The organism is Balneolaceae bacterium (assembly GCA_034521495.1).
Taxonomy (GTDB): Bacteria; Bacteroidota; Rhodothermia; order Balneolales; family Balneolaceae; genus Rhodohalobacter.
Genome location: JAXHMK010000015.1, coordinates 57,672 through 115,342, shown reverse-complemented (window position 1 = coordinate 115,342; position 57,671 = coordinate 57,672). Strand labels below are relative to the sequence as shown.

Below are 57,671 nucleotides of genomic sequence, written 5' to 3'. Positions count from 1 at the left end.
GCATCTGTTTGAGATATATTCCTCACGATCTTCCATCTCCAGGTCCATCGCCCTGTCAACAATCTCATTAATGGTGTCCCAGCGTTTTTTCTTCATATCTCCTGAGATATCTCAAAATTTGTCTTTCAGCTCTTTGTACAGCCAGCCTCTTGCTTTTGTCCAATCACGTTTAACCGTCCGGTCCGAAATACCTAATGCCTGGGCTGTATCATGGACACTCATTTGCCCAAAAAACCGAAGCGTTACAACATCCGCCATTCTCTTATTTAACTGCGCCAGTTCGTTCAGTTTTTCATCCAGGTCAATAACTTCTCCGGATTCTTCATACACCCTCAATAATCTGTCGATATAGGTCACATCCTGTTGATCGCCACCCCGCTTTTCTGCTTTTCTTTTTCTTGCATGATCTACTAAAATCTGGCGCATACACCGGGCGGCAATTGCTAAAAAATGGCTTTTATCTTTAGCTTCAATCATGGTTTGATCAATCATCTTCAGGTACACCTCATGCACCAACCCGGTTTCCGTCAGTGTGATGTTGTCATATTCATTTTGGAGTTTGGAATAGGCAAGATTTTTCAGCTCATCATATACAACCGGGAAAAACTCTTCATCAGATGTTTGCTCCGACTGCCGAAGATCGATCAAAAGCCTGGTAATTTTTGATTTATCCCTCATATATAACCCGAATTATATGTGCAATCTTATGAATCCTGCCACTAATATGTGTAAACAAGGTTCAGATTTGTAAGATTCAACAGTTGTCTTTACCCGAATTACTTTCACCATCGTACTCTCCTCCACAGCAAACTGATTCTGATGCCTTTCGTTAAGACAGCTTAACAAATTTTTAATTCTTTTCTAATAATTCGTTAAATGAATGCTTACTTTTCTGTGAAAATTTATTCGCTTTTATTACATTAAAATAAAATAGACGTTGGTTTAGCAAGCATCAGGAATAATCTATTTTCAGATTAATTAAATAATCTATGAAACGTGTACTAATCGTTGAGGATTGTCACATTCAGTCTACGGTTGTAAAAAAGATGCTGGAAAGTGAAGCATTTACAGTTACTGCCGTATGCCGATCCGGTGAGGAAGTTCTCGAACAGTTAAAAATTGATGTACCAGACATCATTCTGATGGATATTTTTATAAATGGGGATATGAATGGCATTGAAACAATGAAAATTGTGAGAAAAAGCCATTCAATGCCGGTCATTTTCATTACGGCTTTAACAAAATCTGAACTTCACGACGAGGCACTGTCAATGAGTCCTTCAGATCTGCTTACAAAGCCGATTTCAAAAGCTGAATTGCTGAGTACTATCGAGCAGCTTTTGAACGATGTTGTTGAAGCTTAAAATATCTGCGGCGATTTCGCCATATTTGTCTGAATAAATTCGGGGTAATTTACTACCACCGCCTTCCTTGTCTGCGGTGTTGCATCCGCCATTTTCGAACTGAATCCGGGTGAGCAAAACTGTTTAATTTTTTTATCTGCTCAGCCGTCAGAACCTCATCAACATCATCAATAAAGCCGGCATACATCTGGCGGAGAGTATCCATTTCACTACTTCTGTGCTCACCTATCACACTAAAAACTTCTTTCATATGCTCCGACTGGATTTCAAAAAACGGATCTACCTGCTCATCCCGGAGATCTAAACGGTCAATCATAAAGTTTTTTATTCTTTGAGGAACATCCCCCTCACCGAAATCAGAAAAATCATTACTCATTCCGCGTCCTCTTTCAAATCTATCTGTAGGAAGTTCCGGGCTCACTGCCTCATTTAATAAATAGCCTGATGCACCTCCAACAAGGAAAATTACCACATAGGCTAACAGTGCTTTACTCTTAATATTCATAATGTTGGTATTTATTGTTCATTCATTTCCTCCAGGTAGAGAACATAACTGTCAGTTATACTTTCATCTGCAGGGTAAAAATATTCAGCTGCAACCATTTCAGAATCGGTTTCTGCCTCCTGCGATTGAATCAGAGAAAACACAGACGTGATTGCAAAAATGGCTATAGATGCAGCCAGTGCGTATCGGCGAAACCATTCCAGTGTAATCATCTCAAAAGATTCTCCATCACTGGAGATCTCCCGAATTCTCTGTTTAATTGATTGGATAGATGATCTGTGCCTGCTGGGTTCTGAATCCGTTTGATACAACTCAGTTAAATCCGGCAGATTCATAATGGTGCGGTAATCTTCAAGGAGTTCAGGATGATTTCGAAGTTCATCTTCCAGCTCTTGCATCTGCCCTGTACTCAATAAACCATCGGAGGCATCTACGATTAACCGCTCAATTTCTTCTTTTTTCATGATTGATCAATCCCTGTCTGTTTTAGAGTTTTAGCTAACTGTTTTCGTGCCCTGAACATTCTGTTTTTTAATGTTTGTTCGTTAACTCCTGTCACCTTTGAAATTTCCGGATATGTAAGTCCGTCAATCGATTTCATTATAACAATGCTTCGCAGCAACTCCGGTAATTCCGAAATTGCTTTTTTAAGCAGTTCCACATCCTCATGCTGATCTTTTGTTTTAAACTCATCGGACTCAATTTCATATTCTTCAACAGGAACAGAACTTCTTTTTGATTCATGTTTTCGCTTTCGAAACTCATCTATACACTTATTCCTTGCAATTGAATAGAGCCAGGTGTACATGTTCGAGTTCCCTTCAAACTGGTCGAGATTTTTGTATGCTTTCAAAAATGTTTCCTGCAAAATATCCTCCGCTTCAACTTCCGACCCCGCAAGATACGCTTTCATAGACCTATGGAGGCGAGGGTAAAGCTCATCGATCTGTTTTTCAAACCAATCATCTCTGCCCATCCCTTAACGCCTCCACGGTTTCCAATCCGTACCACACGGACAACTCAGCTCTGAATTACCGGTTCCATCTTCGGGATGCACGGTTACCATTTCCATCACCACGTTTACCAAATCCCATATTTTGACGCAATTCCTGATATTCATTAACCGTCAATATATTTTGAAGTTGATCATTGGTTTCTCTCATTCTTTCAAAATGGCTACTCCATAAATCCTGATTTACTTCTGTTGGATTCTGAATTCTTTGTTTAGCCATATCCAATCTGCCGGCACTTTGGGCATTCAACAAGCTCAGCACCTGGTCGGCTTTTTCGCCCTCTATACCGGCTTCCTCTATAATATACTCATGCCGAAATGTACGAAATTCATGCGCTCTTTCAGCTTGTTCCGTCATTATAGTTGTAAGCTGTTCAACTTGTTCATCTGACAAAATATCTAAAACGTCTTGCCTCATCTGCATTCTCGCATCAAAGCGGGCTTGCATAAACTGTGGATTGGCATTACTGAAACCCCGATCTCCGGGACCTCGCCGGCCGTTATTTCGTCCTCTTCGAAAATCACTCTTTCGGTTTTGCATCATTGGCCGATTTTGTGATCTGAATTCATTTCTATGCTCAATTTGCAGAGCAATCAGCTCATTTTTTTGATCATCAGATAATTGCAGATCATCACCATGTTGGGTTATTATATACTGAATTCCGGGTGCGTTCAATCCAGCCCGGTTCATTGGTTGTGCAAGCACTTGTGAAAGAGCTCCCATCATTAAACATACAGTTAACAAAATTGCTTTTTTTATCGCTTTCATAATTCTCACCTCTATTTTTGGGTTTTTCTTGTTTCTCTTGTTTATTAGACGCATAAATCTCTCATCCGTTTGAAATAAAATTGAAAAACTTTCCACAAATTCGGGCTAATTCTCACAAATCATTCGCATAATATAACAGGCAACTCAGAGGCCCCAATTTTTATAATCTACAAACCTATAATCATGTACATGTTTACATAATTTTACGCCCCCTTTAAAATACCTTATACTCTTTTTCTTAACCAACAAATACAAACTAACCATAACATTCTTTATGAGTTTCGATTTCCAAAAAGCAGCCCAATCCTTTGATAAACTATCCTTCAAGAAGCGGATGACCTCCGTTTTCCATCTGTTTAAAAACACGTTTGTGGTCATCGGCAGGGATGATGATATCCTTAAACCATTCTACAGAATGATGATTTATACCTTTCTGATGGTCTCATTCTTTTTCTATTTCGTTTTTAGTTTTTGGTATGATCTTCCCTTTGCAGGGCTTCTTTTCTTTTTCGCTTTTTTGCTGTTTCTCTATAAGTATTTCTACTTCAACAAACAGGAAATACGGATGAGCTGGATTGTTTACAAAGCAATTACCGGACACGATCCGTCTTATAAACAAAGCGTAGCGATCTCAAAAGAACTCAAGTCGCAAGTTAGAAAAATGGCCTGGATTGATATCGGGATGGCTATTGCCAGTAAGTCAAAATCATCCGGCAAGCAGGGATTACTAAGTGGCATCATTAATCTTATCATCTCCGGACTTGGAGAGGTTTGGGATTTGGTCAATCACTACCTGCTCCCTTCAGTTGCAATCGATAAGCTCGATATAAAACCAGCCGTGGAAAAGATGAAAAAATTAAAAGACCAGGTACCAGAAACACTTGTGGGTGTATTTGGTATCGACTTCCTGGGTAAAATAGTAGGCAGAGTTGTAGGTCCTGTTTACTTTATCCTCATTCTGTTATCACTTGGCGCCGGTATCTTGTTTGGAAATGCAATGCCTTCGCAAGAGTTTAACTTCAACAATCCCGATTTTCCATTAAATGGGATCGTATTTTCCTGGATCCCCCTTGTAGGTGCTATTTATATTGGTAAACTCTTCAGCTCTTTTTTCGAACGGATGGTTACATCTGTAAAAGTGATCTACTTTACCGTTTTCTATACTAAAATTACCTATCCCGAATCTATTGCCGAAGATCTGCAGGAAGATCTGACCGATTACCTGAAATTGGATCACGTTGAGGAGGTACAAAACCTGGATCAACAGGACTCGGAGTCTGCTTGATAATTCATTAATATATTGATCCTCTTGGTTATTTATATTGGGTCGGCTACCTTATTCATAGCCGACTCAATCTAAAATGTGATAAAATCATGCATACACCAGATAAAAAATTTCTGCCATATCTACTCCTGTCTTTTTTAATTTTTCAATTTGTTTCCTGCAATAAGCAAAGTCAAACTGCCGAAGAAGCGAGCCATGAGAATTGGATTGAACTGTTTAACGGAGAAAATCTCGACAACTGGACAGTTAAAATAACCCATCACGAACTCGGTGAAAATTATGCTAATACATTTCGTGTTGAAAATGGGAATTTGATCAACCGGTATGATGGCTACGAGGAATTCGGCGGTCAATTTGGTCACATCTATTACGAAGAACCCTTTTCAACCTATCGTTTAATTGCCGAATATCGGTTTCCCGGGGAACAGGTTGAGGGCGGACCCGGCTGGGCATTTATGAATAACGGAATTATGTTTCACTCTCAGCCGCCGGACAGCGTTACATTAGACCAGGAATTTCCGAACTCCATTGAATTTCAACTGCTTGGTGTTGAGGATGACTCTACGCAACGAATCAACGGAAACGTCTGCACTCCGGGAACTCATGTTGTTGTGGATGGAGAACTCATTACGGATCACTGCATCTCCTCAAACGGACCTACAAACCTGGGAAACGAATGGGTAACGGCCGAGTTAATTGCTTATGGCGATTCTCTCATTCAACATAAAATTAACGGAGAACTGGTTTTAGAATACACAAATCCACAACTGGATGACGGTACTCCACTGACCGGTGGCTACATTGCCGTACAATCCGAAAGTCATCCTACAGAGTTCAGATCTATTCGGGTACTTAACCTGGAAGGGTGTATGGATGAGGCTGCTTCGAACTACAAATCGTACTATGTGAAATCGAAGCCAAGTGATTGCGTCTATGAATAAATGACCAAATATCAAACCTTTGAGATAGCGCGAGCGTCCATGGTCAACGAAGCCTTTGGCGTAGTAGACTCGCTCGTGCTCTAATCTTTAACTATTTTGGGCATTTCGATTTTACGGGACCCAGATGGCGCAAGTGTCTCACTTGTGCCCCCTTATAAAAGCACAACCGAGACGCTTGCGCTATAAACTGTTTGAAAATTGGTGCTTGGAATTTGTGATTTCACTCAATATTCGATTCTGAAAACGTATCTTCTTATCTTTGATCCAGAACGCAATAAACCATCTGCATTTGGATACAATTACTCTAAAATCCCTGGAATTTACCGGAAAGCACGGTTATTACGACGAAGAACGCCAGGAGGGAAATCACTTTGAACTGGATGTGATTGCTAAAGGCAATTTTAAAAACTCCATTAATGGAAATGACCTGGATCAAACATTCAATTATGAGATTGTAAAAGAGGTCGCTCAGCGGGTGTTTAACGGATCATCAGAAAAATTGATCGAAACCCTGTGCAGCCGTATTGGAAATGAAATATTTGAACGATCTCCCGTCACAAAAGAACTGGTTGTCTCCCTCCGCAAACTAAATCCCCCCATCGGTGTACCTGTCGAATATGCTGAAATTATGATGACATGGAACCGGTAATTATTGCGGTTGGAAGTAATATGGGCCACCGGCTCTCGTATATTCAAAAAGCGGGGGAGTTCCTGGAATCACTTTCGGAGGATGACATTATTAAATCTTCCATTTGGGAGTCTGAACCAATTGGCGGGGCGAAGTACACATTTTTAAACTCTGCAGCGAAAATTTTCACCACTCTGGAACCAAAGGTTTTGTTGAAAAGGGTGAAAAGTTTTGAACAGTTGTGCGGTCGCGAAAAAAATCCCGTTCGATGGGGACCGCGCGTCATAGACCTGGATTTGATTACCTTTGGCGACTTGGTGATTCAGAAGGAAGACCTTATTATTCCGCATCCCGAATTTAAAAATCGGCTTTTTGTTCTTCTGCCCCTGCAAGAGATTGACAGTGATTGGCGGGAGCCGGTAGAGCATCAGTCTATCGGGGAACTCGTAAAAAATGCACCTGAGATGGATCTTCAAAAAACAGATTTTGATTGGTAAATCACAGAGGCTGCAAACGGAATAACAAACAATATAGGGAATATGCCAAACCAGTTTGATTTTATTGCCATTGAAGGGGTAATCGGTGCCGGCAAAACAACTCTCGCACAGCTTCTTTCTGAGAGAAATAATGCACGGCTTGTTTTGGAGAAGTTTGAGGAAAATCCGTTTCTGCCCAAATTTTATGAGGATCGAAAACGTTATGCTTTTCAGACACAGCTTGCGTTTTTAGCAAGCCGGTTTAAACAGCAACAAAAAATGACCAATAAAGAGCTGTTTGACGAGTTTGTAATATCTGATTATATCTTCGAAAAAGACCGTATCTTTGCAAGACTGAACCTTGATGAAGATGAGCTGGCCTTGTATGATAATATTTACGGGATTATGACCGGAATATCTGCAAAGCCCGATCTTGTTATTTATCTTCAAAGTTCGGTAGATCGATTGTTGAAAAACATTGAAAATCGCGGAAGGGATTACGAAAAACATATTACACCCGATTATCTGCAAGAGTTGAGCGATGCCTATAATCAGTTCTTTTATCACTATGAAAAATCACCGTTGATTATTATCAACAACACAAACGTCGATTTTCTGCACAATCCCGATCATCTTGCATATTTAGAAGAACAGATATTTGAACAACCGATACGAAACAACACTCACATACAGATTATTCCCGATTCATAATGATACGCTGGTTATTCATACTGTTATTTATTTATATCGTAATCCGGCTGATCCGCGGCCCTAAACACAGGAAGCGATCATCCATAAAATTTCGATTTGGCGATTTTACTAATCAACCTAATAATCAAAATAGATCGAATTCCCGAAATCAGAGATTAGAAGATATTGAAGACGCGGAATTTGAAGACATAACGGAAAACGTTAAAAAAGAAGATAATTCATGAGTTTTGAAGAGAAACACAAAGAAGGATATGAACTCCTTCATGAGAAAGACCTCGATAAAAGTCTGGATATTGCACGGCGGCTTCAGAAAATGAAACCTGAAGCACCCGAAGGATTTACACTGGAGGGCGAAGTGATGCAAAAGCTTAACCAGTGGGAGCAAAGTATTAAATCTCTTAATGAGGCCATTGAGCTGGAGAGTGATTCCGGCCGGCTTTACAACCTTCGGGGTTACGCTTATCTGAACACAGATGAACTTGAAAAAGCCAGGGAAGATTTTGATCAAGCTATTTCGCTTGATGATCTCCCCTCGGCACATCGAAATCTGGTTCTCTATAAACTAATGAGCGGTAAAGGACAAGAGGCGATTACCTACCTGTTAGACCGAATTCGAAGCGAACCGCAGGATGTTGAAAACTGGATCCTGATGGGCGACCTGATGAAAAAAGGCGGTCACGATCAAAAGGCCAAAACTTATTACGAGCAAGCCCTCAAGATGGATCCTGAGAACGCCTACGTGAAGGAACTGCTGGAAGAAGAGTAAATTTCTCCCCTTGAGGGGAGTTCCCCGACACTTCGGGGGAGGGGTGTTCAAAGCCATATTATGTTACACCTCCCGCCTGAATTTTCAAAAACGAAAATTTCAGCCACCTTCCTCAAGGAGGGATTTTTTCCCTGCACCTTGCATCCTGAAACTTGAATCCTGCTTCACTTCATATTCACGAACTGGAGAGGTATACCAAAATCTTTTCTCTTGAGGTGCTGAATCACTTCCTGCAGATCATCGATCTTTTTGCCGGATACGCGAACCTGGTTATCCTGAATGGCAGGCTGTACTTTTAATTTCAGGTTTTTAATCTCTTTGACAATTTTCTTGGCCGTCTCACGGTCGATCCCCTCTTTGATAGACGCACTCACTTTCACATGACCCTGGCTTGTACCTTCCTCGGAACCATACTCAAGAACTTTGGGTTCGAGTCCGCGTTTAATAAAGTGTTTGATGAGCATATCTTTTACGGCTTTCAGCTTCATGCTTTCAGCCGTTACTATATCAATCCGATTCTCTTTTTTTACAAACTCCACTTCGGTGTGAAGTCCCCTAAAATCGTATCGATTTGATACTTCTTTCAGCGTATTATTTACCGCATTATCAACTTCCTGCGCGTTGATTTCATTTACAATATCGAATGAAGGCATTTTTTTCGGGTTTAGTCGAGGATTTAAATTTTTTCGAGGGTAATTTGATTAGAAAAGAAGAAGAGCTTAAATAAAATAATCATTCCAGGCAACGGCGGTTGTTATTCTACTGCAATCACGGATTTAAAGTCTTAGGTTCAATTTTTTTGCAAAACCGGGCGTATTTAATATTGCTTTGGTTCTTCTAAACTAATAGAGCAAGAATTTACCAAAACCATTGCTAAGTTATAACCTAAATCAACAGATGAATGAAGAACATCCTAATAGCACTGCTCAAACAGGGATTGAGTTTTATCAAAGATGATCCGTATCTTAGAAGTCTGATTCGGGACGTGGCTCAGTCCGGTAGAGCATCCCGACAGGCTTGTCGGGAGGATCGCAAGGTTCAAATCCCGATGAGTAATCATTTTGATGTATTGACACTTAATTATTTTTTTGATCGGGACGTGGCTCAGTCCGGTAGAGCACTCGGCTGGGGGTCGAGGGGTCGCAGGTTCAAATCCTGTCGTCCCGACAAACATAAAAGGGACACTTAAAACAGGTGTCCCTTTTTTATTCTGTCTATCGAGAGTCATTATGAGTTACTTCGCTTACATGATCCAATCTACCTCATCCAACCGTCACTACTACGGGCATACTTCAGATTTAAAGCAGAGACTGAAAAGTCACAACACCACTCAAAATAAATATACCCGAGGCAAAGGTCCGTGGATTTTAAAAGGATTTGTGAAATGTAATTCCAAATCTGAAGCCTCTCAAACCGAACATAAATTGAAACGTATGAAAAATCCTTCGCGGGCTTTAAATTGGCTTTTCAAAAGTTCTGTATAAATAAGACAGAAAATTAATACTCAGTTCATCGAGAAGGTTTATAGTTTTGGATTCTTATATCTCAATTCGCGATTTGCAAATTACGAATTAAATTCTATTTTTAAATCAAAAATGAAAGAACATACAGGAATGCGACCGCACGATATTGTTGTACTTAGTGCGGTACTGCTACAAAATAATGACGACTGGTATATGAAGGATCTGGCTCACAAATTGCAATTGAGCCAGTCTGAAATCAGCGAGTCTTTGCACCGGTCAATGCAGGTGAACCTAATTGGCCCTGAGAAAAGACACGTTCAACGCATGAACGTCAGGGATTTTATTCAGTTTGGTTTGAAATATGTATTCCCGGCACTTCCCGGTACTGTTGATCGTGGTATACCCGCTGCCATTTCTGTATCCTCTTTTAAGGAACAAATAAGTTCCTCAATTGATGTTGTCTGGGCACATCCTGAAGGTGAAACCAGTGGGATAACAATTCCGCCATTATATCCAAAGCTCCCAAAAGCATGCCTTGAATGGCAGGAACTCTATCAATTTGTGAGTATTCTTGATGTGATTCGGATGAATCAGGGCAGGCGGGAAATGGATGTAGCTATACAATTATTGGAATCTCAACTTGATGTATGAATCCTGTAACGAAGAAACACTTAATAAAAGCTGCAAAAAAGTTAGAAAATTTCTTAGATAATGCAGCATTTGTTGGTGGGGCAATTCTCCATACATACTTACCGAAGAATTTTAAAGGCCAAACTCGAATTACTTACGATCTTGATATGGTTATTCGGCTTAGCCACTACGGTAAACTGGAAGCTTTGAATGATAGACTTGCAACTATTGGATTTTATCCTGACAAAGAAAGTAATGTCATTTGCAGATATACTGATGGAGAACTGTTGCTGGATGTAATGCCAACCAAACCAGAAATTCTGGGTTTTACCAACCAATGGTATGAAGAGGGGCTGGACAACAAAGAATGGATCTATCTGGATTTTGGAACAAGCATCCCACGCTTTACACTTCCCTACTACCTCGCAGCAAAATGGGAAGCGGTTAAAAATCGTGGAAAAAATGACTGGCGAACCAGTAAGGATATGGAAGACATCATTACGATAATCAACTTTAATGCTTTGGAAAAAATGGACAATTCCACCAACAAAGTTTTAGAATATCTCAATGAATCTTTTCGCGAACTGATTGAACATAAAAACGGGAGAGAAATCATTCTGAGCCATTTAAGCGGAGTGGACAGAGCCAATGTTGATGAAATTATTCGGAGGATTTTAGATTTTTCCGATGGATAGTGGATTCCAGAATAGTTTTTAATGATAAAGGCTTGATGAGGATGAACAGGTTGGTAATTTGTAAACTTTATTAGTGTTTATAGCATTTAATTGCTGTAATACTGTTGATAAATCAAAAGTAAAGCTATGGAACACAGAATCGATTCATCTTTATTTAACAACTCTGAGATGGAGGCTATGCAAACCATTATTCGGAGCAAAAGAAACCGAAGCTCACGGATGTAGATGGGAATAGCATAGAGATCCCGGAAGCACTTTACAAAATGTTGGTTCATGACATTGAACAGGTAAAACAGGGGCATGCTGTTGTAAAGATGCCTGAAGATGAAACATTTACAACTCAGGCAGTGGCAAACTTTTTAGGAGTATCCCGCCAACACTTGGTTAACCTTCTTGAAGATGGAGAAATACCGTTTTACAAAGTTAGCAGCCATCGTAGAGTCTATTTTCGAGACTTAAAAAATTATGCTGATGAAAGAGATTCTGAACAGCGTGAAACTATGGATAAACTTTTTGATGAAGTAACCAAAGCCGATAAATATGATAGCAGCTATACCGGGGATGAACGCTGATTATAAATAACGCATGTACAGGTTGAATTCACGAAGCTATATCCGTTTATATTGTGAAACATGTTTTTTCGATTGATCATCCTCCTCTCGAATGGGAAAAATTTAGATGCTTTACCTGAATAGGAGATGACATAAGCTAAAATATTTCATTAAAATTGAGTCTTTTGCATTAAGGTTTACAATCTTAACCGGTAAACACGTTACACGATATGTTTAGAATTTTAAAAAAAATATTCATTGGTGAAAACAAAACGGAAAAAAATGAAAGTACGCGGGATAGGGAAACACAGGACAGAGATATAAATAAGCTCTCAGAAGAGATTGAAGACACAAATTCTGAAAATAAAGAAGACTCAGATATTGCAATTTTCCCAGATTCAGATTTAAACGTCGAAGCTCCAGTTAATAAAGAAGTCTTAGAGTTGGCAAACTCACTTCATGGAAAATCAAAAAAAGGTGATGGTACACTTGAAGAAACAGAAAATTATCTGCTGTATACCAAGAAGTATGATTTTTGCACCATAAACTGGGTCATCATTGATACCCGAATTGAGAAAAGAGAGAATTTACGACAAGCATATAAGGAAGCGACAGTAAATTGGCTTAAGGAGCATCACAGTGAAATTCAAGAAGATAGATTCATATGGCATATCTCCGAAGAACTCCTTTCAAGCCCATTAAATCATACTGAAAAAGGGAAAAAATTATTGAATCTAAATGTTGAATTAGATTTAAATTCAACTTTAAAAGAAGAACCCGATTCACTTAGTTCTAGCTTTAGCAAATTTAAACTTCATGAACTTAAAGCTCATACAAGAGGATATTTCGAGATTTTAGATAAATTAGATAAATACAGGTCCTATGCAATATGTATCAATTATTTCAATACGAAAAAAGATCTGTTATATCATCGTTTTTATAATCACTTTTCAACTCATCAAGATCCATTCACAAACAAAAAAATTCTAGAGTGGGACTCCATTGGTACTCCATCCAACGAGTATCTTCAGTTAATGGAAGAACAAATTGGAAAAGGATTTGAACCAAGACCGTTTATCACGCTTAACGATTGGCTCTATTTTAAGCTCAAAAATATAAACGGATTGGATTTCATCACGTTCGAATTTAATATTAAAGAGATGAAACTTAGAGCTGATGACTCCATATTTTTCCTTCTATCTAATGGTGAAGTTGTGGAGTTTAATTTGCCTGAAAAATTTTACACAATTGAACAACGGGTTCTTAAAGGTGTCGATGTCCCTATTACCCAAGAGGAATTAAAAAGATTAAGTCAACATGAAGTTGAAAGAATAAGAGTTCATGAAAAATCAAATAACTTTAAAGTAGATATCAATATTACCGACTTTATTAGTGAATGGGATATGTATAAGGAGTATCGCCAATTTGTAATCCGTAATCTCTTTGCAGATCATTTGAAGCAAGTAGAAAATATTGTAGATGATTATAAACCACTTTATGTGGGTGATATAAATAAAGAAAGTTCACCTGAAGAACCTTGTCACGTGTATTTAATGAAAGATACGGCGAATGATTTTTTTAAGATTGGCATATCCAATCAGCCAGAATACAGAGAGAAAACCTTACAAAGTGAAAAACCTACAATTGAATTACTCAGCTCAAAGGAGTATCCAAGCAGAACCATTGCAGAAAGCATTGAAACGGCTTTACATAACACATTCTCTACCAAAAGATTGAGAGGAGAATGGTTTGAATTAGATGCCAAGGATATCGAAGAAATTAAAAAGACACTCAAATAAAAAATAAGATTCCTATTGAGAATGTAGCTAAGCAAAATGCTCTTTTAGAACTTCTGCCCTTTTTGAAAGTGTATCAATTAATTCTTTTGGTGAATAATCAGTTAAGCCATATCTATTTTTTGAACCACAATTACATTGGTCCATATCCATGCTTAATTTTCTTAGACACCTTGGGCATATCCACTTCTCATGTTTTTTAAATGTACCCTCTTCAACGACCGTCTTAATTTGAGAATTCATTACAGATTTTACGAAATCAGAGATATTGGACAAATTTTGAATGTCATCTTTTTTATAAAAATCTTTTTCAACTTCACATAGCTGTAAACCCCTGAATCTTCTGATTGGATCATCATCTTGTAACAATTTTAAAATTAGTTTACTATTAAACCAATTTCTATTTTCCAATGCAGTTAGAATGATGTTCCAGTATCTACTTGTTATCATTTGAATTTTTTGAAATAATAATTCCTCAATTTCTTTCTGAGGTACGATTTCAATGTATTTGGTCAGATCTTCATCGTCTGCATATGCATTACCTAATTCCTCAATTCCCTCATTTAATACTCCATAAATCTTAAATTCTGTAAGTTCATTAATTCCTATCTGACTAAAAGGTTTTGATCCATCTTCTATTTTTTCTTTGAGTTCCTTTCTTGTTACTTCATACTCAAGCTTTTCAGACGTTATGGCTCCCTCTATTTGGCTGCTTTCTTTATCCTTTTCATCATCTGCAAATTTCACAGCAGTACCATATACATTTAGCATAAACATTGATTTACTACCGCCTGAGATTTCATCAAGATCCATATTAAAGCCAATCACCCCATTAGCCTGTAATTTTTTGGCTTCTTGCTCAAGACCATTTATTGCTGCTTGTTTCAGCTTATCCAGTTCTTTTTTGTACCCTTTGGTTTGTCCGCCAAAAACATCCCTAAATGACGCAAAAACATCTCTGAATATGTTGGCTCCAATAACAATTTGTTCATTAACCTGTCCTAAATAAGCTTCAATTTCTTTTCCTTGGAAATAGTCGTTTGTTGTAATAAGCATACTTAATCTTCTTTCCTTGTTCTTAAACAATTATGCAATTTTCAATTTATCAGCTCAATTCCAAAAAACAAATCCATTTGCACGATTCAATTTAAATATGCAGATTAATGGGCGAATTGGGTGATAAATACCTTCGAATATGCTATTTGAAGTAGTGCTCTTGTTTCAAATACATATTACGGGTCGATGTCAACCACACAATCACCCAAATAAAAAGTTCTGCTGTTGCTCGTGCAATTCTAAAAAGTACAGATTGAACTTGTTCGATGATGATATGAAGTTTCAAACCAACTTCATTTTTAATCCACAATTACCATTGATGAATAACAAACATGAACCAATATGGGGGCTATTAAAACATGAATAAAGAAGATTTAGAACGGAAAAAACTATTTGCCGGGATTTGTCTGGCACTACTGCCTACAGCATTCTCTTTTATCCTGGTAAGTAATATTCTTGGTCAGTTAAAAAATGAATTTATTCTCACCAATGCCGATGTGGGCTATATAGGTGGTGCCGCACTTTGGGGTATGGCTATCTCTTTGCTCGTTATTGGACCTTTCCTGGAAAAGATTGGACTCAAAAAAGCCACGATCGGCGCATTTGTTGGGCACATCTCAGGTGTAACTCTGTTTCTCATTGGATACCTTTTTGCCGGTGACCCCTCCGCTTTCTGGATTCTTTTCCTGGGAGCTATTGGAATGGGTGTTGGTAACGGTATGATTGAGGTAGCAGGGAATCCGCTCACAGCCGCTCTCTACCCGGATAACAAAACAACGAAACTGAATCTCTTTCACAGCTTTTACCCCGGCGGACTCGTTGTAGGTGGTTTGCTTGGATGGATAATGACCCAGATTGGAGGTGTAGGCCCGATTAATGTATTCAATTTAAATATGCAGATTAATGGGCGAATTGGGTGATAAATACTTTCAAACATGCTATTTGAAGTAGTGCTCTTGTTTCAAATACATATTACGGGTCGATGTCAACCACACAATCACCCAAATGAAAAAAGTTCTGCTGTTGCTTGTATAGTTCTAAAAAGTACAGATTGCACTTGTTCGACGATGATATGAAGTTTCAAACCAACTTCATTTTTAATCCACAATTACCATTGATGAATAACAAACATGAACCAATATGGGGGCTATTAAAACATGAATAAAGAAGATTTAGAACGGAAAAAGCTATTTGCCGGGATCTGTCTGGCACTACTGCCTACAGCATTCTCTTTTATCCTGGTAAGTAATATTCTTGGTCAGTTAAAAAATGAATTTATTCTCACCAATGCCGATGTGGGCTATATAGGAGGTGCCGCACTTTGGGGTATGGCTATCTCTTTGCTCGTTATTGGGCCTTTCCTGGAAAAGATTGGACTCAAAAAAGCCACGATCGGCGCATTTGTTGGGCACATCTCAGGTGTAACTCTGTTTCTCATTGGATACCTTTTTGCCGGTGACCCCTCCGCTTTCTGGATTCTTTTCCTGGGAGCTATTGGAATGGGTGTTGGTAACGGTATGATTGAGGTAGCAGGGAATCCGCTCACAGCCGCTCTCTACCCGGACAACAAAACAACGAAACTGAATCTCTTTCACAGCTTTTACCCCGGCGGACTCGTTGTAGGTGGTTTGCTTGGATGGATAATGACCCAGATTGGAGGTGTAGGCCCGATTAATGTGTCTGTTGCACAACGCAGATCTGAATTAATTGTGTTGAGTTTTTATTTTTTATGCATGATTTACAGAGCGGAAAAAATAATCATATCTTAAATAATAACAGTAATATAGATAGATTTAGTTTACCCTTTTTCATATCTTAATCCATGCAAGGAAAAAAACAACGTACCTCTAAACTCTTTTACCAGTTTTCTCTGGAAGATGCCGTTCCGGCCGATCATATGTACCGCCGAATCGATCAAGCTCTGAATCTGCGGTTTTTATACAGGCGCACCCGGACCTATTACGGCAAAGACGGCCAGCAGAGCATTGATCCGGTTGTCTTTTTCAAGATGTGTCTGATCGGCTATCTCAATAACATCGCCGGAGACCGTGCGCTGTGCCGGTTCTGCTCGGATTCGCTGGGGTGCCGGTGGTTTTTAGGCTATGACATTGACGAGGCTCTGCCGGTCCATAGTACCCTCTCGCGAACCCGGGCCTTGTTTGGGGAGTCGCTTTTTTTGGATGTATTTGGCCAGGTGCTGGGCTTATGTGTGGATGCCGGTATGGTGAGCGGCAAACGTCAGGCGGTCGACAGCGCCCTGATCAAAGCCAATGCCAGTGTGGACTCGATGAGCCGGGATGTGATTATGAGTGACGCCAGCGAATATTGCCGGCAGGTGGTCGAAGAGAATTCTGACCAAGAGGAGGCCACAGATATTCCCTCACAAAAGAGGACGGAACAGCCCTCGCCCTCCGGCTGCTTAACCCCAGTAGATATTCCAGCCCCGGACAACCCCGTCAAACGCACACGTTCCAATAAAACTCACCGTTCGACCAGCGACCCGGATGCCCGAATCGCCCGTAAGCCCAACAAGCCCACCGAGATGTATTATCACGGGCAGATTAGCGTGGATGCCGCCCAAGGGGTGATTGTAGCAGCCCTGGCCGATTACGCCGATTTGAATGATCACGAAAGCCTGCCGGACCTGCTTAATCAGAGTCTTGCGAATTTAGCCCCCTACGATCTGCAGCTGAGCGAAGTACTGGCAGATTCCAAATACAATACCCATCATAGCCTCCGGGTTTGTGAAGCCGCCGGGATTATTCCGTACATGAATAATCCTTCAGGATATAAAGCAGAGCGGGAAGGCTTCCTCTACGATCCGCTCAGCGATAGTTACCGCTGCTCGCAGGGGGCGGAACTATCCTTTCAGGGATTGAGAAAAAGCCACGGGAAATACATCAACCGAGCCTATACCTCGCGTGTGGGCGATTGCGCAGATTGTCCGTTACGTGGGGACTGCCTGTCGGGTGAAAAAACCTACAAAACCCTTTATCACAGCAGCGGAAAAGAGTTCTATGATCGCATGGACGCACGCTTGCAAACCGATAAAGGCCGATGGATGCTGGCCAAACGAAAGGGGATTGTGGAGCCGGTTTTTGGCACTCTTGTCCATCACAATGCCATGAGAAAAACCTTCGCGCGTGGCAAAGCGGCCGCCACCAAGCACGTGATGATGGCCTCGGCGGCCTTTAATTTGAGGAAATGGCTCAAACAAGCGGGCAAATCACCACAGGGCGGGGCCTGTTCGATGGTGAGGTCTGTTTTCGACCTTTTTGGGGCTTGTAACCTTCACAAGAATGCCCTGTGGAGTTTTTTAACAGGAAAACCGGTCCTGGGCCTGACACATTCATAAGTATGGCAACCCATCATGGAAATCAGCAAAAATTCAACCCAGTGTTGTGCAACAGACACTAATGTTGGACACTGGACCGCTCAAATTGCAGTCGTCTATATTCCAATTTTGATCTACGGATGGCTTCTGTTTCCACGAAAATTTCCAAAAACCGAAACAGCCGAAGCAGGTATCCCGCCCAGCGAGATGGTCAAATACACGTTTACAACTCTGCCTGTTTTGGGAATTATCTTTTTGACCATTTTAACCCTCGCCATGGAGATGGGCCCTATGCGCTGGATTCCCGATGTACTTCAGTCTGCCGGTCTCCATGGAATCCTGGTACTGGTTTGGATTAGTGGTTTGATGTTCTTGCTTCGTTTTTATGCCGAACCCTTTGTTGAGAAACTCACCCCTACTGGAATGCTTCTGGTGGCATCCTTCCTAACCGGTATCGGACTTGTAATGTTTGGCTTAATCGAAACAGGAATTGTTCCGTTGATGATTGCCGGAGCACTTTACGCATTCGGAATCGCCTTTTTTGTACCCACAATGCTCGGGTTGATGAGTGAGCAGTTTCCAAAAGCCGGTTCACTCGGTATTGTATTGCTGCTTGGTATGGGATTCTTCGGAGGCGGCGTGGCAAATGCTCTGATCGGAGAAATTGCCGACAGCTACCTTCCGGAAGCACTTGATGAACAAGCCACAGTTCAAATTCTTGAGCAGGTTGAAGAAGAATTCCCCGAGTATGTACAGATGGCTGAAGATGCAGCTGGTGCCGAAGCTTTAGCTGAACTCGGTTACAGGGAAGCTGATGCCCGAAATGTACTTGAACGGAGTGAAGAAGCCCTGGCATACTATCGCGAAAATGGAGAATTTGCCGGAAATATTACAGGAAATGCCCTTAGGGCCCTTATCGATTCGGGAATTGAGCAGGAACAGGAACTCATTTCTGAAGCTTCCACTGTTCTTGCCCCGGCTGACAACTACGGCGGAAGAATGGCATTTCTCTGGGTTTCACCACTCGCGTTCTTCACCGGTATTGTGTTTATTTTCTGGTTTATCCGGGATAAGCGACGCGGCGGATATAAAGTTGAACGCCTTGAAAGACAAGCAATGGCTGAGGATTAATCTGAATTTAGAGTCAACCTTTCAGAGTTTCATGCCCAACAGTCGTCGGGATTGGTTCTGAAAAAGCAGACTTTCAAATTTTATGATCACTTATCACCCAATCATGGCGAAAGCTGTGATTGGGTTTTTTATGAACCATTATCAAAATACTCATTCATTAATCGCCAGAACTCATCTCTCATTTGATCTTCATCAATATCCGAAATCATGAAGATCTCCCGGCTTCCATTCTCTGGTGGTGCAGAAACGGTTTCAAATGTAGCCCATTCCGGGTGAATTATAGCCTCCACTAATGCCAGGTCCCACATAATCCAGCTATCGCCTGCGCTTACCTCATCCCATCGTTGCTCAAGAATGTCAACCGTTGGATGATCCCATTCACTCAATCTCTCAAGTGTTTCTTCTCTTTGAAATGTTAACGTGCGGGACACATTTCCCGGAATGATGTAGAGCTCCAATTTTTCATTCTCAAGAATTAAATCCAGTCCGTTTATGTCATTTCTGGCATTGAAAGAGTTCTTGTTCCAGGCTTCGTAATCTTCATCATACCGCATATTCAGAGAAAATAACCTGATGTTTTCTGCTATCGGGGGTTCTTGTAACAACGCCGCTGCTACATTTGTTACAGCTCCGACAGTTACAATATTTAGTTTATCACTCGAACTGTGTTCTCTTGCACGTTCTATGATGAAATCTGTTGCCGGCGATTCCGGAATTTGAGCCCCTTCATAATAACCCCAGGCGTACCCAACCATTCGATCCGCCCCGGTTGGATGCGGGATATCTGTTCTGTTTAACGTTTCCAGGAGATTCTCATTGATCTCCTGAGAGATCTGAACCGTATTAATATTCTCTGTCTCATAAATATGCCATAACGAATCCGTAACCAACTGTGGATTGTTAAAATGAGCCGATGTAAGCGCCGTAACCGTTACTTCATGATCAATGATCGTGCGAACGATCGCATACAGATCATCCAGTTCATTGCCGGTATCTGCATCGAGGATAAACTCTTGGACGGGTTCAGGTTCTATCTTATCTCTTTGATTACTTTCATCGTCTGCCGGATTGCAGGAGATGAAAGAGACAGTAAGTAAAATTGGAAGAAGATTTAGAAATGTTTTCACATCAAATATTAGTATCCGTTTTATCTCCCTATTTTGAAATAAACTCACTGAATTTTTTTACATCATTTTCAATAATCCATTTTTCAATGCTTTCAAACTCATCCCAAGGTTTTAAAAAAAACTTACTTGTTTCATCATTAAGAGCATCGTGAAGAATATCTTTCTGTTTTCTCTCTTCAGGTTCGTTATAAAAAATGATGTGATGTCCACCATCTTTCATATCGTAGGATTCAGATAAATCTAAAAGACCATCTATCAAAGCACGTAGCAGATAAATCTTATTTTCAAGAGAATACGGGTCTATTCTTGTATCAATGCTATTCCCTGAAACGATGCTTCCATTTACACCAATGTAATCTACTTCATGATTTCTATAGATGCTTTTTACTCTGTTTTTGGGGACTCTATAACGAATATCTACACGTTCAGAGATCACCGATTTTTGAAGTTTGTCTCTTACGATCTCCCTGTATGAAACAGTTTCTTCCTTTTCCTCTTCAAACGTTTTATCGACGGTAAGTTTAAATAGAGAACTAAAATCTCGCTTCGTGAAATCACCAATATTCTCCGACGGCTTTGAATAGACTAATAAATTATTCGCGTATCTACTCAGGTAATCAAAATATGAAATCGTAAATGGTTCAACATCAAAAGCTTCCATCTGATTTTCGTTATTGGAGAGGGAACCAATTTTTTTCTTGATGTTCTTTAGTTTCTTTTCAATTGAATCCACAACTTCAGATTCAATAATTTTTGAAGCCACTTTTAATTTTCGACCTGAATACTCGAAGATCGACTTGTCCTCTATTTTTAAGAACAATCCAACGGCAATCTTTTCCTCAGAAACAGATTCCGGTTTTAGATATAATACACTGTAGAACGGTTTCATCACTTTTCTGGTAAGTATTTTATATAATTGTTTACCTCTTCTAATACATTGTTCAATCGATCCTCCGAAGATAGATAACGAACAATGTAATCTGTTACCTCAGCTCCAATATCCCAACTATCTGGAAACGTTTCTTCAATCTTTCCAATTTCTTCAGGAATATCTAAGCCTTGGATGTTTCTCACAAACTCATCGACTTCTCTATTTAGATCATCCTTTGAGACCCAACCCAACATTTCATATGCATATTTCGAGCCCAAAAATCCTTTTTCATAGATCTCAATAAAAGTATTTACATCACGAAACGAACTTTCAGTTATTTTGTTAAATGCTTCAAAATGATCAAAAACAACTATTTTTTGTTTTTTCCCTCGGGTTAAAAACAGATTGTAATTGTCTTCCGTGCGATCGTTATTCCCAATCCACAAATCAAAAAGCCCAACACGAAGAAGGTGAATTGGATATTCCAGCCTGTTAAATTCATGCTTACTAAAAATAAACTCTAATTTTGTCAGTTCGTCAACTTTTTCTGCTTTTTTAGATCCGAACACCACTTTGCCGGTGGATAGATGTTCCGGGTGGACAAACTCATCAGGTATTGGATGATCGCCAATTTCTACATAAGAAATATCCGGGGTAAGTAAATTCATTTTTCGGGCCAAAAAGTGGCAGACTACCTCTGCAACCAATCCCTCAATTTCATTTCCTGTTCTGAAATACTTTAAATAATACACCTCCAATCCAGAATCATCCCGGCAGATAGATTCAATGGGACGATTAAATGTTCCACCAACTTGCCTGAGAAACTGTATGGATTGAATGGTTGAGATCATAATTCTATGTTTGAAATCATAGGATTATACTGAAAGCAGAATGGATTCAAAAATTAGAGGTTAATCTTATCAATCAGGTAAGAACAATCGGCTGTTAACCGATCAGTCGCAGGTTATTTTGAACTCATCGATTAATGCAAAATTTCGCGTATTCATTCGACATTTAGATGGCTTTGGCCACACCTACTCAAACAGCGACGAACTCAAATACCGATCCCCACGGTCGCAGGTGATGCAAACAATCACTCCCTCGTCAATTTCATCGGCAACTTTCAGGGCTGCAGCTAACGCACCACCACTGCTCATTCCGGCAAAGATTCCCTCTTCTTTGGCCATTCGGCGGGCCATCTCGGTGGATTCTTCCTGGCTTACATCAACCGTTTGATCAACACGATCTGCCTCAAAAATATCGGGCAGAAATTCGGGCGACCATCTTCGAATACCCGGAATGGAGGAGTCTTCGGTTGGCTGTGTACCCACAATTTTAATTTCAGAATTTTGTGATTTCAGGAATCGTGAAACACCCATTATGGTACCTGTAGTACCCATAGCCGAGACAAAATGTGTAATTTTTCCATCGGAATCTCTCCATATTTCGGGACCGGTGGTTTTTTCGTGCATCTTGTAATTATCGGGATTGGCAAATTGATTGAGCTGGAAATAGCCCTTTTCATCTGCCATTTGCTGGGCCAGATCACGAGAGTATTCAATCGTTTTTTCGGCTGGTGTCAGTATTACTTCCGCTCCGAACGCTCTCATCGATTTGATTCTTTCCTCGGTAGCGTTTTCAGGCATAATTAATTTCATCTTCAGGTCTTTCATAGCGGCAATCATCGCCAGCGCAATTCCGGTGTTACCACTGGTAGCTTCTACAAGAGTATCTCCGGGTTTTACATCACCACGCTCCAACGCTCCATTGATCATTCCCAGGGCGGCCCGGTCTTTTACACTTCCCCCGGGGTTATGGCCTTCAAGCTTACAGAAAATCGTCACATCTTTTTTAACCGGGATGTTTTCCAGTTTTACCTGCGGTGTGTTTCCAATAAGATCTTCGATATTCATGGCTTAAATCGTTTTTTGATACTGACTAATTTAAATAGGTCATTCTGAGCTTGACTCAGAATCTCTATACTTAACTTTCGATCGGAGATCCTGAATCAAGTTCAGGATGACAGAATATGTTTGTAGTTTGATACTTGTTATTTGGAATTTCCCACACTCAGCTTTCCTGCTTAAACGTAATCATATCCGTTTTGCCGGAGGAATCCGTCATGCTTGCTTTGTAATAAATTTTTGTATTCGGCGGTACGCTGCGGGTCAGCCACACATTTCCACCGATAATACTTCCCTCTCCAATTACTGTCTCTCCACCCAGGATGGAGGCACCTGCATAAATTACCACATTATCTTCGATGGTTGGGTGGCGTTTTTTGCTGGCATCCTCCTTCTTTACACTCAACCCGCCGAGTGTTACACCTTGATATATTTTAACATTCGAACCGATGACAGACGTTTCACCAATCACAACCCCGGTTCCGTGATCGATGCAAAAATGTTCATCAATTTTTGCGCCGGGATGGATATCAATTCCGGTTTGGCGATGGGCATATTCCGAGATAATTCGGGGAATCAAAAGTACTCCTAAATCCAGGAGTTGATGGGCAATCCGGTACGCGGCTAATGCATAAAAGCCCGGGTAGGTTCTGATCACTTCTGCCCTGTTTTTTGCCGCGGGGTCGCCACGATAGATAGCATCAATATCGTTCACCAATTTCCTGCGAATCTCAGGAAGTTGTTCAAAAAACTTATCTTCAACGCCTCCTGTATCGTTTTTAATACATTCCTGATTATGCTCCAATATTTTTTGGAGAGTACCTTTCTCCTCGTTTACTTTCTCTATAATTGCTTCCTTCTCAAGCAGCCGCTCATACGAAAATTCAGGAAAAAGAAGTTCAAGAATATCTTCAAAAAAACGAATGACCATTTCAGGAGGCGGGCATTCCGATGCCTCAATATTCGCCATCAGCAGTTGGTCGTAAAAAGAGTCTAAATCTTTCAAAATAAATTGGTTCAAATAATCTTCATTGTAAAGTTAAGCATCTCTACAACACAAAACACTTTTGGGATAGTTCGCCCGAGCCCACCACCATAATTCAAAACGAACAGAAATTTCTTTCAAATTCAACTTTCAACAAAAGTACAAACTCCTTACATTTCTTAAACTTTTAAAAAGGGCTGATGAACACGCTTCAACTGACCAAATTTATTACCTTATTTCTAACCACCCAATCCGACGCGGTTTCCGATGTCGGATTTTTTTTGGATATCAGCTTTTGCCCTCACCAAATTGAAACAAATAAGCCGATATGACCCCAGCAGCAGTACCAGAAAAGAAACCAGCTATACTTGCACTCTCTGATGGAACCGTTGTCCACGGCCGATCCATTGGAATTAAAGGTACCACCGGTGGTGAACTCTGTTTTAACACCAGTATGTCCGGTTACCAGGAAATCTTTACCGATCCGAGTTACTACGGACAGCTTATGATGATGACATACCCGCACATCGGGAATTATGGAACCATGAGCCGTGATGACGAAGCCAGAAGAGTGATGATTGCCGGGCTGATTGTTCGCGCATTCTCCGATGATTACAGTAATATGATGGCTGACGGAAGTCTCCAGGAATACCTCGAACAAAATAACCTTGTGGGTATTTCTGATGTGGACACCCGAATGCTTGTAAAACATATTCGAACCAAAGGTGTGATGAACGCCGTGATCAGTTCAGAAATTCTGGATGAAGATGAGCTCGTTCAGAAAGCCAAAGACTGGGACGATATGGCGGGCCTGGAACTCGCAACAAAAGTGACCCGAAAAGAGGCTCAAACCATACCTTCGGACGGCCCTTTTAAAATTGCCGCTTTTGATTATGGCATTAAACAGAACATTATCAATAACTTTAACCAGAGGGGCTGCACACTTCGCATTTTCCCGGCAGAAGCAGATGTCGAAGAAATTAAAGAGTGGAATGCTGACGGATATTTCTTTAGTAACGGACCTGGTGATCCTAATGCCTCATTATCATATGGTTTGCCTATTGTAGAACATGCCAAGAAAAGCGGAAAACCTCTTTTTGGTATCTGTTTAGGCCACCAACTGATGGCTCTTTCAGAAGGAATTCCTGTTAAGAAAATGTTTGTAGGCCACCGCGGAGCCAATCAACCCGTGAAGAATATTGGAACAGGATTGGTAGAAATTACCACGCAAAATCATGGGTTTGCAGTTGATGAAAATGCGATGGACGACTCGAAAGTTGAAGTCACGCACATCAACCTGAATGACAAAACCATTGAAGGCCTGAAATTCAAAAACTTCCCCGGAATATCGGTTCAATATCACCCGGAAGCATCACCCGGACCGCACGATTCGGCCTACTTGTTCGACCAGTTTTTAAACATGATAAAAGAAGTAAAAGGAGAATCGGCTTAATGAGTTTCAGATTTAAAGAAACTTTGACTTCTTTTCTTTTTCGTCAATTTGATCACATTTCTTTTTTTAAGTGCAAACCCGTGGGATTTAATCATTATGGAGATTCTGAGAGCCGGACAAGCTGTCCGGCGTACGTACAACGGACAGCCTGTCCGTTACCTCAACACGTTCAAAATTTTACTGAAACAATATTTCAACACTAAACTAACCAAAACTTACTAATGCCACGCCGAAACGACATCCACAAAATTTTAATCATCGGCTCCGGACCTATCGTCATTGGTCAGGCCTGTGAATTCGACTACTCAGGAACCCAGGCATGCCGATCTTTGAAAGATGACGGTTATGAAGTTGTACTGATTAATTCAAATCCGGCTACCATTATGACCGATCCCATGATGGCCGATTCTATCTACCTTCAGCCGTTAACCACGGATTCCATCAAAGAGATTGTTAAAAAGGAAAAACCAGATGCCGTTCTTCCTACCATGGGTGGGCAAACCGGCCTCAACCTTGCACGAGATCTTCAGCATGAGAATTTCTGGACAGACAATGGCGTAAAAGTAATTGGCGTAAATATGGATGCTGTGGATATCACCGAAGATCGCCAGCTGTTTCGTGATTTGATGGATAAAATAGGGATTGACCAGTTACGAAGCCGGGCAGCCAATTCAGTTTTGGATGCAAAAGAAATTGTTGAAGAGCTGGGAGGACTGCCGATTGTGATTCGCCCCTCTTTTACACTTGGTGGCACCGGCGGCGGAATTGTATGGAATGAAGATGAATTTGAGAGAAAGGTGTTGAGAGGACTTGAAATGAGTCCGGTTCACCAGGTTTTGATTGAGGAGAGTATTTTTGGCTGGAAAGAGTTTGAGTTAGAACTTCTCCGGGATGATAATGACAATGTTGTAATTGTCTGCCCGGTCGAAAACGTGGATCCTTGCGGTGTTCATACAGGAGATTCTTTAACCGTGGCACCCCATCAAACATTGACAGATAAACAGTACCAAATCCTGCGGGACAATGCCATTAAAATGATGCGTTCAATTGGCGATTTTGCCGGAGGATGTAACGTGCAGTTTGCCGTAGAACCTGGTAGTGACAGGGTTATCGCAATTGAGATCAACCCGAGGGTAAGCCGTTCATCAGCATTGGCTTCTAAAGCAACCGGGTATCCCATTGCAAAAATTGCTACAAAACTGGCTGTGGGCTATACGCTGGATGAACTACCAAATCCTATCACACAGGTATCATCCGCCTGTTTTGAGCCTTCCATTGATTATGTAGTCGTAAAAATTCCGCGATTTAACTTCGAGAAATTCCACAATGTTGATGAGGAACTCACTACCCAGATGAAAGCAGTGGGCGAAGTGATGTCCATCGGCAGAACATTTCCTGAAGCGCTCAACAAAGCCTGGCAGTCACTTGAAGTGGGACGATCCGGCCTTGGTGCAGACGGTTACACCGAGCCCGAAAGAAAAGAGGTTCGCGAACGGTTATTAAAACCACATTGGGACCAAACACTGAACATTCGAAATGCTTTTAAATTTGGTGCTTCGGTTGAAGAGATTGCAGACATTACAAAGGTTGATCCCTGGTTCCTGCAACAGATCCGTTACATGGTGAGCCTTGAAAATAAAACAGAAGGCCACACACTCGAATCATTCACAAAAGAAGATCTGCTTGAAGTTAAACAGGCAGGATTTTCAGACGTACAGATTGCATGGCTGCTGAGCAAAACCGGTAAACATGTAACCGAAGAAGAGGTTCGCCGGAAACGGCTTGATATGGGACTCAAACCGAGTTTTAAAGTTGTAGATACCTGCGCAGCTGAATTTCCCGCCGAAACACCTTATTACTACTCCACTTACGACAACGAAAACGAAAGTGAAGTTTCCGACAAGAAAAAAGTGTTGATTCTGGGCAGCGGCCCGAACCGAATAGGCCAGGGTATTGAGTTCGATTACTCCTGCGTTCACGCCGTCATGGCGGCCCAGGATATGGGTTACGAAGCCATTATGGTGAACTGCAACCCGGAAACCGTATCCACTGATTTTGATATTGCTGACAAGCTCTACTTCGAGCCCGTTTTCTGGGAACGAGTGCTCGATATCTATGAGCATGAACAACCCGACGGTGTGATTCTTCAGGTGGGCGGACAAACCGCACTCAAGCTTGGCAAAAGATTTGTTGAAGCGGGAATTCACAAATCTTCGGAACCGAATTTGAAATGATCGATTTTGCGGAAGACCGCGGCGAGTTCTCCAAATTCCTCAAGAAACTCGACATCCCGTTTCCGGAGTATGGTACTGCCCGAAATGTGGAAGACGCAATTGACATCGCAAGAGAGATCGGCTATCCCGTTTTAATCCGGCCAAGTTACGTACTGGGAGGGCAGGGAATGAGAATTGCCGTGAAGGAGGATGAGATGAAAGGATACGTGGAGCGCATTCTCGCAACACATCCCGAAAACGACTTCCTGATCGACAAGTTTCTTGACAAAGCCGTTGAAGTGGATGTAGATGCCGTTTTCGATGGTAAACAACTTCACATTGCCGGCATTATGCAGCATATTGAACCGGCCGGAGTTCATTCGGGTGATTCAACTGCCGTTCTCCCTCCGTACTCTCTCAGCGACAAAGTGATTAAAAAAATTGAGGAGTATCAGTATAAGATCGCCAAGAACATGAATATTTTAGGTTTTCTGAACGTGCAGTATGGTGTAAAAGATGAGAAAGTGTACGTCCTGGAAGCCAATCCCAGATCAACCCGAACCATTCCGTTCCTGGCCAAAGCAACACAGCGACCGGAAGCTGCAATCGCTGTAAAAGTGATGCTGGGTGCAAAACTCTCGGAGTTCGATTTAGAATCAAAGCTCAAAAACTGGGCGGTCAAAGAGCCGGTGTTTCCGTTTGATAAATTTCCAGAAGTGAAGAAAGAACTCGGCCCCGAAATGAAATCAACCGGGGAGAGTATCTACTTCATGGAGAACTTCAATGATGAACACTTCAAGAAACCGTACGAGTTTAAGAACTTATATTTAAGCAAATAGTTCGCACAAACCATCCAAATACAGGGATGAATGCTTCGTGAAAGAACTTTATCTATTCGATGAAGTTACAACTTGAATCTTAGCTGATTATCATGGACAATCATTCATCTATAGGGTAAAGGTTTCTTTGGATATAGAACCAGCAAATGGAACGGGAAAAATGTGAAAATCAAATCGATCGTAAATAATGAAACCACCGATAACCTATTGATACTATTTCCGGTCGATATTTGAAGAACTATGCAATTACCGTTTACTCAAATACCGTTCGGTTTGTACGGGTAGATAAATATACCCGATTAAAAATTTTGTAACTTAAAGAGCTACAGAATAGAATCTTTTACATCAATGAAATCATTACAAAATTTACTGGAGTTCAATAAATCCTGGTCAGAACGTGTCCGTTCTCAACAACCTGATTTTTTTGAAGATTTATCAAAAGGCCAAAATCCAAACTACTTATGGATAGGTTGTTCAGACAGCCGGGTGCCCGAAACCCAAATTGTAAAACAACATCCAGGCGATATTTTTGTCCACAGAAATATAGCCAACCTTGTGCTGCATTCTGATATAAACAGCCAATCCGTTCTGCAATATGCCGTTCAGGTTTTAAAAGTAGAACATGTAATCGTCTGCGGACATTATGGCTGTGGAGGAATTAAAGCTGCACTGGGCCAGGAAAAATTCGGTTTAATTGATAATTGGCTTCGCAATATTAAAGAACTGTATCATATAAACAGTTCAGAAATCGACTCTCTTTCTACTGAAGATGAAAAGGTGAACCGTCTTTCTGAGTTGAATGTTAAACAGCAGGTTCACCATGTTTGCGAAAATCCATTTGTGCAAAACGAATGGGCAGATGGACGAGAACTCTGGGTTCACGGTTGGATCTATAACATGGAAAACGGTTTAATCAAGGATCTGGAAGTTACTGTTGGCAAGGATAATTAATCCTAAAGAGGGCTTTGCAAAACCGTGGTTATTGGTCAATCTGAACTCGATTCAGATTCTCCATTCGCCTTTATAGCCAGTATCTGGAGATCCTGAATCAAGCCTGCCTGCGCTAAGCTTTGGCAGACAGGTTCAGGATGACGATCAGAGTTTTGCAAAGCCTTCCTAAAGAGTATATCTCACAATTTTAGGGTCTTTTACTAACTGCATGAGAACAGTGTTCAGAATTAGTAAACGCCAATGCATCGTGTCTTATAATCTCTTCTATTGAAATAATCACTCTCCTAATCCGAGAGAGTATGCGCAAACGCCTTTGAATTCACAAAGGTATTCAGTTTTTGTGATATCAATTTTTTGTTCAATAAAATGTATCTCATTTTTATATTAATTATGATTGATGGTTTAAAAATATTCATAAACTATTATTTATGAACTACACGTTACACCAACTCAAAGTTTTTGCTGAAGTGGCAAAATGTGGCAGCATCACGAAAGCAGCTGAATCACTGCACATGACACAACCTGCAGTTTCCATTCAAATGAAACAGTTGCAGGAATCCGTTGATATACCACTGATCGAAATCATTGGAAAAAAACTTTACCTGACAGAAGCCGGTGAAAGATTTTATTCCATGCAGCAAACTATACAGGAGCATACAGATGCTTTTGAAGCTTATACTTCAGAATTGAAGGGCGGATTGACAGGGGACTTGTCCATTTCTGCAGCATCTACTGCTAAATATTTTCTCCCCTATTTATTAGGAGCTTTTCAAAAAATATATCCAAAAGTGAGGATCACTCTGAAGGTGACTAATCGTGATGAGGTACTTCAGCAACTTTACAATAACGAATTTCAACTGGCAATTTTGACACAGCTTCCGGAAGATTCATCAATTATTGCCACTCCATTTTTAGACAATCCATTGGTTATGGCATGTCCCCCGGATCATCCTTTAACAAAGAAAACCAATATTCATCTGAAGGATTTAAGAGATGAACCGTTCATTTTTCGGGAACCTGGTTCCGGTACCCGGATGGTTATGGAGAAGCTTTTGAAAAATGATGGTATTGAACCCAACATCGCTATGGAACTTGGAACCAATGAAGCTGTGAAACAAGCAATTATGGCAGGCATCGGGATCTCTCTGATATCAAAATTAAGTATGTATTCAGAATTAGAGACAGGAAAAATTGATGAGCTGCAGGTAAAACAATTTCCAGTTAAAACCCGATGGCACACTCTTTACAGGAAGAATAAAGTAATTACACGTGTTATAAAGAACTTTCTTGATTTTTTACAGCAGGATAAACTCACACAAATCTTACCCTCAACTTAATCATCTATTTCTTCAATTCAGTTGGTTCGTACAAACATTCTGTAATGCCTCAATATCTTCATCCGTCAGTTCAATTTTACGCCTGTCTTGCTGATCCATGAGTTCATGCATCACAGATTTGGGATTTGAAACATGAGTAATGCCAAGTGCATGTCCCATCTCATGAGCTATTACAAGACGCAGTTCATTCTTATCGAGGAAATGATAAATATTTATGGTTCGGCTGTTATTCGTCCATTCATACGCTCCCTGTGTAAATTTTCTTGTTCCGGTAAACTGGCGGTTGTACTCGTCTACAAGCCTATTTTTTGCTTCAACTTTTTGATTCAGAAACGTAATCTTATCATTTAAGTCAGCTGCTTTCCGTTTTAATACTCGTTCCTTTCGTGCAAGATTCCGTTTCACCTGCTCGATTTGTGCCTTGCGATGTTCGAACTGTTTCAGATCCTTTTCATTGAATCCACCCTGCTCATTTTTTTGCTTCACCCATTCATTCAACCGGTCAATCGATTCCTGCAACTCCCTGGATTCCCTGTCATATTCCTTCACTTCGTTCTCATACTCTTTATTGAGGCGGGTATACTCGTTCTCTAACACCGTAATGCTAAACTCCTCATGCTCCAGGCGATCTCTGTGCTGTCTTTCGCGATCCGATAACTGTTGTTCCTCGGCATAAACAAGATTCAGTGAAATTTCTCCATCTTCATCATACTTAATAAGCGTGGTGTCTGCAGCATCAGACCAAACCTGCGCCACCTCCTTCATCAAATCAACCACCTCCTCATTAGTGATGGAAAAACGCTCATCAACATCTCCCACTCGAAATGTGATCGCTTCGGAACAGGGATCTTTTACCTGTTCTCCATCCTCGAACTGACCCGTTCCCACCATAAACAGAACTGTTGCAACAATGCCGGCTATCATCCATTGAACAGGTTTAAATTGAAAAATTTGCATCATTTGGTTAAATCTGCCTTAAACGCATTGATAGAAGGCTTTACAAACCGTCGGTTACGTCAATCTGAACTCGATTCAGATTCTCCATTCGCCTTTATAGCCAGTATCTGGAAATCCTGAATCAAGTTCAGGATGACAGTCATAGTTTTGCAAAGCCTTCCGAGAAAATAAATAATGGTTGAACCATTTGGGAGTGGTTTCCAACTTTTTATCTTATAGAACTTCTGAATATTCAAGAACCTGCCTGATGATTAACACAGAGTTTCCACGAATTCCTGATTTCCGACCCCGACAAAATGATGAGATCGGCGGACTTGCCGTGGATTTCATACCTGAAAACGGTTTGATGTTTGTAATCATTGCCAACTATGAGAGTTTCCCGCTGCGGGAATGTAAAATTTCTTTTTCTGAAACGCTCCCAACAGCAGACGGTGAAAAACTGAATCATCTGAATATTTTTAAAAATCTTACATATCTCTCTCCGGGACGAAAAATTCGCATTTTTACAGGTAACTTGAGTTCATTTTTAAACAGTCTAAGAGAAAAGAAAATTGTGACAGTCACCATCAAATATCAATTACCAGACGGAAAGAAAACTGCATATTCAATCAAGCATAATCTTTCCATCTACGACGATTTACCTCAAATCATAAATGAACAAAATCATGAATAATCTGTTAACAGGATCTCATTTCCAGGTAGAATGGGGCGGAACACGAATAGGTTTTGAATCAGTGAGCGGGCTCGAGATAAGTGTCGATGTTATTCAATACCGCGAAGGAGCTCAGAAGCTAAATACATCCCAAAAAGCACCGGGTCTTAAAAAGTACGGAAATATTACCCTTTCACGAGGAGTTGCAAAAGCAGATAATGAGTTTTTTGAATGGTGGAATACCATCAATTTCAATACTGTTGATAAGCGGGATATTACCATCTCTTTGTTGAATGAAGAACACAGCCCCGTTGTAGTATGGAAAGTAAGAAATGCATTTCCTGTTAAAATAAAATGGGACAACCTGGAGGCATCAGACAGCACTGTTTTCCTGGAATATTTGGAGATTGCCAATGAAGGAATTGTTGTTCAGAATGAATGATTACAAACTGTTTAGCTCTCACAAAACTTCTGAAGTAATAAATATTCGATGAAGTTTTTATCAATAATCTTTCTTCCACTGCAGATCAATTCCCTGGCGGGTATCATCTCCCTGGGTGATGATTAACTCCAGATTTTCTTTAAGCATAATTTCCAGTACAAACAGGGTTTTTGGGTTCGTGCCGTCAATCTCATTCAGAATGGCAAAAAATGTTGACTGATTGAGATACCAACCCGTTTTAATCACTGTATTGTTGGAACCGGATTGCGAGTTATCGATCTGCACTACATCAATTCCCAAACGCTGCGAGGCAAGCATTTCTACGCGATCGAGCACAACCTCCAGCGCGTAATCGGCGGCTGATGGACTGTTACCACTGCCCGCCACAACCTGCTCCCAAGATTCAAGTTCATAGAACGGCCGTCCAAACAGTGTGTAACTGATCATGTCCTGCAGTTCCAGTTGCGGCTGACTGTCGAACCGAAATTCCGGTTCTTCCAGGGTGCCCTCAATAATGTAAAAAATCTGAACGCCCGCTGCTTGCGGTGGTGTATACCGACTTCTGATTTGCAGTTCAGGATTGTTAACAGGCCCATAAAATGAAACAAGAGCTTCCTGCAGAGCAAACTCCTTTCCAAGCGGACGCGCATACCCATCAACCCCTTCAAGTGAACCAAACATCTGCAGCTCTTGCTCAGGCTCTTTTACGAGATTCACTTCACCTCCCAGTTCAACCTCCATATCAAGATATTGGCGATTTCGAATAAAAAATTCCCGGTTGAACGTTATGGTCATCTCCATATCCAGTGCATCATATAAATTATATGATACCTCATCCTGGCTTTCATCATCGAGTTCTACGGATTCAACCGAACTCTCTCCAAAATCCTGCAGAAAATAGAATCCATTCAGAAATGTTAAACTGCCCTTCAATGTAGGCTGCGATGCTGTTCCGCCCAGCGTTGCATTCATGTTGATATTTGCCCTGTAGTCATTTGTATTAAGAAGACGGAATCGATTCGCTGTTACATTAATATTCATCTGCTCTGGGTCCAGGCCTTGCATGGTTACGCTGCCATTTGCCCTGAGACGGCCCGAGCCGCTGGTTGCGCTAAACTGTTGTAATTCGATTGTTTCTCTCCTGAAATTAACGTTTGATGAGGCCTCTGTAAGCGTTATACCGGCCGGTACAACGCTCATAGATCCTTTTGCAAGCTGCATATTTCCTTCGGCCTGTAAATCATCCATAGTCCCCGAAAGCGTAACCGCACCTTCAAGCCTTCCCGAGATTCCCTGAACCAGTTCCCTGTTTACATAACTATTGAACAGAGCGAGATCAAAATTATTGGTTTCCAGATCTACAAAGATCTCATCGCTTCCCGAGGGTATATGAACCTCTGCTCTCCTCAGATCTACCAGGAAGGGGATGTCTGCACTGAAATCGAGAATGTTTTGCCGGTCTTTTTCTACTGATCCACTGAACTCTATATGTTCACTTTCATGCAGATACGAAATAACCATTCCAACGGTATCTACCCTTATGCCGGAGAAGGTGCCATTTGAGACTGTAAATTCTCCTTCCAGATCCGGATTACCGGCAATACCGCCAAGACTCGATTCAAATACAACCGTTCCACTGGTTTGTTCAGGGGCACCATCCGGTAAAAATGACAGCCAATATCTCAATTGAGATTCATAAACCCTGAAATCTCCTTCAACCCCGCGTTCAAAAAACTGATCATCAAATGCCAGTGGATCACCCGGCAGATAGGGAACCCGGAAAGATCCTTGTGCCAACTGTTTATTTTGATGCCAGCTTTCCAGTGATGCCGTCATCCACTCGTCTTTAATATCCATGTTGATCTGCAACGAATCCATCTCACCTTCCGATAATTTTAATTTCGTCACGTTTCCAGCCATCGATGCTTCAAGTTTATCCGGAGTATTATAGATGGATACAGAACCATTCAAATACCCGTCGAGATAACTCTCCTTAAAAATGGTTTCCTGTAGTACACCAAAATTCAGATTCTGTGCATTCAAGCCTGCCTGTTGATTCAATGAATCGATTTTAGGTGCCCAAAAACGCAGGTAAGCATCCCCCTGATCGGTTGAAATGGTAAGTGAATCAACCTGAACTGTATTGTTTGAATAGGTGGCATTGAACGGTTCCTCAAGATTCAATTCCCTGAATTGTGTTTGAAATGAAAGCTGATTTGTCAACAGTGTTGTCTTTGTGGAATCGATCGAAAATTCACCGCTGTGTTGAAGTGAACTGTCATTCCCGTTATTAATGGTCAGGCGGAGATTTCCATTGGTTTGAAATTCCCGTTTTTTTGCATGCAGATAAACCTGCATATCCTGCACACTTCTTTGATAAACAGAGGGTTCGCTGAGCTTCACGTTAAGATCAACATCGGGGTTTTCTGTAATGTAAGACATCAACATTCCTGAAATTTCCCGGGAGCTGAATAATGTATCAACAGCCACATTTTCCAGGTTTAAATCGCCATTAAACTGCAGGATACCATCGGCATTTCTGCCAAGATTTCCGCTGATTGATCCTTCCGAGCGCAATCTCTCCACAGCAAAAAGAGGTGCCAACGGCTGAATATCTTTGATAGTTGCATTAAAATTAAACCGATTAGCACTGTTGGTAAGATCAGACAGATGATGATTCAGTGTGAATGATGCATCCGCAATGGGACTCTTAAGCGCCCCCTCATCCACAATTATAAACTGATCTTTCACTCTCAGAGATGTATTCAGCTCCTCAATTTCTTCGCCGTTTACAATGCTGGAATCAAAATTGGCCGTTGCCATCATCGCCATCTGTTCGGGATTGAATGATGTTCCGCTGCCAGTAATTGTACCGTTTAAGAATGTGGGGAACTCCTGCAGGCCGTTAAACTCGGCGAAATTCAAACGGCTCATCTGGAGATTAAAATCATATTTTGGATTCAACTGCCAGTCTGAAATTGTGAACTCCATATCTGCACGGCTTTCGGTAATTTCTCCTTCCAATTGTCCCTTCACCAAGTTGTGATTGATAGTCCCCGAAAAATTCAGGTTGGAAAAATTCTGGCCGCACAACTCTCTGCCGGATACAATAATATCTGCTGAACTGGTAAAATTATCTGGATTGAATCCTTTTCCTATCGCGTCAATCCGGACATCAAGGTTACCGGTATAAAATGGATCCTGAAGCCACAGGCCGGGATCGAATTGCTGAGTATTGATATGAAATTTCCATCCGGGTTGCTTTCCAAATAGGGAATCCGCCTCAGCCGTCATCGATACATCCTGGTTTTCATATTCCAGCGCACTGTTAATATTCAGTTCTCCATTTTCAAACCGATAGTCCGTATCCAGTCGGTCCACTGCATATTGTTGATATATTACGCTATCCATCGCCAGCGCCCCCTGCCAATTCGATTCGTTGAATGATTGGAATAGAATTCTTCCATCTCCCTCAAGCATGAATGACTGAATTGAAGGGGAACTTTCTATACCTGTTAAAACCGGGATATCCAATCCCTCGGCAGTAATACGAAGCTGCTTTAATGCCATTGGCTCTTGCAAACTTGAGGTAGCCTGAATTTTAAACTGTTGAAGGCCCTCGCCGGAGGCATCCAGAGTTAATTGCAAATTATCCAGTGTACCGTTGGCTCCCAATTCAATTTGCAGATTCTGTTCGATCGGTGCCTCGGCCGTGTACTCGGCAACATCGCGCCACGATAATGGAGATACCTGGAGCTGTTGACTAATTTCTCCCCCCTCTTCATATTGGGCAGATCCGCGCAGCACCGACCGGCCTGTGTTGATTACTATAGAATCCAGCGTATACCGATTCTGCTCAGCAGCACCTGCAAGGTACACATCTACAGCTTCGGGGAGTCGTCCTTCGCGTATTGAAAATTCAAGCTCACGGAGGTTTCCTGAAATACCGGATTCCAACATCCCGGCAGATATATTTGAATGAAGATTATCCACAAATAGCTGGCCATCTGGCAAATACTGTTCGGATTGAACTTCGATATTAGTCCCCGATAGTGAAAAATTTTCAACATACCAGTATAGCGGTTCAGATGTTGCAGCAGAATCTTCTGATGCCGGAAGCAACTCCAATACGTTCCATGATGAGTCAGCGTACTGCTCAACCAAAACATCTGAGCCGAAAATATTCACCGTTTCGATGGTGTGAGGTGAGAAAAGTACCGAGAAAAAATCGTACCTGATCTGAACGGAATCTACCTGGGCAATTTCTGCTGATAAGCTGTCCTGAACGATTATATCCCGAATAGTAAATCCATTTAGCAGATCGCCCTGAATGTTTCCGATGGACAGATCTCCGCGAAGCACCTGGTTGGCCTGCTCTACAGCAAAACCACGAGCTTTCTCAAATAGCCAATCACTTTTTAGCAGCAACCTCCCGCTCATCAAAAGTGCCAGGAGCAGAATAGCTACAATAATCCATCCTTTGTAACTGCGTTTTTTATGTGAGTTTTTTTTGCTCATTAAAATGCCTGACCAATACTAAAATGAATTCCAATTCTGTCCCACGCCGATCCAAAATTCTCCCCGTTATAAATCTGTAAATCTTCGTCTGTAGGATTGAGTTTATAAGCAACATCCACCCTTACTGGACCAATCGGGGATTGATAGCGTATACCTCCCCCGGCACCAAATTGAATTGGCCTGCTTGCAAGCGATGAAATGTTTTGCCATACCTGTCCGCCATCGAGAAAGGTGGCAAGACTAACATTTGGAATAAACCGATCTAAATCCTGTCTTAGTTCAAAATTAAATAGAAATGTGGCACGGCCGCCTACCGGAATATAGGAATCGAAAGCGCCCTGCTCGTTAAATGCAGGGGCTTTGGGCCCCAAATCCTGGCGTCCCCATCCACGAATGGAGTTTGTACCACCTGAGTAATACCGGATGTTTGACGGTAAACTATCGGGTTGTGTGTAAAAGATTACCCCTCCGTTCACGCGGTTTGCAAGTACCAATGAATTGGTTAGCTGAGTGTACTTTCGGACATCCAGGTTCAATTTTTGAAATTTAAAACTTGCCTCTCCAAATGTACCGGATAATTCAATGGATGGCTGAAGGACCCACCCTCTCTGTGCCCGGGAATACCCCTCCCTGTAATATCCTGAAAGTATAAACGATGAAATATCATACGAAAGAACCGTGTCCGGCAGTTCCACTTGCTGATCACGCGAAAGCTCCTCGTTCAGTGAATATTCGTAGGATAATGATGCCGTTTTATTTTGATTTATCTGGTATATCAGGCTGTTGTTCACACCAACCTGGAACAATTCGAACGCTTCCTCCAGCCTGTGCAAGCCGAATAGTGAGGTAACATTTCGGCTTTTGGAGTTAAAGATATAGGGCACAAGGTAATCGCTCGATAATCGCTGTTCGATAAAAGAGGCACGTGCATTTGCGCTGTATCTATGTCCCCGGCCATTAATATTCCGGTGCTCCCACTGAACCTGTCCACGCACAATCTCCTCCATGCCCACACCAACCGAGGCCTGAATTGTTCGCGGCTCAAATTCACGAACTCGTACCAGCGTTGTCAGCGTTGAATCATGATCCTGCTCTGGCAGTGTGATTGTTGCAAATCTGAACAGGTGATGATTAAAAATATTTCGTTGTGCATCCTGTATTTCGCTCTTCGTATAGAGTTCGCCCTCTCTCAATCCCGACTGCCGAAGGAGCGTTCGTTTGGGAACGGAGAGTTCTCCTTCAACCTGGAATTCACTAAAATAGGTTTTTGCATTTGGTGTGATCTGAATATCTACATCCACAAGACCGGCAAGTGAATCAACAGCCGTTTGAATATTGATTTCCGGCCATGCATACCCCAAATTTTGCAAAGCCTGCAAAAAGGCTCCTTCAACATCCGGGCGGCGTATCGATTCAAACCTTCTTCCTGCGCGGAATTCATGTCTCGACATTGCACGATCAAAATCCCTGGACTCCCTGATCTCCCGGCTGACTGAGCTGTCCGCATGGATTGTTACTTCACTTGATTGGATAGAGAGCGGAACCCCTTCCCGGATGGTAAACAAAATATTTTTTTTCCATTCTTTGTCACCCGAAGTAACCCGGTAGTTTACATCAACATTATGAAAACCGCGACGTTCATAATATCGCCGTAATCGAATCCTGTCCCTTCGAACCATATCTTCGGTATAATAAAAATCTTCAAATCGCTTGAATAGTTTTTGAAAAATCGTTGGACTATCACAGGCAATTACCTCCTTCAACACAATATTGCGGTAGGTTTCGTTACCTTCTATATCCACACTCCAAATTACCGGATTTCTCACAGATTCCTCCTCCTGCTGAAAACCGTACAGATCGTTCACAGAGATGAGAAAAACCAGCAATAAAACCGTTAATTTACCTGCCGTAATGATATTCTTTTTTATATGTAACAACGAGTTTATAGAAATGAGTTTCTCGAATAGAGAGCTTTAAGTTCGATATGTAGTCTGATTTCCTAATTTACGATTTATGGAACAACAGATATTTGGTTCTACAAAGAATTATAAAATAAGAATATTGAGCAATCATCATTCAATTGAATATCGATATTGAATAATTCTAATGATAAACCCGTTTTTGCCACCTAACTTCTTCATAACGCATTCATAAATTGCCTATAGATTATTTTCATATGATTTATCAAATTTTGATCTGTTCCCGGCGTCTGCATCTTACTATTATCATTGGTTTACTTTTCGTTTTAGCTGTCGGTTGTGGGGATAAAACGATCGACGATTTTAGTGACAGTTCATTTGAGCTCACCAACCAGGATGGTGAAACGGTTATCTTTCCCAAAGATTTTGAAGGTGCGCCCCTGGTTATGGGATTCATATATACAAACTGTCCCGATATTTGTTCATTTATAACGGCAAATGTTCGGAATGTGTATCGACAAATGGAAAATCCGGGAGATGTACAATTTGCACTCGTTACATTTGATCCGCAGCGGGATACGCCTGAAGTTTTAAAAGACTATGCTCAATCCTTTGAAATGGATCACGAGCCTTTTCAGTTCCTCACAGCGGATTCCAGTACAATCACTTCGTTTATGGATCGAATGGGGGTTCGTATCCAGGAATCTTATTCTGAGGAGATGGAAAACGGAGAGCGAATGTATTTTTTAAATCATTCGGATAAAATTTTGCTGATCAATGAAGATTCAGAACTTGTTTTTGATTACGGCGGCAGTATGACTCCCGTAGAAATTATTATTGAAGATTTAAACAAATTATGATCTCTAAATTCACACATCTTTTACTTTCTGCTTTTCTTTTGATCTCAATTTTGTCCTGTACGAGTGAACAACGGCAACAATCCACCGAAGATATAAAACAGTATGAATTACCATCCGACGGTATTGAAGTAGCCGGTGCCTGGGCTCGACCCGGACGCGAGGCCGGAGTCTCTGCCATCTATATGAATATCCTGAATGGATCAGCCCAGGCAGATACGCTGACATCTATCTCATCTCCTGTAGCAGGAATGGCTGAAGTTCATGAAACCTACGAACAGGAAGAGGGCATGATGGGTATGCGTCCTGCTGAAACAGTGGTGCTTCCTGCACGCGGATCGCTTTCACTTAAACCTGGTGGATTACACGTTATGCTGATGCAGTTAAATCGTGAGTTGAAAGAGGGAGACAGTATTGATTTTACGATAGAGTTTGCGAATGGGGCAGAGATGACACTAAGTGCACCTGTTCAGTCGATGAATCGGTAAGTAACTTTTTATGATAGTTTAGTACGTATTTAACGTCATCCTGAGCTTGACTCAGGATCTCCTATTGATGGTAAAGACTGGTGATTCTGAAAAGAAATGAATGAGTATCTATTACCGTCTGCTTTAGCTGACGGATAACAAACAGACAACAACCAAAATCAATTCATCTCAAGGTCTGCTTTTTCTGCGCTGAAACCAACATCTTCATCTTTAGTTTCTGTGAGAGATGCCTCCATTTCTGAACGCAGTTTTTGGATGGAAAGCCCGCTTGAAAGTGCCCCATTTTTTGCAATTGAAATTCGCCCTGTCTCCTCAGAAACAACGACTACAAAAACATTATTCGTCTCACTAATTCCAACCGCAGCCCTGTGTCTTGTTCCAAATACGGATGAAATGTTCGGGTTTTGCGAAATGGGGAGGTAACAGCTTGCCGCAACAATTCGATTGTTCCGAATAATCACAGCCCCGTCATGCAGCGGAGTATCTTTTTGAAAAATAGTTTGAAGGAGAGAAGCATTTACACGTGCATCCAGTTTTACACCCACATCCACCAAATCCTGCATAGATGAAGACCTGGCAAAAACAATCAAAGCGCCGGTTTTGGTTTGTGCCATATTCCGAACGGCATCAATCACTTCTGATATCATATCCGTTGAACCCGTTCTGCTCATAAATCTGTCGAACGAGGTGTTTTGGCCGAGGTTGTACAGTAGTTTTCTAATTTCCGGCTGAAAAATGATAAACACCGCCAAAACCCCCACATCTAAAACACTTCTGAGGAGAAAATTTAGAGTGGTAAAACCAAGTAGTCCTACTCCCGCATTCAAAAGAATAATAAAGAGTAAACCAAGTGCCGCCTGGATTGCAAACGTCCCCCGGATCCACCGGTACAGGTAGTACAAAACAAGGGCTATAACCAGCGTTTCAAGCAGGTCTTTAATGCCAAATTCTATGAATCCAATGGGAATCAACTGCTATGCTTTTTAGTTGTGAGTATTGAGTATTAACAATAATTAAAAAAAGTCTTAATACTTGCTACTCGATACTTATTACTCGCCTTTAAGCGACTCAAATATCTTCACCGAATCAACCGCTTCCTCAACATCGTGAACTCTTAAAATCTTCGCTCCATTCAACAAGCAATGGTAATGTACAGCAAGTGTTCCGGCCAATCTGCCGTCTGCAGGTCGTTCATCCAACAGCTTTCCAATCATCGACTTTCGGGATGCGCCTACTAACAACGGGTAACCTAAGGTAATGAATTTTTTAAGCTCTTTTATGATATCCAAATTGTGTTGCAGCGTTTTTCCAAAACCAATTCCGGGATCTGTGATAATACTTGATACTCCGGCTTGCTCCAATTGTTCAATCCCGCTTCTCAGAAATTCGTAGATATCATGAACCACATTCTCGTATTCAGGATTTTTTTGCATGGTTTGAGGATCGCCCTGGGAGTGCATCAACACATAACCGGCTTGATGGGCTGCACAAAGTTCAGCCAAGCGAGGTTCTTTTTGAAGACCACTAACATCGTTTATGATATGAGCGCCCCGTGCCAGTGACTCTTTTGCAATTTGATACTTGGTTGTATCAATGGAAAAAAATGTATCGGGGAAACTCTTCAGAGCCTCTTCAAGTACCGGAATTACCCTGTTTAATTCTTCCGATTCTGTGACGGGATCGGCGCCGGGACGGGTCGATTCACCGCCAATATCAATAATAGCAGCACCTTCATTTACCATTTGGCCAACGGCATCAATCGCTTTCTGAACAGAATTATATTTTCCTCCGTCAGAAAATGAGTCCGGTGTCACATTAAGAATGCCCATAACCACCGGACTTTCAAGTGAAAGTACTCTGTCTCTTATTGGTAAGAGGTTTGAATGACTGGTCATATTCTCCACATCAAAAACTTCGTCTCTAAGAAGTGAAACTTTTTAACACGAAGATAAAACAGAGTTTAGTCAAACTAAATGGAGAATACCTGCTTTTTTATGAAGACGAAACGTTAGTCCCAGTTTTCTTGCAGAAGATCAAGTTTATCTTCTTTTTCAGCCCATTCATCAGCGTCAGGTAATTCATCTTTGGTTTCGTTGATGACATGATCCTGCCAATTTTCCGCAAGACGCTCATTTAGCTCAATGTAATGTTCCCACTTTTCAGGAACTTCATCGTCTGGATAAATGGCTTCAACCGGACATTCAGGCACACATGCATCACAGTCGATACATTCGAGCGGATCAATGGTAAGAAAGTTTGGTCCTTCATAGAAAGCATCAACAGGACAAACAGCCGCACAATTTGTGTATTTACAATTAATACATGGTTCAGTTACTACGTATGCCATTTAAACAGTGGAATTAAAATTAGACGTTATAAATAAGCTTTTATGGTATTTGAAACAGAGTTAAGATACAATCCAAACAAACAAAAAGCGCTGCATTAAAATAATCTTCAATGTTTACAATGTTAAATCTGATCTGGAAAATTATTTTATTCGATCAATAGTTCCTCAACATCTTCAAATTTTCCATCATTTTCTGAAGGTTCCAACCCAAGTATGCTGCATATCAATTCATAGATATGAACAGACTGAAACGGATTTACAATTTCTCCGCTTTTAAAAGCCGGACCATCTGCTAAAAAGATTGTACGCATTTCGGGTGCCTGGTGATCGTATCCGTGGGCACCTCCACTCACTCCACGTTCTTCAAAATAATTGCGTGATGTAATTGTATAGCCTGCATCTGCAATCATAATAATTTCAGGAATTCTGTAGTGATCCGAAAAGTGATACTGATCCGGTAATTCTTCTTTTTTAAATACTCTGTAATTGTTTTCGTTCTTTTTCAGTGTTTCATAAACACCATCAATTTCACCCTCTTCAGGTTGAATCAAGGCTACGGGTGTCCAGTCAATCAGCTCTACATCATCCAGGTCAATTAGCTCATCCAAAAAAATTACTTTTTCAGATGAAAGCTCTGCCATACCATGATCTGATAGTACAATGAGGTTTATTTTGTCTGTTAAACCCTGAGAGTCCATTCTATCCAGCAGATACCCTAATAGCGAATCAGCTCGTTGAACGGCCAGATCTGTTTCTGGTGAATTCGGACCTGATACGTGACCGGCATGATCAACTAAACTAAAATAGAGTGATCCAAAATCCGCCTGAACAGAACCATTTAGATCCATCCAGGTTACTATACTGTCGATGCGAGCTTTTTCGGGAACGGAGTCGTCATATTGAACCCATTTCGTAGATTGAACTCCGTCAATGGTTGCTTCTGAACCCGGCCAAAAAAATGTGACGGATGTCAGGCCCTGCTTTTCTGCTGTAATCCAAATCGGCTCTCCGCCCCACCAGCGTTCATCGTTGGGAGAATCAACCGGCCCGAAATTAAACTCGGCATTGAGCTTCTCATCGGGAAAACTGTTGGCAATTATTCCATGATTTTCCGCATATAATCCGGTCGCAATGGTATAGTGATTGGGAAATGTTTTTGTGGGAAAGATAGGTACAAGGTATTCAGCTTTTACACCTTCTGATATCAACCGGTCAAAGTTTGGCGTCTCATTTCGTTCGATATATTCGTTCATAAATCCATCGAAGGAGATGAGCAAAACCTTCTGAGCACGACCGGAATTTTCTGATCTGCCTGTTTGATCGCTGCATGATATCAGCAGCAGCCCAGGTAATAACAAATAGAGAATAGCGAGATCTGTTCGTTTCATAAAAAATACTTAAATATTCAGAACAACATCTTTCTTGTTCACTTGAAAAATTACTACAAGGTATAATAAAAAGGCCCTGTAATAGATACAGGGCCTCATATATTATTGATTCGCGACAAAATTTTAGAAGTTGTAACGAACGCTAAATTGCATTTGCCATCGTGAGCTTAAGTCACTAATGCTGTAGAGTCTTTCTTCAGTCACATTTTCAGGATCGAAGTTTACAACCGGCTTACCGATATCAGCAGAACTGAGACCGTATTCCGGATTGTTGTCGATGAATTCCTGAGAAACATATTGCTGGAAGTCGAATGCACGATAGTTATTAAAGCTAACACCTTTTCGAACGCCCCACTCTTCGTTAAGGAAGTTCAGAACGTTAAACATGCTGGCACTAAACTCAACGGACTGACCGCCAAAGGTTTCAATCTGCTGGCTGATTCGAAGATCGAGATAATTTGTCCATGGTTCGCGTGCAGTTCCTCTATCAACGAAGTCTCCTCTGTAATCATCGTCAATTGAATCTTCATTTGTAAGCCATTCATCAAACTCTTCCCAGTTATTACTAGTCAAAACTATTTCATCTTCATATTGAGGCACATAGATTAAGTCGTTATCAAATCGACCGTCGCCGTTTGCATCGCCATTGTATATCCAGCTATATGGAGTTCCTGACCGGCCATCATATATCAGCGAGATGGTTGTAGCTAATCGATCTAACCAAGAGAACTGGTATGAAACAACACCCAGAATTCTGTGTCTTCTTTCAAAGTCGGCTGTTCCGGGTTTAGGATTGTTTACATCTACATTCTCATTAAACTGCCAGTTAGAGATCGCACGACTTGAAGTCCCGTTATTAACGGTTACTGCCCTGTTATATGTATATGACAGGTTCGTACTCAAGCCCATATCAAATTGCTTCTCAAGAGTACCGGTAATGCTGTACTGGTAAGCATCATTTGAATTTTTCAGCAGAAGTGCATTGGTAAAGTTCTCATTTCTTCTTGATGGCACACCTGAGGCATTACCAAATCTTTCATTGAAAAAGATATCTCCGTAAATAGGACGGCCGTACGCTGATTCTCCCTGCTGAACAATATTCAGGTTTTCAAATACAACATCGTTAATACCAGCAGAATAAACTCCTTCAAGTGTACCAATAAAGCCAAGCGGTAATTGTTGATCTATTGCAAGATTTACCTTGAGAGATTGTGGGTATTTAAAATCATCAGATATTAGGTTGATCTCTGATGTATTTTGTCCCTCCAGTGCAGAACCTGCGTCTAAAGGACTTGGCTGATTGTCGGGGTCCGGAGAGAATCGAAGATCATCCGGTACTCTTGAGCTGCTTACGTCAACACGTCCGTAGTCAACACCAGTGTTGCTATACTGGTTTGAGATCCATACAAACGGCGGTGTTCCTGAAAAGATACCTGCACCACCACGAAGCTGTGTGGTTCGTTCACCTCCACTGAGATCCCAGTTAAATCCAAATCGGGGTGACCACAGAATATTTCCACTGGCTACGCTATCGGTAGAGTAACCCGGGAAAGCATCCGGCACAATTGGGTTGGCTGTTGGATCATCAGGAAGAACAGGAATATCTACCCGCAAACCATAGGTAATTTTTAAATCCGGGTTGATTGTCCATTTATCCTGTACGTAGAGTCCAAATTGCATTCCTGTAAAGTTCGCCGTTGGGCTGCCGCCTGGCAGTAAATAGCTATACCGGTACTGGTAAGGAGTTCCCGCTTCAAGATCATCAATACTTCTAAAAACGTAGCTTCCAAAAGCATCTTGTACAAATGTATTATCGAACGTAAAAATTTGATTATTAGTACCAAACGTAAACTCATGGTTACCACGAATGTAAGTCAGGTTATTTGTAACCTCAATCAGATCCTGATCCAGTGAGTTTGCTTGTGAGAATCTGTCGATTCCTGCAAAGATGGAACCAAAACCACTTTGTGTTTCAAAAGGCAAGCTAACTTCTACTTCAGGAAATCGTTGAGCAACAACATCTCGTGAGTCACGAATTCGTGTATACACAACTCGAGCTTCATTATAGACATTATTTCCAAGTGTACTGGTTAACTGAGCTACAAATGAGTCCTGATTACTATTGAAGTTGTATTGTCGATTACTGTAGCTGTATTCATCGGTTCCACGTCCAATACCTTCTTCATCTATAGCATCAACGTGATTGTAACGGAAAGTTAATTTGTTAGCCTGATTAATGTTCCAGTCAAGCTTTGCAAGCACTTTATTATTGTCCTGATCTACATCAAGAGGCGAAGTATAACCTCCGGTGTTGTAACCATACTCACTTTGGAAAACATTGCTGATCTCATCAAAAGTAGATGCTGAAAAATCGATCGTATTTGGAGCACCACTTCCGGAAATACCCGCAGTAATTGGCTGTGTTTCTCTTCTGAATTCAGCATTTACAAAAAAGAAAAGTTTATCCTGGATGATGGGGCCACCAACATTCAATCCGATATATCTTTCAGAAAATTCCGGAAAGTCGTTGGCTGTATCTCCATCCTCACCAATATAGGTTCCTACAAGAGATTCATTTCTGGTTTGGAAATAGACGGAACCTTCGTAAGTGTTTGTACCGCTCTTGGTAATTGCATTTACCTGGCCACCTGTAAAACCGTTGTTTGTAACATCAAATGGAGCGATGTCTACATTAAATTCGGCAATGGCATCTATACTCAAAGGGGATGATACACCTGCTTGTGATCCGGGAGTTGCATCACCAAGTCCAAAAACATCATTTAAAGTGGCACCATCAACAAGAATATTGTTGTATCGATCATTCGCACCACCAAAACTATTCCCGCTCGTTACCTGTGGTGTTAACCGGGTAAAGTCACTAAGGGACCTCGATACTGTTGGTGTTCGTGAAATTTCTTGTGTTGAAATGTTTTTACTGGCACCTGTTCGATCTGAGTTGAAGATTTGATCAGGAACGGCAACCACTGAAATTTGACCTAACTCAAGAGAACCCTCTTCAAGTTGAAAGTTCAGGGTAACCCTCTCTCCAAGTTCAATATTTCGTATTTCTTTTATCTGCGGATTAAATCCAATGAAAGTGACCCGTACCTCGTAAGGACCACCAACACGAACATTCCTGATGGTATATCCGCCATCTGCCCGACTCGATGTTCCATATTCACTACCTGTCGGCTGATGAACCGCAATAATATTTGCACCCGGCAAAGATTCTCCGGCCTCGTCCGTAATGGTACCTTCAATAGACCCCGATGTTGTGCCCTGCGCAAATAGCGCCACTGGGAGTAATACCAGGGATAGTATCAATAGTATTTGACGTGTCATAGAGTTGTATTTTAGCTTTGATTTTTTTGTGTTCATATACTTTCTGAGTATAAGAAGCCAATGTTAACGGGTTGTTAACTTGGCATAAAAATTAACGAATTTTTACCAGTATTTGAATTTGTAGGAGGGCAAATCAGCCAATAAAATGTGGAAGCGTTTTTATTTTAAAAAACGATCTTCTCCCTGGCTTTGAGCAGAAGGCACTGGGGCACGAAATAATCAGAAATTTCAATCTATAAACTCATTATATACATGGACTAATGTCTCCTGAGGCGCCCCAAAATAGTAGAATAGCACAATCAGAAAAAAGACCGCTTGCAGGCGAAAAATCCCATTTATCTTATATCTTCTTGCCGAGGTAGTAACAGTAGCATCCGCCAAACAAAAACGACTCATCTTTTTTAGCTCCCGAACAATCTTTTGATCCTCCATCACTATCATCGACTCGTCAAATCCTCTAACCTGTTGAAAGAGAGTTTTTTCAACAAATAAGCTTTGATCACCAAACCGGAAAAGGGTCCACTTAAATCGGGTGCACCATCCGTAAAATTTCAGAATGGGATGAGGATCATCGAATGTAAGCCGAAAGCACCCGGACCTGCATCCCTCCCGGAAAGATCTCTTGATAGATTCGACAAAATTTTTTGGCGGAAATGTATCAGCATGCAGAAAATAGAGAATAGACCCTTTTGAATGTTCAGCTCCTCTATTCATCTGAGGTGCACGCCCCTTTTTTGAGCAATGAAGTACCTTCGCTCCTGATTTTTTAGCTATTTGTACCGTTCTGTCGTTACTGCCTCCATCCGCAACAATAATTTCATGAGGCGTTTCCGCACAACATTGTCCAATATACTCCAACAGTTCACCGATTCTCTCCTGTTCGTTATATGTTGGAATGATAATACTGATGAAAGGATGTCTCATTCAAAATCACTCTTTCGTAAATCTTCTTCTGTATCAATATCGTTTAGTGTGGAAAGCAGTCTGTAATCTTTATCCGCTTTTTTCAACACAGTCTTTGTCTCAGACAATACCTGTTCTGTACTCCACGATATGTCGTTAAAAATTCCGGGAACCAGTTCACTCATTCCTAAAAGATAATACCCGCCATCTTTTGAGGGACCAATTACCACTTCTTTTTGATCCAGCCCGGTAAATGCACCTTCAATAATTTGTGGTGTTATTCCAGGACAATCACTCCCGATGATGACAATTTTTTTGAAGCCATCCTCGAAGCCCTGTTGAAAAGCGTTTAACATTCTTCTGCCAAGGTTATCGCCCTTTTGAAGTTTTTTTTCAAAAGAAACTCTGGAGCCGTCTGACCGCTTTCCTAAAAAACGATCCGATTCATCTATAAACGAAGAATACCAGACCTGTTTTTTTGCGTTCACTTTCCGGGCTACATCTATTGTATAATCCAACAACTTCAGGTAGGTTTGATAGGCTTTATCATCGCCAACTGTTTTGGCCAGCCTGGTTTTTACTTTCCCCTTCTCGGGATTCTTCACAAAGACCAGAAGAAGTTTTTTATCCTTCACAAATAATGTTTTTTAGTGATATTTAACGCATGACAAACTACCAAAATGATTCATACTATTTTTCACAAATCTGAAACTTTTCATAACATCTGCTGTTAGTAGTTTGTTAATTATTGCTCAATAAAAGCCCACTGTTTTACAATGATTGATTCAACATATTTGAAAAAAGCCCTCTTAGCTGCTCTGGTTTTCTTTGCAGTCTCAACTCTGAATGAAGCACAAGCTCAGTACCGTTCCGGCAGTACAGAACTCGGAGTCGTGCTGGGTGAACCGACCGGCGTAAGCATTCAGGTTTGGCAATCGGGCACAAGAGCTATTGATGGTGCTCTTGCATGGTCGTTTGGCAGAGATGATAAAATTCACGTGCACGCTGATTATCTGAAACACGATCAGCTTAGTGTAGATCGTGGATCGCTGACATTTTTTTATGGCATTGGAGCCCGGGCCATTTTAGCGGATGATGCAAGATTTGGTCCGCGTTTCCCGATTGGCCTGCACTATGTAATACCGGACAGCCGTTTTAGCCTGTTTTTTGAAGTCGCCCCGATCTTCGATCTCGTCCCCGCCACAGATTTCGATGTGAATGGCGGCATTGGGGTTCGGTACTTTTTGTAGGGAGCTTTACAGATCCTTTCCGTCTGCACGCTGATTTTGCGGGCTGACGGATTTTAGCACTATTTTCAGACTCCACTAATGGAAAACCCAGCCGTCTGCCGGGTACCCCAAAACTTCTCTTAAATTGAATCACCAAGCTCACGGAATTCATAAATTTGGATTGAATTCAGTTTTTCCGAACTTTCTGTTCACGTTTTTGTTTTAATTTGAAATCAAACGATATTTGAATGATCCAGGAATATCTCAATTCAGTTGATAAATTTATCATCATCGGCGACCGGGTTCTCATCAAGCCGCGTGATATGGAAACCCGCACTAAAAGCGGACTTGTTCTTCCCGCTACAGTGAAAGAAAAGGAGGAGATTCAGAGCGGGTACATTATAAAGACCGGGCCCGGTTATCCTATTCCCTCGCAGGAAATTGATGAACCGTGGAAAGATCAAACCTCTGATCCCAAATATATTGGCATGCAAGCAGAAGAAGGCGACTTAGCGATCTTCCTGAAGAGCCGCGCTCATGAAATTGAATTTGAAAATGAAAAGTTTCTCATCGTTCCGCATGCATCCATTCTCTTATTGATTCGCGACGATCACCAACTCGAATAAAATCCAACTTACTTATGAAACGTGTTGATTTCTTAAAACAGATTGCACTGCTCTCGGCTGGTTCAGCTTTCTTGCCAAAACTGAAACTTTTCCAGGACTCTAATTTTACTGAACTCAGAAACGGGGTCGGAATTTTTACGATGCAGGGCGGAACCATCGGCTGGTTTACAACAGATGATGCGATTATAGCCATTGATTCTCAATACCCTGATCCTGCTACCAATTTTATTAATGGCATTTCAAATTTTGGCGGCGGACCGGAAAAAGTGCTGTTTAACACTCATCATCATGGAGATCACACAGGCGGAAATCCGGTTTTTGCTGAAAATGGATATCAAATCATCGGGCATACAAATGTTCCTGATCTTCAGCGCATGTCTGCACAGGATTCAGAAAATCAACCTACAGTTCCGAATACCACCTTTGATGAACGGTACGAATTAGACCTGGGGAATGAAACGATTCACGCCAAACACTATGGACCCGGACACACGGGCGGCGATTCTGTGATCTGGTTTGAAAATGCAAATATCGCCCACATGGGAGATCTGATATTCAATCGTCTCTATCCTTTCATCGATCGCGGCGGCGGGGCATTGATTGCCAATTGGATCACCACACTTGAGGAAGTTGTGTCTGAGGCGGCTTCCGATACTCAATTTATTTTTGGTCACGCAAACCCTGAGTTTGGTGTTACCGGAACCAGTGATGATTTGATGCATATGCGGGATTTCCTGTCTCACCTGATGGAATACACACGCCGGGGAATTGCTGAAGGAAAAAGTAAAGAAGAGTTGATGGACATTGAGTCTTTTGACCAGTTCCCGGGTCACATCAGTCCCAGCGATTTTCTGTCACTCTCAAGAAATGTAGATGTAGCCTATCGTGAGCTTACCGAAGAGGAATAAGGAAAGATCAGACGCAGAGACTGAGATGGCGCAAACGTCCTCGTTTGTGCCCCGGTCTACCAAGCACGAGCGAGTCAACTACGCTAAAGCTTCGTTGACAGGGGACGCTCGCGCTATCTCCACCTCCAATGACCAACGAAGATGCATTTACTGCGGACAGCCTGCACCGTTAGTTTGGGTTCACGGCCACGGACAGTGCGCTTCATGCGGAATTAATATTGAGGAGTGTTGCCGCGGAGAGAGTTGCGATTTTGAGCAGTAGGTAGTAGATCGTTGTAAGTAGATCGTTAGGGCTTAGCCGACTGACCGCTTGAAGCGGGTATCTGTTTAGCGTCCTGGCAGAGTGCGATAGCTCCTGCCAGAGTCGCGTGGATCGGTTTTCGAGGGGAATACCTTATCCCACAACTCTGACAGGAACCGAAAAGCACGGTGCTCTGTCAGGTTGTTTGACTCAAACCGCTAAACATGTACTGAAGGGGTCTGACGGCTGGAAATCGATGCAACAAACAACTGACAACAGACTACAAACAACAACGACTCTCGTTGTTAATTAACAGGCTAACTTCGTATCATCTATAGACCTCAGTTCGATTCTAAAAATCAATAAAAGAGGCTCCCCTCCTTGGAAAAGGAGGGGACTTTTGAGGAACTTTGATACAGATTAAGAATCGAACTCAGGTTATAGACATACAAGATTTCTTTTTTATGGAGCAAAAAACTGTCTTAGTAGCATTTGGAGGCGCTTCACCGGAGCATGAGGTCTCTGTAATTACAGCTCATCAAGCTATCGCTGCCCTCGAAGAATCAAAGTATCAAATCAGCCCGCTGTACATAACAAAAAACGGGCGGTGGCTAACCGGGGAAGATCTGCTGGATCTGAAAAATTTTGAGGATCTGAAAAAGCTTGAAAACAGCTGTACACCCTGTACATTTAGTCAGAATGAGTTTGGGCAGCCTGTACTTCAAGAACAAAAAACCGGCTTTTTCTCAAAACAGAAACGCACTCCAATCTATGCTGTGTTAGATGCTTTTCACGGCTCAAAAGGAGAAAACGGAGCTTTCCAGGGAGCGTGTGAAATGTTCAATATCCCCTGTACCGGCAGCGGGGTGATGGGCTCTTCCATAGGGATGGATAAAGTGATGGCAAAAACAATCTGCCGCGCTCATGATATCCCGGTTGTGGATGGTGTTGATTTCGTAGAACAGGAGTGGATTGAGGATCAGCCAGCCCTCATCAAAAATATTGAATCGCTCAAATATCCCGTCATTGTAAAACCGGTCCACCTGGGGAGCAGTATTGGCGTTGAAGTAGTGAATAACCAGGAATCGTTGGTTCATGCAGTAGAAACAGCTTTTAAATATGACAATCACCTGCTGGTAGAAAAAGTGGTCACTCCCCTGATGGAGATTAACTGCTCGGTTTTAGGGTCTTCCAGGGAACAGCGAACCAGTGTTTGCGAGCGCCCGCTTGGCAAAGAGGAACTGCTCTCCTTCCAGGACAAATATATGAATGACCAGGAGGCGAAAGGAATGGCTTCGGCTGATCGCGAAATACCGGCAAATATTCCAAATGAGCTGGCCAAGTCAATTCAGAAAACTTCTGTTGATGTTTTTAAACTACTTGCTTGCAGCGGGCTGGCCCGGCTGGATTTTTTGGTAAATGAAGAAACGGGTCAATATTATTTTAACGAAATTAACACCATACCGGGTTCTTTTTCGTTCTATCTTTGGAAAGAATCAGACATAACATTCAAAGATCTCTTATTTGAACTTATTGAGATTGCCGTGGAAGAGCAGAACCAAAAAGCCCGGCGAATACAGAGCTACGATACAAACTTATTGAGTCAAAAAGCTGTTAAGGGGATCAAAGGATTAAAAACCAATAAATAGATGAAACAGAACTCCTTACGAAATTTTGCCCTCTTCATTTTATTATTAACTGTAGCCTATGCGTGCAGCTCATCAGAATCTACGGTGGTGGTTGTAGAAGATGAACCTGCCACTAAAGAGGCAGCCCGGCAAGACACAGTTGCTGAAGAATTTACTCAATTAAATATCGGGTTGATTGATTCGGTAACGAATTTTGATCCGCTATTTGCAGAAAATCTCAGTACGCAGAGAACACTAAATCTTATCTATGACGGCTTATTTACGCTGGATCGACAGGGAAATCCCATTCCTGATATCGTAAGCAGTGTGGAGATTTCTGAAGACAGCCTTGAATATGTTTTCACGCTCAAACAAAATAAATATTTCCACAACAGCTCCATCTTTAACTCCGGAATTGGACGAAGGGTAAATGCCTCGGACATTAAAAATGCTTTTGAGCGAACAGCCCGGTTAACCGTCCCCGATCACGCTGCGCAGTTGCTGATGGGTATTCGTGGTTTTAGAAACTATTATCTCGAACAGCGAGCTGTTTACGATCCCAATCAACGTGTACTGCAAGAGGTTGCCGGAATTCAGGTAATTGACAGTCAAACCCTGGGCATTGTTTTAGAAGAGAAAGATCCCCAATTTCTTACGAAGCTTGCATCGCCATATTTGTTGATCTATCCCCAGGAGGCTATTCGTGGAAACAGTTCAATCCTGGCTGATCGGCCCATTGGCACAGGTTCCTATCAGTTCAACCGGGTTGACAACAACGGGCAAATTGTGTTGATGCGCCGAGATAACGGCAATGATCAGCAAAATCCGCTCATAAACCGAATCAACCTGCAAAGCTTTTCCGATGAAGTGGAGCTGTTCCAGGAGTTTACCACAAATGAAACTGACTGGATTCCAGAAATTGGACCAGAAATATCAACCCAAATTTTAACAGAGAACGGTGATCTTCAGTCTTCTTATGAATCAGATTTTAAACTTGTACAACATAACGCATCCCGAATAGCAGCATTTTACCTGAATGAAGAAGCCGGGGTGAATCATGATTGGTTAATTAACCGCCTGGCCTATCTTACGGAAGAGGACATTTCCACACGCGGAGAATTGGTTTTAAACGTGGATGAATTTGAAATCACCGAAGAGGCCGAACCGCTTGAACGTTATTTTGTCAGCTACACTGAAGATGCACTAACCCGGCGAATTTTAACAGAATTGCATAACACTATTTTTATGCCCAATTCATCACTGGTTCTTTTTGATATTCGGGTGCCAACTGAACAAACCTCCATCTATACTCATAACAGCAGTTCGCTGCATCACAATATTAAACCCATCGATACAGATTATTGGATGCAGATGGAAACAGACATCCTGGGAGTTTATAAAGATCGGGTCAGCGGTATCGAACCAACAACCATACCCTGGCTACTGCATATTGACCAAGTAAGGGTACAAAATACTGAAACAAGCACTGAATGAATTTTTGCATCGTAGCAAATCCCGAAAAGTATTCTATTCAAGATCCTCTGGAAAGAGTGATAAAATGGTGCCAGGCACACGGAACGGATATATTTATCGCCCAACAAATCAAAAACCAATTCCCTGAAATTGTAACTGGAGATACTATTTCTGTGGTAGAAAATGAGCAAAAAGCGGTGCAATCTGCTGATGTTATCGTTGCGATGGGTGGAGACGGAACGATGCTCCATACTGCTCATCTCATGAAAGAGATTAAAAAACCGGTACTGGGTATTAATACAGGAAAGCTTGGTTTTATGGCCAACATTCAGCCCTCTCAAATTGAGGAGGCTCTTCAATGCGTAATCAAGGAGGAGTACCGTCTCGATAAGCGGCAGATGCTGAAGGCAAAAACCGAAAATAACGATCCGTTCTACGCTCTCAATGAGTTCCTGTTTTCGAGAAAGGATACCTCATCAATGATTAAACTGGAAGTTGAGTACGATGGTTCTCTGATTAATCATTACTGGGCAGATGGGTTGATAATAAGTTCACCTACAGGTTCAACGGCTTACAATCTTTCGGCCGGCGGGCCCATTGTTCTGCCCAATACACCTGTTATGGTCCTCACACCCATCAATCCGCATACCTTAACTACGCGGCCACTTGTACTGCCAAATAATCGTCCGCTTACGGTGCGAAGTGTGGGCAGATCCGAACATATTTTATTTTCTTATGATGGAATTGTACAACCCCATAACAGTAAACTTGACATCGAAATAATTCAGAGCGATTTTTCAGTAGATCTTATACAATTGCCAGACCAAAACTATTTTGAAACATTGCGAAATAAACTGATGTGGGGCTACGACAAACGAAAAGATTAACTAACAGTTTTGGAATTCATTCAATGAACACAGAGATTCTGTAAATTTTGAATTCCAAACACTTTCAATAAAACACTCATAAAAAAACAGATAAAATCATGAAAGTAACAGTTGTAGGAGCCGGAGGAAATGTAGGCTCAACGGTGGCATTTGCTATTGCCGAACGCGACTTTGCCAAAGAAGTGGTAATGGTCGATATCGAAAAAAAAGACGGAGATAAAACATTTTATCCATCAAAAGGACGAGCGCTGGACCAGTGGGAAACATCTCCCATATCCGGGTTTGATACCCGGCTGAACGGGACTGTAAATTACGAAGACACAAAAGATTCTGATGTCTGCGTGATTACTGCAGGTGTTCCGAGAAAACCCGGTATGAGCCGTGATGATCTGCTGGAAATTAACAGTAACATTGTTGAAGAGGTTACTAAGAAGCTAATTGAACACTCACCGGATACCATTATTATTGTGGTTTCTAATCCGCTTGATGTGATGTCTTACGTGGCACACGAAAACAGCGGCCTCCCTTCCACCAAGGTGATGGGAATGGCCGGAATCCTGGATACAGCCAGATACAGAGCGTTTCTTGCACAAGAACTCGACGTATCACCGAAAGACATTCAGGCACTTCTGATGGGCGGCCATGGCGACACGATGGTTCCGCTGCCAAGATATACAACCGTAGCCGGAATTCCCGTTACACAACTCATTAGCAAAGACAAGCTCGATGCTATTGTAGACCGTACCAAGAAAGGCGGCGGCGAAATTGTCGGGTTGATGGGAACTTCTGCCTGGTATGCACCGGGAGCTGCAGCCGCACAGATGGTTGAGGCCATTATGCTTGATCAAAATCGAATATTTCCATGTGCCGTGCGTTTAGACGGTGAGTATGGAATTGACGACCTCTTCCTCGGCGTACCCGTAAAACTGGGGCACGGAGGAATCAAAGAGATTATCGAGGTTGATTTAAACGATGAAGAACAGGATCTTTTAAACTCATCAGCTGATGCGGTTCGATCCACACTGGACGAATTCAAAAAGCTGATGGAAGACAAATAAACCGCAAATAAACGAAGACATAAGGCTCTTCACTACTTGCACTAACCCCAATCCGGTTTCCGGGTTGGGGTTTTTTATTTTGGTGAAAGATCGATTTAATGATTTTGAGATTTAGTGATGTAGCGATTTTCGATTTGGATTAAAAAGATCGCGGCATCAGAAATCGAAAATCTCAAAATCGCTAAATTCCCGACTGGTGCAAGTTTGCCCCGTAAAGGGATCTCTTCGAGGTAACTTGTACCTGCGTTCACTTTCGCACAAGTTCCAAACTTGCGCCGGTAATGAGATCAATCACGAACCTCGCCTGCCGATTGACTTTTTCGGCTGGTTATTTTGTTGTTTCTTGCCTCAACCATTCGGCAGAAGTGAATTCAGCAGCCGAAGATCATTTTCCCCGTCTGGCGCAAGTGTTAAGCGAAGCGTCACTTGTGCCCCTTTCCCTTTGCAAAAAGATTGGCACAAGTGACATCCTTTGCTTACTAATTGTAGAAAGTTTTTTTCCAGAAAGACACTATCTGACTTTATTCCAATTTATACTTTGAAATACCGGATTTAACACTTGCGCAAGTTTAAGGGGTGCCGCTTGTGCCAAAGTGTAGTATAACGAAGCACGAGCGAGACGCTCGCGCTATCTTTTCTCTACTGCTCCTGCAACTCCCGCTCCTTAAACTCATCATCAAAATAGTTGTACCATTTTCGGAAGGGACGGAAGGCGTTATCAGAGTCAAACGGACGTTTAAACTCGCTCTGTTTGCACTCTTCACTGCAACAGCCATCCATCTGTTTGGCACCCTCTTCTGAACAGACAAACAGCTTATTGCACTCCATGTTCGCGCAATTGATATAACTGTCAGCAGGCTTACCGGTTATTTCACACCGGGCGATTGGCTGAAGATTATCCTTATTCACGGGCACCACCAGCCGATCATCAAACACAAAGCATTTGCCTTTAAAATGTTCACCACCTTCCTCTTTGGCATATCGTAAAATTCCGCCGTGTAGTTGATTCACATCA

General features: G+C 41.6%; 55 protein-coding genes and 1 tRNA gene (2 of these 56 cut by a window edge). 32 read left to right on the top strand and 24 right to left on the bottom strand.

What is annotated here, in order from left to right; genetic code table 11:
* Positions 1-96, bottom strand: the 5' portion of a protein-coding gene (locus tag U5K72_15150) for a tetratricopeptide repeat protein (protein ID MDZ7720150.1). The gene continues 2,469 nt to the left of window position 1, outside the view; only the first 96 of its 2,565 coding nucleotides appear in the window; it begins with the start codon at positions 94-96; its stop codon lies beyond the left edge, outside the window.
* A 15-nt stretch (positions 97-111) separates the two neighbouring features.
* Positions 112-678 carry an ECF-type sigma factor gene (locus U5K72_15145; protein ID MDZ7720149.1) on the bottom strand — a complete coding sequence of 189 codons (567 nt, stop codon included), beginning with the start codon at positions 676-678 and terminating at the stop codon, positions 112-114.
* Positions 679-989: 311 nt separating this feature from the next.
* Between U5K72_15145 and U5K72_15140 the strand changes: the two genes are divergently transcribed.
* On the top strand, positions 990-1,364 hold the full coding sequence (locus U5K72_15140; protein ID MDZ7720148.1) for a response regulator: 375 nt from the start codon (positions 990-992) through the stop codon (positions 1,362-1,364).
* A 52-nt stretch (positions 1,365-1,416) separates the two neighbouring features.
* Here U5K72_15140 and U5K72_15135 read toward each other — a convergent pair whose 3' ends face one another.
* Genes U5K72_15135 through U5K72_15120 form a run of 4 tightly spaced genes read right to left on the bottom strand, consistent with a single transcriptional unit; the run spans position 1,417 to position 3,650 of the window.
* Positions 1,417-1,869: a hypothetical protein gene (locus U5K72_15135; GenBank protein MDZ7720147.1), complete on the bottom strand. Its 453-nt coding sequence runs from the start codon at positions 1,867-1,869 to the stop codon at positions 1,417-1,419.
* Between the two features lie 11 nt (positions 1,870-1,880).
* Positions 1,881-2,333: a hypothetical protein gene (locus U5K72_15130; protein MDZ7720146.1), complete on the bottom strand. Its 453-nt coding sequence runs from the start codon at positions 2,331-2,333 to the stop codon at positions 1,881-1,883.
* Positions 2,330-2,845, bottom strand: a complete 516-nt coding sequence (locus tag U5K72_15125; protein MDZ7720145.1) for an RNA polymerase sigma factor — start codon at positions 2,843-2,845, stop codon at positions 2,330-2,332. Before U5K72_15125 ends, U5K72_15130 begins: the two co-directional genes overlap by 4 nt.
* Before the next feature lie 55 nt (positions 2,846-2,900).
* Positions 2,901-3,650, bottom strand: a complete 750-nt coding sequence (locus U5K72_15120; GenBank protein MDZ7720144.1) for a Spy/CpxP family protein refolding chaperone — start codon at positions 3,648-3,650, stop codon at positions 2,901-2,903.
* A 274-nt stretch (positions 3,651-3,924) separates the two neighbouring features.
* Here U5K72_15120 and U5K72_15115 point away from each other — a divergent pair, with 274 nt between their 5' ends.
* The 6 genes from U5K72_15115 to U5K72_15090 all read left to right on the top strand — a co-directional run bounded on the left by U5K72_15115 (position 3,925) and on the right by U5K72_15090 (position 8,457).
* Positions 3,925-4,935 carry a hypothetical protein gene (locus tag U5K72_15115; protein ID MDZ7720143.1) on the top strand — a complete coding sequence of 337 codons (1,011 nt, stop codon included), beginning with the start codon at positions 3,925-3,927 and terminating at the stop codon, positions 4,933-4,935.
* A gap of 89 nt (positions 4,936-5,024) precedes the next feature.
* Positions 5,025-5,876: a DUF1080 domain-containing protein gene (locus tag U5K72_15110; protein MDZ7720142.1), complete on the top strand. Its 852-nt coding sequence runs from the start codon at positions 5,025-5,027 to the stop codon at positions 5,874-5,876.
* 289 nt (positions 5,877-6,165) lie between these two features.
* Positions 6,166-6,525: a dihydroneopterin aldolase gene (gene folB, locus U5K72_15105; GenBank protein MDZ7720141.1), complete on the top strand. Its 360-nt coding sequence runs from the start codon at positions 6,166-6,168 to the stop codon at positions 6,523-6,525.
* Positions 6,513-7,001 (top strand): 2-amino-4-hydroxy-6-hydroxymethyldihydropteridine diphosphokinase, encoded by a 489-nt coding sequence (folK, locus tag U5K72_15100; GenBank protein ID MDZ7720140.1) that lies wholly within the window; start codon positions 6,513-6,515, stop codon positions 6,999-7,001. The genes folB and folK overlap by 13 nt, the downstream gene beginning before the upstream one ends.
* A gap of 42 nt (positions 7,002-7,043) precedes the next feature.
* Positions 7,044-7,691: a deoxynucleoside kinase gene (locus U5K72_15095; protein MDZ7720139.1), complete on the top strand. Its 648-nt coding sequence runs from the start codon at positions 7,044-7,046 to the stop codon at positions 7,689-7,691.
* Between the two features lie 220 nt (positions 7,692-7,911).
* A complete protein-coding gene (locus tag U5K72_15090) occupies positions 7,912-8,457 on the top strand; it encodes a tetratricopeptide repeat protein (GenBank protein ID MDZ7720138.1) in 546 nt (181 codons plus the stop codon).
* Positions 8,458-8,621: 164 nt separating this feature from the next.
* Here the strand turns inward: U5K72_15090 and U5K72_15085 are convergent, their stop codons facing one another.
* The gene (locus U5K72_15085; protein MDZ7720137.1) at positions 8,622-9,110 is read right to left on the bottom strand and encodes a YajQ family cyclic di-GMP-binding protein; all 489 of its coding nucleotides are present in this window, start codon (positions 9,108-9,110) and stop codon (positions 8,622-8,624) included.
* 440 nt (positions 9,111-9,550) lie between these two features.
* On the opposite strand from U5K72_15085, the gene U5K72_15080 reads away from it, so the two are divergent.
* The 5 genes from U5K72_15080 to U5K72_15060 all read left to right on the top strand — a co-directional run bounded on the left by U5K72_15080 (position 9,551) and on the right by U5K72_15060 (position 13,595).
* Positions 9,551-9,624, top strand: a tRNA-Pro gene (locus U5K72_15080).
* 428 nt (positions 9,625-10,052) lie between these two features.
* Positions 10,053-10,571, top strand: a complete 519-nt coding sequence (locus U5K72_15075) for a hypothetical protein (protein MDZ7720136.1) — start codon at positions 10,053-10,055, stop codon at positions 10,569-10,571.
* Complete coding sequence (locus U5K72_15070) at positions 10,568-11,245, top strand: hypothetical protein (GenBank protein ID MDZ7720135.1); 678 nt, start codon at positions 10,568-10,570, stop codon at positions 11,243-11,245. The genes U5K72_15075 and U5K72_15070 overlap by 4 nt, the downstream gene beginning before the upstream one ends.
* A gap of 263 nt (positions 11,246-11,508) precedes the next feature.
* A complete protein-coding gene (locus U5K72_15065; protein ID MDZ7720134.1) occupies positions 11,509-11,817 on the top strand; it encodes an excisionase family DNA-binding protein in 309 nt (102 codons plus the stop codon).
* 209 nt (positions 11,818-12,026) lie between these two features.
* Positions 12,027-13,595, top strand: a complete 1,569-nt coding sequence (locus tag U5K72_15060) for a GIY-YIG nuclease family protein (GenBank protein MDZ7720133.1) — start codon at positions 12,027-12,029, stop codon at positions 13,593-13,595.
* 27 nt (positions 13,596-13,622) lie between these two features.
* Here the strand turns inward: U5K72_15060 and U5K72_15055 are convergent, their stop codons facing one another.
* On the bottom strand, positions 13,623-14,648 hold the full coding sequence (locus U5K72_15055) for a YbjQ family protein (GenBank protein ID MDZ7720132.1): 1,026 nt from the start codon (positions 14,646-14,648) through the stop codon (positions 13,623-13,625).
* A 359-nt stretch (positions 14,649-15,007) separates the two neighbouring features.
* Between U5K72_15055 and U5K72_15050 the strand changes: the two genes are divergently transcribed.
* The 4 genes from U5K72_15050 (at position 15,008) to U5K72_15035 (ending at position 19,113) form a co-directional block, all read left to right on the top strand.
* The gene (locus U5K72_15050) at positions 15,008-15,568 is read left to right on the top strand and encodes an MFS transporter (GenBank protein MDZ7720131.1); all 561 of its coding nucleotides are present in this window, start codon (positions 15,008-15,010) and stop codon (positions 15,566-15,568) included.
* 237 nt (positions 15,569-15,805) lie between these two features.
* Positions 15,806-16,417, top strand: coding sequence for an MFS transporter (locus U5K72_15045; protein MDZ7720130.1), 612 nt, complete (start codon positions 15,806-15,808; stop codon positions 16,415-16,417).
* A 53-nt stretch (positions 16,418-16,470) separates the two neighbouring features.
* Positions 16,471-18,003, top strand: coding sequence for an IS1182 family transposase (locus U5K72_15040; GenBank protein ID MDZ7720129.1), 1,533 nt, complete (start codon positions 16,471-16,473; stop codon positions 18,001-18,003).
* A 15-nt stretch (positions 18,004-18,018) separates the two neighbouring features.
* The gene (locus U5K72_15035; GenBank protein MDZ7720128.1) at positions 18,019-19,113 is read left to right on the top strand and encodes a hypothetical protein; all 1,095 of its coding nucleotides are present in this window, start codon (positions 18,019-18,021) and stop codon (positions 19,111-19,113) included.
* A 128-nt stretch (positions 19,114-19,241) separates the two neighbouring features.
* On the opposite strand, the gene U5K72_15030 is transcribed toward U5K72_15035, so the two are convergent.
* The 5 genes from U5K72_15030 to epsC all read right to left on the bottom strand — a co-directional run bounded on the left by U5K72_15030 (position 19,242) and on the right by epsC (position 24,021).
* Positions 19,242-20,240 (bottom strand): nucleoside hydrolase, encoded by a 999-nt coding sequence (locus tag U5K72_15030; protein ID MDZ7720127.1) that lies wholly within the window; start codon positions 20,238-20,240, stop codon positions 19,242-19,244.
* Positions 20,241-20,268: 28 nt separating this feature from the next.
* Positions 20,269-21,129, bottom strand: coding sequence for a hypothetical protein (locus U5K72_15025; GenBank protein ID MDZ7720126.1), 861 nt, complete (start codon positions 21,127-21,129; stop codon positions 20,269-20,271).
* Positions 21,129-21,962, bottom strand: a complete 834-nt coding sequence (locus tag U5K72_15020; protein ID MDZ7720125.1) for a HipA family kinase — start codon at positions 21,960-21,962, stop codon at positions 21,129-21,131. The genes U5K72_15025 and U5K72_15020 overlap by 1 nt, the downstream gene beginning before the upstream one ends.
* Before the next feature lie 183 nt (positions 21,963-22,145).
* Entirely contained in the window at positions 22,146-23,024 is an 879-nt protein-coding gene (cysM, locus tag U5K72_15015) for a cysteine synthase CysM (GenBank protein MDZ7720124.1), read from the bottom strand.
* A gap of 157 nt (positions 23,025-23,181) precedes the next feature.
* Positions 23,182-24,021, bottom strand: coding sequence for a serine O-acetyltransferase EpsC (epsC, locus tag U5K72_15010; protein MDZ7720123.1), 840 nt, complete (start codon positions 24,019-24,021; stop codon positions 23,182-23,184).
* A 307-nt stretch (positions 24,022-24,328) separates the two neighbouring features.
* Between epsC and carA the strand changes: the two genes are divergently transcribed.
* The 5 genes from carA to U5K72_14985 all read left to right on the top strand — a co-directional run bounded on the left by carA (position 24,329) and on the right by U5K72_14985 (position 30,793).
* Complete coding sequence (gene carA / locus U5K72_15005) at positions 24,329-25,453, top strand: glutamine-hydrolyzing carbamoyl-phosphate synthase small subunit (protein ID MDZ7720122.1); 1,125 nt, start codon at positions 24,329-24,331, stop codon at positions 25,451-25,453.
* Between the two features lie 221 nt (positions 25,454-25,674).
* Positions 25,675-27,687 (top strand): carbamoyl-phosphate synthase large subunit, encoded by a 2,013-nt coding sequence (gene carB, locus U5K72_15000; protein ID MDZ7720121.1) that lies wholly within the window; start codon positions 25,675-25,677, stop codon positions 27,685-27,687.
* Positions 27,684-28,505 carry an ATP-grasp domain-containing protein gene (locus U5K72_14995; protein MDZ7720120.1) on the top strand — a complete coding sequence of 274 codons (822 nt, stop codon included), beginning with the start codon at positions 27,684-27,686 and terminating at the stop codon, positions 28,503-28,505. Before carB ends, U5K72_14995 begins: the two co-directional genes overlap by 4 nt.
* A 348-nt stretch (positions 28,506-28,853) precedes the next feature.
* Positions 28,854-29,456 (top strand): carbonic anhydrase, encoded by a 603-nt coding sequence (locus tag U5K72_14990; protein MDZ7720119.1) that lies wholly within the window; start codon positions 28,854-28,856, stop codon positions 29,454-29,456.
* Positions 29,457-29,884: 428 nt separating this feature from the next.
* Positions 29,885-30,793 carry a LysR family transcriptional regulator gene (locus tag U5K72_14985; protein MDZ7720118.1) on the top strand — a complete coding sequence of 303 codons (909 nt, stop codon included), beginning with the start codon at positions 29,885-29,887 and terminating at the stop codon, positions 30,791-30,793.
* Positions 30,794-30,805: 12 nt separating this feature from the next.
* On the opposite strand, the gene U5K72_14980 is transcribed toward U5K72_14985, so the two are convergent.
* Entirely contained in the window at positions 30,806-31,753 is a 948-nt protein-coding gene (locus tag U5K72_14980) for a matrixin family metalloprotease (GenBank protein MDZ7720117.1), read from the bottom strand.
* A 244-nt stretch (positions 31,754-31,997) separates the two neighbouring features.
* Between U5K72_14980 and U5K72_14975 the strand changes: the two genes are divergently transcribed.
* Both U5K72_14975 and U5K72_14970 read left to right on the top strand, forming a co-directional pair.
* Positions 31,998-32,423 carry a hypothetical protein gene (locus U5K72_14975; protein MDZ7720116.1) on the top strand — a complete coding sequence of 142 codons (426 nt, stop codon included), beginning with the start codon at positions 31,998-32,000 and terminating at the stop codon, positions 32,421-32,423.
* Positions 32,416-32,844, top strand: coding sequence for a phage tail protein (locus U5K72_14970; protein MDZ7720115.1), 429 nt, complete (start codon positions 32,416-32,418; stop codon positions 32,842-32,844). The genes U5K72_14975 and U5K72_14970 overlap by 8 nt, the downstream gene beginning before the upstream one ends.
* A 60-nt stretch (positions 32,845-32,904) precedes the next feature.
* Here U5K72_14970 and U5K72_14965 read toward each other — a convergent pair whose 3' ends face one another.
* Positions 32,905-37,362: a translocation/assembly module TamB domain-containing protein gene (locus U5K72_14965; protein MDZ7720114.1), complete on the bottom strand. Its 4,458-nt coding sequence runs from the start codon at positions 37,360-37,362 to the stop codon at positions 32,905-32,907.
* A complete protein-coding gene (locus tag U5K72_14960) occupies positions 37,362-39,299 on the bottom strand; it encodes a BamA/TamA family outer membrane protein (GenBank protein ID MDZ7720113.1) in 1,938 nt (645 codons plus the stop codon). The genes U5K72_14965 and U5K72_14960 overlap by 1 nt, the downstream gene beginning before the upstream one ends.
* 239 nt (positions 39,300-39,538) lie before the next feature.
* Here U5K72_14960 and U5K72_14955 point away from each other — a divergent pair, with 239 nt between their 5' ends.
* Both U5K72_14955 and U5K72_14950 read left to right on the top strand, forming a co-directional pair.
* The gene (locus U5K72_14955; GenBank protein MDZ7720112.1) at positions 39,539-40,141 is read left to right on the top strand and encodes an SCO family protein; all 603 of its coding nucleotides are present in this window, start codon (positions 39,539-39,541) and stop codon (positions 40,139-40,141) included.
* Entirely contained in the window at positions 40,138-40,626 is a 489-nt protein-coding gene (locus tag U5K72_14950) for a copper chaperone PCu(A)C (protein ID MDZ7720111.1), read from the top strand. Before U5K72_14955 ends, U5K72_14950 begins: the two co-directional genes overlap by 4 nt.
* Before the next feature lie 158 nt (positions 40,627-40,784).
* Here the strand turns inward: U5K72_14950 and cdaA are convergent, their stop codons facing one another.
* From cdaA to U5K72_14915, 7 genes are all read right to left on the bottom strand, one after another.
* Positions 40,785-41,597, bottom strand: a complete 813-nt coding sequence (gene cdaA, locus U5K72_14945; GenBank protein ID MDZ7720110.1) for a diadenylate cyclase CdaA — start codon at positions 41,595-41,597, stop codon at positions 40,785-40,787.
* A gap of 78 nt (positions 41,598-41,675) precedes the next feature.
* Positions 41,676-42,455 (bottom strand): dihydropteroate synthase, encoded by a 780-nt coding sequence (gene folP, locus U5K72_14940; GenBank protein MDZ7720109.1) that lies wholly within the window; start codon positions 42,453-42,455, stop codon positions 41,676-41,678.
* A gap of 179 nt (positions 42,456-42,634) precedes the next feature.
* The gene (gene fdxA, locus U5K72_14935) at positions 42,635-42,973 is read right to left on the bottom strand and encodes a ferredoxin FdxA (GenBank protein ID MDZ7720108.1); all 339 of its coding nucleotides are present in this window, start codon (positions 42,971-42,973) and stop codon (positions 42,635-42,637) included.
* Positions 42,974-43,119: 146 nt separating this feature from the next.
* On the bottom strand, positions 43,120-44,361 hold the full coding sequence (locus tag U5K72_14930) for an ectonucleotide pyrophosphatase/phosphodiesterase (GenBank protein MDZ7720107.1): 1,242 nt from the start codon (positions 44,359-44,361) through the stop codon (positions 43,120-43,122).
* Positions 44,362-44,484: 123 nt separating this feature from the next.
* Positions 44,485-47,703 carry a carboxypeptidase regulatory-like domain-containing protein gene (locus U5K72_14925; GenBank protein ID MDZ7720106.1) on the bottom strand — a complete coding sequence of 1,073 codons (3,219 nt, stop codon included), beginning with the start codon at positions 47,701-47,703 and terminating at the stop codon, positions 44,485-44,487.
* A gap of 228 nt (positions 47,704-47,931) precedes the next feature.
* Positions 47,932-48,627, bottom strand: a complete 696-nt coding sequence (locus U5K72_14920; protein ID MDZ7720105.1) for a TIGR04283 family arsenosugar biosynthesis glycosyltransferase — start codon at positions 48,625-48,627, stop codon at positions 47,932-47,934.
* Positions 48,624-49,241, bottom strand: coding sequence for a TIGR04282 family arsenosugar biosynthesis glycosyltransferase (locus tag U5K72_14915; protein MDZ7720104.1), 618 nt, complete (start codon positions 49,239-49,241; stop codon positions 48,624-48,626). Before U5K72_14915 ends, U5K72_14920 begins: the two co-directional genes overlap by 4 nt.
* Positions 49,242-49,382: 141 nt before the next feature.
* Between U5K72_14915 and U5K72_14910 the strand changes: the two genes are divergently transcribed.
* The 7 genes from U5K72_14910 (at position 49,383) to mdh (ending at position 56,656) form a co-directional block, all read left to right on the top strand.
* Positions 49,383-49,856 (top strand): hypothetical protein, encoded by a 474-nt coding sequence (locus U5K72_14910; protein ID MDZ7720103.1) that lies wholly within the window; start codon positions 49,383-49,385, stop codon positions 49,854-49,856.
* 227 nt (positions 49,857-50,083) lie between these two features.
* A complete protein-coding gene (locus tag U5K72_14905; GenBank protein MDZ7720102.1) occupies positions 50,084-50,461 on the top strand; it encodes a co-chaperone GroES family protein in 378 nt (125 codons plus the stop codon).
* Positions 50,462-50,475: 14 nt separating this feature from the next.
* Positions 50,476-51,369 (top strand): MBL fold metallo-hydrolase, encoded by an 894-nt coding sequence (locus U5K72_14900; protein MDZ7720101.1) that lies wholly within the window; start codon positions 50,476-50,478, stop codon positions 51,367-51,369.
* A gap of 705 nt (positions 51,370-52,074) precedes the next feature.
* The gene (locus U5K72_14895) at positions 52,075-53,259 is read left to right on the top strand and encodes a D-alanine--D-alanine ligase family protein (GenBank protein MDZ7720100.1); all 1,185 of its coding nucleotides are present in this window, start codon (positions 52,075-52,077) and stop codon (positions 53,257-53,259) included.
* On the top strand, positions 53,260-54,732 hold the full coding sequence (locus U5K72_14890) for an ABC transporter substrate-binding protein (GenBank protein MDZ7720099.1): 1,473 nt from the start codon (positions 53,260-53,262) through the stop codon (positions 54,730-54,732).
* On the top strand, positions 54,729-55,598 hold the full coding sequence (locus U5K72_14885) for an NAD(+)/NADH kinase (protein MDZ7720098.1): 870 nt from the start codon (positions 54,729-54,731) through the stop codon (positions 55,596-55,598). The genes U5K72_14890 and U5K72_14885 overlap by 4 nt, the downstream gene beginning before the upstream one ends.
* A 98-nt stretch (positions 55,599-55,696) precedes the next feature.
* The gene (gene mdh / locus U5K72_14880) at positions 55,697-56,656 is read left to right on the top strand and encodes a malate dehydrogenase (protein MDZ7720097.1); all 960 of its coding nucleotides are present in this window, start codon (positions 55,697-55,699) and stop codon (positions 56,654-56,656) included.
* Between the two features lie 639 nt (positions 56,657-57,295).
* Here the strand turns inward: mdh and U5K72_14875 are convergent.
* Positions 57,296-57,671, bottom strand: the 3' portion of a protein-coding gene (locus tag U5K72_14875) for a rhodanese-related sulfurtransferase (GenBank protein MDZ7720096.1). It continues 587 nt past the right edge of the window; only the last 376 of its 963 coding nucleotides appear in the window; the start codon falls outside the window, past its right edge; its stop codon occupies positions 57,296-57,298.

Excerpts from the sequence above, each read along its gene's own strand:
- U5K72_14990 (MDZ7720119.1), top strand. The coding sequence starts at position 28,854 with ATGAAATCATTACAAAATTTACTGGAGTTCAATAAATCCTGGTCAGAA.
- U5K72_14985 (MDZ7720118.1), top strand. The coding sequence starts at position 29,885 with ATGAACTACACGTTACACCAACTCAAAGTTTTTGCTGAAGTGGCAAAA.
- folK (MDZ7720140.1), top strand. The coding sequence starts at position 6,513 with ATGGAACCGGTAATTATTGCGGTTGGAAGTAATATGGGCCACCGGCTC.
- U5K72_14955 (MDZ7720112.1), top strand. The coding sequence starts at position 39,539 with ATGATTTATCAAATTTTGATCTGTTCCCGGCGTCTGCATCTTACTATT.
- U5K72_14905 (MDZ7720102.1), top strand. The coding sequence starts at position 50,084 with ATGATCCAGGAATATCTCAATTCAGTTGATAAATTTATCATCATCGGC.
- U5K72_14995 (MDZ7720120.1), top strand. The coding sequence starts at position 27,684 with ATGATCGATTTTGCGGAAGACCGCGGCGAGTTCTCCAAATTCCTCAAG.
- U5K72_15055 (MDZ7720132.1), bottom strand. The coding sequence starts at position 14,648 with ATGCTTATTACAACAAACGACTATTTCCAAGGAAAAGAAATTGAAGCT.
- cysM (MDZ7720124.1), bottom strand. The coding sequence starts at position 23,024 with ATGAATATCGAAGATCTTATTGGAAACACACCGCAGGTAAAACTGGAA.
- U5K72_14895 (MDZ7720100.1), top strand. The coding sequence starts at position 52,075 with ATGGAGCAAAAAACTGTCTTAGTAGCATTTGGAGGCGCTTCACCGGAG.
- U5K72_15050 (MDZ7720131.1), top strand. The coding sequence starts at position 15,008 with ATGAATAAAGAAGATTTAGAACGGAAAAAACTATTTGCCGGGATTTGT.
- mdh (MDZ7720097.1), top strand. The coding sequence starts at position 55,697 with ATGAAAGTAACAGTTGTAGGAGCCGGAGGAAATGTAGGCTCAACGGTG.
- U5K72_15065 (MDZ7720134.1), top strand. The coding sequence starts at position 11,509 with ATGTTGGTTCATGACATTGAACAGGTAAAACAGGGGCATGCTGTTGTA.
- U5K72_15085 (MDZ7720137.1), bottom strand. The coding sequence starts at position 9,110 with ATGCCTTCATTCGATATTGTAAATGAAATCAACGCGCAGGAAGTTGAT.
- U5K72_15110 (MDZ7720142.1), top strand. The coding sequence starts at position 5,025 with ATGCATACACCAGATAAAAAATTTCTGCCATATCTACTCCTGTCTTTT.
- U5K72_15070 (MDZ7720135.1), top strand. The coding sequence starts at position 10,568 with ATGAATCCTGTAACGAAGAAACACTTAATAAAAGCTGCAAAAAAGTTA.
- U5K72_14970 (MDZ7720115.1), top strand. The coding sequence starts at position 32,416 with ATGAATAATCTGTTAACAGGATCTCATTTCCAGGTAGAATGGGGCGGA.
- U5K72_15040 (MDZ7720129.1), top strand. The coding sequence starts at position 16,471 with ATGCAAGGAAAAAAACAACGTACCTCTAAACTCTTTTACCAGTTTTCT.
- U5K72_15020 (MDZ7720125.1), bottom strand. The coding sequence starts at position 21,962 with ATGATCTCAACCATTCAATCCATACAGTTTCTCAGGCAAGTTGGTGGA.
- carB (MDZ7720121.1), top strand. The coding sequence starts at position 25,675 with ATGCCACGCCGAAACGACATCCACAAAATTTTAATCATCGGCTCCGGA.
- carA (MDZ7720122.1), top strand. The coding sequence starts at position 24,329 with ATGACCCCAGCAGCAGTACCAGAAAAGAAACCAGCTATACTTGCACTC.
- U5K72_14910 (MDZ7720103.1), top strand. The coding sequence starts at position 49,383 with ATGATTGATTCAACATATTTGAAAAAAGCCCTCTTAGCTGCTCTGGTT.
- U5K72_15095 (MDZ7720139.1), top strand. The coding sequence starts at position 7,044 with ATGCCAAACCAGTTTGATTTTATTGCCATTGAAGGGGTAATCGGTGCC.
- U5K72_15145 (MDZ7720149.1), bottom strand. The coding sequence starts at position 678 with ATGAGGGATAAATCAAAAATTACCAGGCTTTTGATCGATCTTCGGCAG.
- U5K72_14950 (MDZ7720111.1), top strand. The coding sequence starts at position 40,138 with ATGATCTCTAAATTCACACATCTTTTACTTTCTGCTTTTCTTTTGATC.
- U5K72_14925 (MDZ7720106.1), bottom strand. The coding sequence starts at position 47,703 with ATGACACGTCAAATACTATTGATACTATCCCTGGTATTACTCCCAGTG.
- U5K72_14965 (MDZ7720114.1), bottom strand. The coding sequence starts at position 37,362 with ATGAGCAAAAAAAACTCACATAAAAAACGCAGTTACAAAGGATGGATT.
- U5K72_14900 (MDZ7720101.1), top strand. The coding sequence starts at position 50,476 with ATGAAACGTGTTGATTTCTTAAAACAGATTGCACTGCTCTCGGCTGGT.
- U5K72_14980 (MDZ7720117.1), bottom strand. The coding sequence starts at position 31,753 with ATGATGCAAATTTTTCAATTTAAACCTGTTCAATGGATGATAGCCGGC.
- U5K72_15135 (MDZ7720147.1), bottom strand. The coding sequence starts at position 1,869 with ATGAATATTAAGAGTAAAGCACTGTTAGCCTATGTGGTAATTTTCCTT.
- fdxA (MDZ7720108.1), bottom strand. The coding sequence starts at position 42,973 with ATGGCATACGTAGTAACTGAACCATGTATTAATTGTAAATACACAAAT.
- U5K72_15025 (MDZ7720126.1), bottom strand. The coding sequence starts at position 21,129 with ATGAAACCGTTCTACAGTGTATTATATCTAAAACCGGAATCTGTTTCT.
- U5K72_14975 (MDZ7720116.1), top strand. The coding sequence starts at position 31,998 with ATGATTAACACAGAGTTTCCACGAATTCCTGATTTCCGACCCCGACAA.
- U5K72_15060 (MDZ7720133.1), top strand. The coding sequence starts at position 12,027 with ATGTTTAGAATTTTAAAAAAAATATTCATTGGTGAAAACAAAACGGAA.
- U5K72_15125 (MDZ7720145.1), bottom strand. The coding sequence starts at position 2,845 with ATGGGCAGAGATGATTGGTTTGAAAAACAGATCGATGAGCTTTACCCT.
- U5K72_15090 (MDZ7720138.1), top strand. The coding sequence starts at position 7,912 with ATGAGTTTTGAAGAGAAACACAAAGAAGGATATGAACTCCTTCATGAG.
- U5K72_15045 (MDZ7720130.1), top strand. The coding sequence starts at position 15,806 with ATGAATAAAGAAGATTTAGAACGGAAAAAGCTATTTGCCGGGATCTGT.
- folP (MDZ7720109.1), bottom strand. The coding sequence starts at position 42,455 with ATGGGCATTCTTAATGTGACACCGGACTCATTTTCTGACGGAGGAAAA.
- U5K72_15130 (MDZ7720146.1), bottom strand. The coding sequence starts at position 2,333 with ATGAAAAAAGAAGAAATTGAGCGGTTAATCGTAGATGCCTCCGATGGT.
- U5K72_14890 (MDZ7720099.1), top strand. The coding sequence starts at position 53,260 with ATGAAACAGAACTCCTTACGAAATTTTGCCCTCTTCATTTTATTATTA.
- U5K72_14885 (MDZ7720098.1), top strand. The coding sequence starts at position 54,729 with ATGAATTTTTGCATCGTAGCAAATCCCGAAAAGTATTCTATTCAAGAT.
- U5K72_15140 (MDZ7720148.1), top strand. The coding sequence starts at position 990 with ATGAAACGTGTACTAATCGTTGAGGATTGTCACATTCAGTCTACGGTT.
- U5K72_15035 (MDZ7720128.1), top strand. The coding sequence starts at position 18,019 with ATGGAAATCAGCAAAAATTCAACCCAGTGTTGTGCAACAGACACTAAT.
- U5K72_14930 (MDZ7720107.1), bottom strand. The coding sequence starts at position 44,361 with ATGAAACGAACAGATCTCGCTATTCTCTATTTGTTATTACCTGGGCTG.
- U5K72_14920 (MDZ7720105.1), bottom strand. The coding sequence starts at position 48,627 with ATGAGACATCCTTTCATCAGTATTATCATTCCAACATATAACGAACAG.
- U5K72_15115 (MDZ7720143.1), top strand. The coding sequence starts at position 3,925 with ATGAGTTTCGATTTCCAAAAAGCAGCCCAATCCTTTGATAAACTATCC.
- U5K72_15075 (MDZ7720136.1), top strand. The coding sequence starts at position 10,053 with ATGAAAGAACATACAGGAATGCGACCGCACGATATTGTTGTACTTAGT.
- U5K72_15120 (MDZ7720144.1), bottom strand. The coding sequence starts at position 3,650 with ATGAAAGCGATAAAAAAAGCAATTTTGTTAACTGTATGTTTAATGATG.